This is a genomic window from Nostoc foliaceum FACHB-393 (genome assembly GCF_014698505.1).
Lineage (GTDB): Bacteria > Cyanobacteriota > Cyanobacteriia > Cyanobacteriales > Nostocaceae > Nostoc > Nostoc foliaceum_A.
Genome location: NZ_JACJTD010000051.1, coordinates 1 through 48,820, shown reverse-complemented (window position 1 = coordinate 48,820; position 48,820 = coordinate 1). Strand labels below are relative to the sequence as shown.

Sequence of the window (48,820 nt, the reverse complement as noted above, 5' to 3'; positions counted from 1 at the left end):
TGGCTGGTCTGGTTATAGGTCTCAAAAACCTGCGGGAATTATTACTTTAGTTCGTGGACTTTATCAGTTTGAATCCACCTTTCTTGGCTGGAAACTCGCTCTAGGTCTACTTGTGTGTACACCGTAGCTCTATAAACAGGAGGTAAGCGAATGAAATTACTATCTATAGCGGAACTCGAAAAACTGGCAAAGCAACCTAGAACTATTTGTGTATCGATTTTTCTACCAACTTACCATGCAGGGTCAGACACGCAACAGAACCCAATCCGGTTTAGGAATTTAATTCGGGAGGCTGAAGAACGCCTGATTGAACATGGTTGCCGTTCTGAAGATGCTAACAACTTACTCGAACCAGTCAAAGAACTAGATGAGTATGAATTTTGGCAGCATCAAAGTGATGGTTTAGCAATCTTCCGCTCCCAGGACTTGTTGCGGTATTATTCTCTACCCATAGATTTTGCAGAATTAGCAATTGTTAGTGACCGTTTTTACCTTAAACCTCTATTTCCCCTCTTTAATAGCGATGGACATTTCTATGTTCTTGCTCTCAGCCATCATCTGATTCGCCTATTAGAAGGTACGCACCATCACATTGAAGAGATTGATCTGACTGGTGTGTTGCCAAGTTTGGAAGAAGTATTGCGGTTTGAGGAGCCAGAACGGCAAACCCCTTCCCATACAGGCACTCCAGGAGCAGTAGGTGGAAGACGCGCCGCTCCTGGTGGAGTTACTGTATTTCACGGTCATGGTGCTGGTGATGAGGATGAAAAAGAAAATCTCAGCCTGTACTTTCATCGGGTAAATGAGGCGTTGCAGGAGTTACTAAAAGAGGAACATGCTCCTTTGGTGCTGGCTGGAGTCGAATATCTCTTGCCGATTTATCGAGAGGCGAATACTTACGCTTATCTTATGGATGCTGGTATAACAGGCAATCCAGAACTCCTGACAGCAGAGGAATTACACACCCAAGCCTGGGAAATAGTAAAACCTTACTTTTTACAAGCACAGCAAGAGGCGATCGCTCAATACAGGGAATTGTTGGGAACTGGAAAAGCCACCAGCCAAATTACCGAAACTATTCCAGCGGCTTCTCAGGGACGCGTTGACAAGTTAATTGTCGCTCTCAATCAGCAGCAGTGGGGTACTTTTGACTCAGATACCCAAACGGTTCAGGTGCATCCCAATGCAGAACCTAACGATGAAGAGTTATTAGATTTGGCTGCAACTCAGACTATCTTGAATGGCGGTATTGTCTATGCGGTTGAGTCGGAAGATATGCCAGATGATACACCGTTAGCTGCGGTATTTCGCTATTAATGGGTCAGTACGTTTCTAGTAATGGTCTTAGTTTTGTTTAATCATTCTGGTAAAAGAAAAATAAGAGCCAATTTTTCAATTGTAGATATAGCGATGATTTGAGCGTTGATTTTCTAATATATCAAGAAAGACAGGGGACAGAGGACAGCTGGATCTTACCGAAAACTGCCCTCTGCTTCCTGCCGCGATTATCTACGGCACGCTACGCAAACGCACTCTGTTGTGTTGAGTTACCTACTCGATCGCATTGTAAACAAACATTGATATAAAACGACATTTCATCTTGATTTCATTCTGAAATGAAAAGCTAGAAATGTAGACTCCTGTCAAACGAATAACTTAAACAAGAGTTAGGTTTTATAAGTAATGTTTTGTAGCAGCAACTTAACTTTCCACTTGAGTAGAGATTTGATAATTGAAGTTAAGAATTAATTAATGAGGAGAAAAGGCAAATAAAACTGCTTTATACTCACAACTTCCTTATAAATGACAGCAAATTTCAATTATAAAAACAAAGTATTAAGTTTACATTCACTCAAAGAGGTGAAGTTATGAAGAACAAAAATTTGATTTATCGTCTTATAGGGTTATTGAGTACTAGTGCTGTTGGAGGATTTTTAATCATCAATAACACGCAAGCTCAGTCTCCAAATTCACAACAGAATACTCATCACCCATCTGCTCAGGTTATTCCTTCTCAACAAGGGATGATGGGTGAGGTTGATCAGCATTTCATCAAAATGATGATTTCTCACCATCAGCAAGCAGTGGAGATGGCTAATCTAGCTTTAACGCGTGCTAAACATCCTGAAATCAAAAAACTAGCTCAAGCCATTAAAAATGACCAAAACCGCGAAATTCAACAAATGCAAACTTGGTACAAGGCATGGTACGGGAAAGATGTACCTGCAACAGCCATGACTCATCAAGAAATGATGGCAATGCATCAGCGTATGTGTCAACAGATGAACCCAGGTATGATGAAAATGCCGATGAACCAGAACAGGAGAGGTATGAATGTAGATTTGGCAGCATTGAAAAATGCACCAGATTTCGACAAAGAATTTATCCGTCAGATGATTCCTCATCATCGCATGGCTGTAATGATGTCGCAGATGGCTACTAAAAAAGCTACCAAACCAGAAATTCGTAACTTAGCTCAGTCCATCATTAAAACTCAAACGGCTGAAATTAACCAGATGCAGCAATGGTATCAGGCTTGGTATAAATCCAACCCCGAAGCAAGTTGAATTCCAGAGGGATTTTTGAACTGAGACGATTGACATCTGCTCTAAAGGAGGTCAATTATGTGGAATTTTTTTAGACACAAACGTCAATAAGATAGTGACAAAAGTGCTGTAGATCCAATATGTGGCATGACTGTAGAAAAGGCTACAGCATTAAAGCCCGAGCGAGACGGACAGACTTACTATTTTTGCAGCCAGACTTGCCTGCATACTTTTGAATCACAACCAGCAGGATGAAGGAGTTCATTCAAAGATGGCAAGAACTCACGAGCATCACGGACATAGATACGCAAACATAGTATCCCAAGGTGGGATGGCGAAAGATCCTATCTGTGGCATGACAGTACCTAAAGCCACATCCTTGAAGACAGAACGGGGTGGACGCACTTACTATTTTTGCAGCCAAACTTGCTTAAACACATTTTTAGATCCTGAGAAGGAACTCAAATCAATGCGGACTCGCGTCACCGTTGCCATGACGGGGGTACTGCTTTTAGCAATTCTGCGAGCGGCTGCATTTTTGGGACTAGCAGCAGGTGTAAGTATCTTAAGTTGGGTGCCAATTTCTGCTCTACCCTGGTTCACCTGGGGAGTCTGGCTTTTCATTTTAGCTACACCTGTACAGTTTATTGGTGGCTGGTCATTTTATGTAGGAGCGTGGAATGCCATCAAAAGCCGCAGTATCAACATGGATTTCCTGATTGCTTTAGGAACCAGCGTTGCATATTTCTATAGTGTGGCAGTTATTTTCTTTCCTAATGCTCTGCCTGTCCGAGTTGAAGAGCGCGACGTTTATTTTGAAGTTTCTGCTGTGATCATTGCCTTTGTTTTACTAGGCAAGTATATGGAAGAAATTATCAAAAAGAACTCATCGGCAGCAGTACGCAAACTTCTAGATTTAAAACCTGCCACCGCCAGAGTCATCCGAGACGGCATGGAGATGGATATTCCGGCAGAGCAAGTAATGGTAGGCGAAACCGTTATTGTCCGTCCAGGAGAAAAAGTACCAACGGATGGAATTGTGCTGGATGGATCTTCATCTATGGATGAGTCAATGCTGACAGGGGAGTCACTACCAGTGGAGAAGCAAAGCGGGGGTGCAGTGATTGGTGGTACTTTGAACCGAACAGGAGCGTTCAGTTTCCAAGCGACTCGTGTCGGCTCTGAAACTGCTCTGGCTCAAATCATCAAAATTGTGGAGGAAGCCCAAACAAGTACGGCGCAAGTCCAACGGTTGGCGGATAAAGTGACGGGTTATTTTGTCCCTGCGGTTGTGGGAGTTGCCGTGCTTGCTTTTCTCGGTTGGTTATTAGTGGGAAATTTCCCGCAAGCTTTACTGGCATTTATTGCTGTGTTAATTATTTCTTGTCCCTGTGCTTTGGGTATTGCTACTCCAGCCGCTTTGATGGTTGGCGTGGGTAAAGGAGCAGAAGGCGGGATTTTAATTCGGGGTGGTGAAATTTTAGAACGAGCTGAAAAGCTTTCTACTGTAATTTTCGACAAAACTGGCACCTTGACTCGTGGTGAGCCTAGTGTTACCGATATTGTAGCTTTGGCAGAACGTCCAAAAGATGAAATTCTCCGGCTGGCTGCGGCAGTAGAAGCGGGTTCAGAACATCCTTTGGGTGAAGCAATTGTGCGAGCAGCCAGACATCAGATGCTAGATATTCCCAAAGTGAGTAATTTTGAGGCAATTCCCGGACATGGGATTCGGGGAGAAATAAACCGCGATGGGCGTAGCCCCGCCGGAGGCGATCGCATTTTGCTTGGTAATCGCCGCTTGTTCCGAGAGCAAGGCTATCAGATAAATCCGGCAACAGAAGAGATACTGACTCGCCTAGAATCTGATGGTAAAACAGCAATGCTGGTTGGTTGTAATGGTCTGCTGATGGGGATTGTAGCAGTAGCGGACACCCTCAAACCTGAAGCCAAGGAAGCGATCGCTGCCCTGCGGCGAGAAAAAGTCAAAGTCGTGATGCTCACTGGAGATAACCAGCGTACTGCTGAAGCGATCGCTCGTCAACTAGGAATCGATCGAGTGATTGCTGAGGTATTACCCGGTGATAAAGCCCAAGTCGTTAAAGATATTCAACGACGCGGTGAAGTTGTGGCAATGGTGGGAGATGGAGTTAATGATGCACCAGCTCTCGCAACTGCTGACATTGGTATTGCTATTGGTTCTGGTGCAGATGTTGCCAAGGAAACAGGCGGCATAATTCTGGTTAAAAACGATGTGCGGGATGTTGTCACCTCAATTCGCCTATCTCGTGCCACGATGCTCAAAATTAAACAAAATCTATTCTGGGCGTTTATTTACAACTCGATTGGCATTCCTATCGCTGCCTTCGGTTTCCTTAACCCAATTATTGCCGCAGCTGCGATGGCTTTGAGTTCCTTATCAGTGATTATTAATTCATCGCTGTTGAAAGGATTCAAATTATCAATCCGGCAACTACTAGTGGCAATCGCCCGCCAAAATATCCTTTCAGGAAGACGCTGGTAATCTTTACTGTTCCCATTTCACCTAATTACCAACCTTTAGATTTACTTGATAAATAGCTTTTTAGCTACAAGGAAGATAAAATTATGAACCTGAAACAGAGAGGCATTCTATTCATCATCTTGATTGCGATTATTGGTCTGTCTCTATCTAAAACACTGGTGCATATTCTAACTGAGATATGGTGGTTTGATACTGTCGGTTTTTCGGAAGTATTTTGGACAAAGTTAACTTGGCAAATTCTCACTTCGATTGTCACCTTTGCTTTTTATACCCTGTTTCTCTGGATAAACTATCAGATTGCTATGCACCACACTCGGCATAGTTCCTTTCGCTTTTTTGAAGACAGCACATTGGTAGACTATACCGATAAATTTGCCAATTTCATGGCTTTAGTGTTGATTTTGTTCATTGGGTTTGGTGCAGCAAGTGCTAGTACCTCTGCGTGGGAAACTATTCTTAAGTATCTGCATCCTACTAGTTTTAGCGAAGGGCTACGCCCCGGTGGAAGCGATCGCGATCCGATATTTCAACAGGATATTGACTTTTATGTCTTCCAGTTACCGCTTTACGAAGCTATTCGGAACTGGTTGTTATTCGCTTTTGTCTGGGGGCTAATAGTATCTTTTCTAGTTTATTTCCTCAAAGACAGTTTTACACTACGGCAGCGTGACGGACGAATTACCCTGAATGGTAAAGCCAAAAACCATTTAAGTTTGCTTTTTGCGGGAATCGCTGCATTGATTGCCGTTGATTTCTGGCTCAAACGTTACAGCCTGCTTTACTCAAGCAATGGTGTTGTGTTTGGTGCTGGTTACACAGATGTCCACGCGCGGTTGTTTGCCTACTCGGTGACAAGTATCATTGCGTTACTAGTAGCAGTTCTGTTGCTTCTCTCAATTGGGCGGAGGAGTTCTGCCTTACCTATGTCGGGGATTGTATTATTTTTTATGGCTTTAGTGTTGCTCAACGGTGTTTACCCTTGGTTTGTCCAACAATTTATCGTTGAACCCAACGAATTAACTAAAGAAAAGCCCTATATCGCCAACAACATCAGATTTACCCAGAATGCCTATCATTTGCATGATGTGCAAAGGCAAAACTATACAGCCGTAAGCCAATTGAATCGCCAAGTTTTGCAGTCAAATCAGCCAACTATCCGCAACATTCGCTTATGGGACTACCGCCCGCTTCTTAGTACATACCGCCAAATTCAAGAGATGCGCCTGTATTACCAATTTCAGAGTGTGGATGTAGATCGCTATACCCTGAATGGCAATTATCAACAGGTGATGCTATCAGGAAGGGAACTGGCCTATTCTCAGTTACCCCAAGAGGCTAAAACTTGGGTTAACCAGCGTTTGAAATATACCCACGGCTACGGTTTGGTGATGAGTCCAGTTAATCAAGTCACCTCCGATGGTTTACCGGAACTGTATATCAAAGATATTCCCCCCGTCTCTAAGGTCAATCTACAGGTGAGCCAGCCGGCAATTTATTATGGTGAAAAAACTGATAACTATATTTTTACTGGTACAAAAACTCAAGAGTTTGACTATCCTTTAGGGGATGGGAATGCTTATACTAACTACAAAGGTAAAGGCGGCGTACCAATACCAACGATGTGGCACAGGCTAGCTTATGCTTACGACTTGGGCAGCCTTCAGATTTTAATTTCCAATTACTTTAATCAACAGTCGCGTATCCATTACTATCGATTGCTTCAGGAAAGGGTGAGTCATGTTGCGCCATTTCTGCACTTGGATAGCGATCCTTACTTAGTAGTAATTAATGGTAGATTACAGTGGATTGTGGATGGGTATACAACGAGCGATCGCTATCCCTATTCTGAACCATTAGCCCAGACTCACAAAGCCACCGAAATTTTTCAAGGTGGGAATATCGAACAGATTCTAGACCGTGATATAAACTATATTCGCAACTCGCTTAAAGTATTAATTGATGCTTGCGATGACACAATGCAGTTTTTTGTCGTCGATGAAACTGACCCCGTACTCCGTACCTACCAAAAGATTTTTCCTCACCTATTTACACCTAACTCAGCAATTCCATCTGAGGTGAAGGCGCATTTTCGTTATCCGCAAGACTTATTCAAAATCCAAACGCAGATGTATCTTGTCTACCACATGAACGACCCGGAATTATTTTACAACCGGGAAGACTTGTGGCGTTTGCCTACCGAAACTTATGAAGGGAATGAACATATCATGCAGCCTTATTATATGATAATGCGCTTACCAGGAGCAGCGAAGGAGGAATTTATCCAAATTTTACCGTTCACCCCTGCCAACAAAGACAACATGATTGCCTGGATGGCGGCGCGTTCCAATAGTAAGGAGTACGGTAAGTTACTACTGTACGAATTTCCCAAACAAAAACTCATCTTTGGCCCTCGGCAAATTGAAGCGCGAATTGACCAGGAACCGCAAATTTCCCAGCAGTTTACTTTATGGAGTCAAGCAGGTTCTAAAGTAATTCGCGGAGATTTGTTAGTGATTCCCATTGACCAATCTTTACTCTACGTCGAGCCAGTATATCTGCGGGCAGAACAGGGCGAATTACCTGAACTGAAACGGGTAATTGTTGCCTATGATAAAGCCGTATTGATGGAAGAGACTTTAGAAGAATCTCTAGCAGCAATTTTCGGTGGTGTTCAAGAACAGAAGCCAGTACCTAGTCCCGTAACTGGAGAAGTATCAAATTTAGCTAAATCTGCGTTGGCAACTTATCAAAAAACGCAGGAAGCACTGCGTCAAGGTAATTGGGCTGAATATGGACGTTATCAGCAAGAATTGGAAGATATTTTAGAGAAATTGAATCAGGGTAGTAAATCTTGAAATGTCACGTTTTTTGAGTTATGAGTTGCAAGAACTATCGCAAGAATCTAAAGGTGTTTGCTTAATAACTTTCCCAGTGTTGATATCTACAATTTCATCGATACATTGATTCGGTTTTATTTCAACTCTTCTAAGAATTTGGTCATTGTTAATTTGTTTCTGACAAATCACTCTTCCATCTTGTTCTGATAAAAATTGATTTTCTTTATTATTGAGCTTATTTTTTTCTATGTTGGACGCAACTACAGAATTTATAAAAATTTCAGTAAGTTGCCAATTAATTTTATATTTATCGAAAGAACTTTGTAAGTCCAATTCAGATTTTTCAATCCAGTGATAAATAGGGTATCTCGTTGGAGTTTGGATAGCTACTAAGAGAGCACCATCTGGACAATATTGTAATCCAACTTTAACTAATGTCTTTTTTAGAGGATAGTAGGTTAAATCTGTATTACAATTTAGATGTGCAATAAAATTATTTCTTCATTGAATTATTCCTGTGGCTTCTTCAGAATTCCCAACGAATCTTTTTGTTGCCCAAGAGGCTTGTATCATCGGGACAAAGTTATCTATCGCTCCAACTAATATAGTAATAATAGTTGGATAAACTATTATCCATTGCCACCATTTGTGAGGTGGAAGTGGAGGTATCGGTGGTTTTTGATCGCTTTGAAGTTCTTGAGTAGTCATAATAATATCCTTATAATGTACTTCATTATATAGATAATTGGAACAAGAAACTTTTAAATTAATTAGAAATATCCGAAATATAATCTAGACACTAGAAATAGTATAAATAAAGAAAATCAGGTGCAAAAAATACTTTTGACTGTCACATACTTTTGTAAAAAAATTGCTTTCATTATATTCTTGATTGGCTACCCTATTAGGATCAGAACATAAAATTCCATACGACAAAACTATGTTAATATATAAGTGAGATTGATCGCAGGGAACTTCCAACATAGATGAAGAAAGTGGCAACACCCTTTACTGAAAGCTGAAGTAAGAGTAACGCCAAACCAGGATCTAGGAAGATGCGACTATGGGAGGTTCGAGTGAGGAGACTGCGAGAGGTGTAAACCCAAGTTGGTTGTGGAGGAAACCTTTGTATAGAATAGACAGTGATGGCTGAAGGGTCTGGTTAAACGTAACCAGACCCTTCAGTTTATGATTTTATGACTTACGCATTGTGCATAAGTAATACACCCAATTTATCTGTTTCAGCTATGTTTTGCACCTAACAAGCGCAAATATGCTAATAAGTCAGGGTTATGTGAAGCGCCGGAAACGACTAAATACGGTTATGGATATTATGGTTAATTTGTACAGTGCGCAAATCCTAACTATAACTGCCTGTAAGGCTTGATTTGTAAGGCAAGTTACGAACTTTAATTATAATACGTACCGAAGAACCAAAATATTTGAGAATTTTTATTTTTATCTATCTAAAGTTATGAAAGATTAAGTAAATATCACAACTCAAGATAGATAAAAACTAATTAGAGATTAGTAATTATTGTTGTAATAATTACATGCTTTTCAATAGTAATTCTTTTTCTAAGTATGCAACCTATTAAAGTTAAAGAAAAGAGAAAAATATTTGGACTTATGCTGGTTTCTCTAGCAATAACTACTGGAACAATCACTACTAGATTTTTTTTTAATTTAGGAATTGATTTTACTCACAATATTCCGAGCCATAATCTACAAATTGCTCAAGGACAATGTCCCGAAAAATGTTGTGAATATCGAGGTCAATATTATCCTGTTGGTTATAAGCTAGGTCAACTTACTTGCACAGCTACTGGAGTATGGGTATAAGATGGTAAAATATAGAGTCTTAATATAAACTTGTGGTTTCTCTTAATTATTATTAGAGTGTTAGCATAAACCTCTGGCTTTTCTTAATTAAGCTTGAAATTCTTTAATTTAAAGGATAAATCATAAAAAATGAATATTCTTCCTTTTGAAAAGTCTAGTGACAACCAGATTAATAGATGGTCAGGTATTAAAAAATGTCTAGGTTTTTTTTAAAGTCTAGTTTTTTGCAATCTAGTGTAATTGCTACTCTAATTACTTTGCTAGCTGGTGCGATAGGTTGGTATATTACAGAGCGAACGCGAAAGCAAATGATTATGACAGATTACATAAAAGAAATATCAGAGCTAATGTTAACTGAAGATTCAATTCCATCAGGAATAGCAGATTTAAATAAAGAAAAGAAATTGTTTATCCACGCTTTGACATTAAGTACATTACGCCGTTTTAAAGATGATGCTTATTTAAAAGGACAAGTAATACAATTTCTTTACGAATCTGAATTAATAGGTTTTTGTAAGAAGCCAGATAACATAGTACACCCAAGCGAATTTAAATGTTTACCAAAACCAATTATTGAACTCGATTATGCTGAAATAGACAAAGCTGACATAAAAAGAGCTAGATCTTTATTACCTGGGTTAACTCTTAAACAAGCCCATCTTGAGGGTGCTATTTTTAGTGAAATGACTTTAGGATCTGCAAATTTTGAATATGCTTTTTTAAATAAAGCTGATTTTTCGGGAGCTGTTTTAGATAATGCAAATTTTACAGGAGCTAATTTAAATGAAGCTAATTTTTCACGAGCTGTTTTACATGATACAAATTTTAAAGGTACTTGCTTAATAGGAACTGATTTTCGCAATGCTATAGGAATAGATGGAGAAAAATTTGAAGGTGCTATATATAGTAAAGAAACAAATTTTCCTCCTAACTTTAAAATTCCGGGTTCTATGAAAGAAGCTCATTTTAAAATTAAAATGCAAGATTCCAAGACTCTATTCATAGGTTATGACTTCTGTTAAATATTTATCCTTTGACAACAGCAACGGGATGTAGACGCGCTACTTTCCTAGCAATTCCCGCTTGGCTGACTACATTTACCACTCGGCTAACATCTTTGTATGCTTGGGGTGCTTCTTCTGCTAAACCAGACATGGAACCAGCCCGGATGCTAATACCTTCGTGTTCAAGTTCACCCTTGAGGCGATCGCCTCTAATTTCTCGCTTGGCTTTGTGACGACTCATCACCCGTCCCGCACCGTGACAACTCGAACCAAAGGAAAGGCGATCGCTTGTTTCTGTCCCCAGCAAAATCCAACTCTGTGTACCCATCGAACCAGGAACTAAAACAGGTTGCCCCAAAGAACGATATTCCGCAGGTAAATCCGCAAATCCTGGGCCAAATGCTCGTGTTGCTCCCTTACGATGGACGCAAACTGTCAGGTTTTCTCCCTCAATTTCGTGGGTTTCAATTTTGGCCATGTTGTGAGCAATATCATAAACTTGGCGTAGTGTAGAGTTTTGTGTACCAAACACCTCCTGAAAACTCCGCCGTGTATGCCATGCCAAAACTTGGCGGTTAGCAAAGGCATAGTTAGCGGCTGACTTCATCGCTGCTAGATAGCCTTGTCCTTCTGGCGACTCAATCGGCGCACAAACTAATTCCCGGTCTGGTAAATCAATCCCATAGCGGATGACGGCAAATTGCAAATCCTGTACATAATCGGTGCAGATTTGATGCCCAAAGCCACGAGAACCGCAATGAATTTGCACCGCCAAACAACCTTCGTGCAAACCCATAACTTCCGCTGCTTCGTAGTCAAATACTTTCTCCACCACATCCACCTCTAGGAAGTGATTACCCGCACCCAAAGTTCCTAGTTGACCTTTACCTCGCTCTTTTGCCCGCTTACTCGCAGCATCTGGGTCTGCCCCTTCCAGACAACCAAATTCCTCCGTGCGTTCCAAATCTTCTGCTTGGGCGTATCCCTGAGTCAGCGCCCAACGAGCGCCTTGTTGACATACTTGGTCTAATTCTTCACTTGTCAGGGGGACGCTGCCTTTTTCTCCCACACCGCTAGGACAATTGCGGTAAAGGACACTTGCCAGATTACTTAAATAAGGTTTGGCATTCTCATACTCAATTGCAGATGCCAAAACACGTACACCACAGTTGATATCATAACCAACTGCTCCCGGTGAAATTATTCCCCCAGGTACTCGTGTTGCCATCACGCCACCAATTGGCATCCCATAACCTTGGTGAACATCAGGCATAACAACTACATGACCTACTAACCCAGGTAAACGGGCAACATTAACGGCTTGAGTTGCTGATAAATCTCCCAAAGCATCTTCGAGAATTTCTTGATCGGCAAAAATCCAGACGGGAACTTTCATCTCTGGATGAAACGACGTAGGAATTTCCCACAAATAGTCACTAATGCGGCGAAAATCTTGTTTATTGACCATATCCCCTCCTAATTTGAGGATTTGGTAATGGACTGGGAATTGGGGATTGGGAGATGGGGAATTAACTAATGACTAATGACCAATGACCAATGACCAATGACCAATTCAAACATCTAATACTAATGTAGCTTCCAATCCTGTTTCTGTTTGCTGAATAGAGAGATTGTGATAGGTTACTGCTTTAATGAATTTATTCCAATTTTGAACATTAACGCCTGTGACTTCCGCCTCTAGAGAGTGGACATCGAGATGCAGGATTTTAAATTGGTTAAATCCTAAGTTTTCACTCTCGTGTAGATACAAAAGTTCATTCAACCAAGCAACCAATAGGCTTACATGGTCAACCCCTTGGAGTTGAATTTTCCGCTTAATTGCAGACTCTGAGGCTAACTGGACATCAGCTAATGTATAAAGTGCGATCGCAGCTTGGATAAATAACTCGGTTAAATTTTGTCCCCAAACGCGATAAGCCCAGTCAGCTGTATGTTCAACCTCCTCAAAGCCTGCCGAATTGATAAAATTTGGACTGTTCATAACATTTACAGAATTTATTGGCAAATGTTAGAGGCTACAACTAAAAACTAACAAAAGGAAAAGTAAAAATTCTAATTTGAATGTTTTTATTCACTTTGACGAACAAAAATTAATTCTTTCTCGTAGATAGGATTCTGCCCTTAATTGTCAGCACCACTATTAACCTCTCCCATACTGAAAAACAGATTCTCCAAGGTAAGCTTTATGAACCCTTACCTCAAACTGTTATTTTTTGTATCCATCTATTAGAAAAAAGTGGACGTTTCGAGAAGCGCTAGGGAGTTTAAAAATATTTAGCGCCTGTGGATAAAAATAGCTTTGCGGAATTCTTCTACTCCCAGCAGGATAGGTGGATAGGCTAGCAATAGCAAACATTGCCAAGGAGTCAGAGGTGTAGTACCAAAGATGTGTCTCAGAGAAGGGATATAAATAATTGCCACAATTAGCGCCCACTCTATAGCAATGCCGAGCCAGATTAAACGGTTGGAAAATAATCCCAATCGAAATATCGAGGTTTGTTCAGAACGGCAAGCAAAAACATTTCCACTTTGACAGGCAACAATGGTTGCTAATGTCACGGTAGTGGCTTGGGTATAAATGGTAACTATAGTCATATCTGGCGAGTGAGACATAATAGCGGGAGTAATAGCTTGCAATTGAGCAAGTCCATAGCCATTGCTCCACCAGACAATAAAAAAAGCTAACATCGCCAAAGCAGCCTCAATTAATCCCAGAAAACAATAGGCACGTAACAGTAGGGAGCGATCGAGCAGGGGTTTAGATTTGGCACGAGCGGGTTGCAGCATTATACCTGTTTCTGCACGTTCTGCACCGAGTGCCAATGCAGGTATCATGTCCGTTCCTAAGTCAATTGCCAGAATTTGCATGATTACCAAGGCTGGTGGAATTTTCATGGCTACCATTGCCAAGAAAGGTACTACTTCAGGCACGTTAGATGCCAAGATGTAAGTCATGAACTTGCGGATATTTTGATAGATCGCTCTCCCCTGCTCAATAGCACTCACGATGGTAGCAAAGTTATCATCGGTTAAAACAATATCAGCCGCTTCCCTTGCCACATCAGTGCCGTTCATGCCCATAGCAATGCCAATATTGGCCGATCGCAATGCGGGAGCATCATTCACACCATCCCCGGTAACCGCTACTACTTCACCTGAGTCTTGGTAAGCCTGTACTAGCCGTAACTTGTGTTCGGGAGACATCCGAGCAAACACCAAGCCGGAACGATATTGCAAAATTTGCCGCAGTTGAGCATCCGAAAGATGACCCATGTCTTCACCAGTCACAACCCGCACCCGCTCGTTTGCGAGGCCGATATTGCGGGCGATCGCTTCGGCAGTTAGTCCATAATCTCCAGTCACCATCGTTACCTTGATCCCGGCTGTACGGCAACGAGCGATCGCGTCTCTCACTTCTGGACGTGGGGGGTCAAACATCGCCACCAAACCAATGAAGATCAGATTTTGCTCCAACTCCTGTGTTTGTTCCTTTAGCAACTGCTCATCACCGGGACGAGCTGCAACTCCCAGTACCCGAAATCCCTGTCTGGCCAAGTCATCATTTGCTCTCACCACCATGTCCCGGTCAGCCTGAGTGAGAGTCTGAACTGTTCCCTCTCGCAGAATATACTGGCAGTGTCGCAATACTTCCAGTGGCGCTCCTTTGGTGAAACCGAGATAGGGAGATTCATTGGTCCACAACTGTGAAGATTGCCAGTCCAGCACTACCGTCATCATCCGTCTGCGAGAATCAAAGGGGATTTCCCGCAAGCGAGGAAACTGATGTTGCAGTTGTTCCAGGTTCAATCCGGCTTTCGCCGCAGCCACCAGCAACGCTGCTTCCGTCGGATCGCCAATTTCTTGCCAACGACTAGGTGCAGTGAGATGAATCAAACGAGCATTGGAACAAAGAGCAGCCCCTGTTAACAATAAATTCAACTGCCAAGAGGCGGCAAAATGCTCAGGAATTACAACTGTACCGTTAGTAGGGTCATAGCCTGCGCCTGTAACTTCAATTAGCAAAGGGGAAACTGACTTGTGTTTGGGTTTTTCGTTGCTACCTTGTTGCTGTGAGGGAACCCATAGATGACGTACCGTCATTTCATTTTTGGTTAAAGTTCCTGTTTTATCTGTACAAACGACTGTGATTGCACTGAGAGTTTCCACCGCAGAAAGGCGACGGACTAAGGCATTGCGTCGTGCCATGCGCTGTACTCCCATAGCCAATGCCAGGGTGACGGTTGGTAGCAATCCTTCAGGAACTAGCGCCACAATAATCCCGATCGCAAAAATGAAGCTCTCTTTCACCTCCATACCTACTAACCAGGCAGTGAGAAAGAACACAATTATACCCATGCTCAAAGCGATCGCTGTGATTAGGCGCACAATCTGGGCAACTTGTACTTCTAAGGTGCTGGGTTCTCGCTTCACCATTGTGGTCAGGTGTGCGACTTGTCCAAATTCCGTCTGGGCACCAGTTCCATAGACCACGCCTATTGCTCGTCCCGATGCAACATTAGAGCCTGCCAATACTAAATTAGCGATTTCAGCCGGATGAACCCGCTCTTGCAAAGGCTGTTCTCCAGGATGAAGCAATGTTTTGCCAGCACGAATTGGTACGACCTGGCGGGGATTTACAGGGTCAGGATTACGAGTAACTGGTAGAGATTCCCCTGTGAGTACTGAGACATCCACGTATAGATTATCAGCAGAAACTAGGCGTGCATCGGCAGAAATGCGATCGCCTTCTTCAAGTTGCATGACATCACCCCGAACTAACTCTCGTGCCGGGATCTGCTTCAATTGCCCATCTCGGTATACCCGAACTTGTATTGGCAATACTTTTTTCAATGCTGCCAGTGCTTGTTCTGCTTGATATTCTTGCCAAAAGCTAAAGATAGCGTTGATCCAGATGACAGCCCAGATTGCCCAACCTAGTTGAGGAGTATTGGACAAAAATGCCAAAATTCCCGCACTCCATAGCAATAGTGCCATAAAGTGGGTGAGCTGATCCGTGAAGCGGAGCCACATTGGCCGATGAGCAGTTTCTGGCAGTTCATTTGCACCATAGCGCTCAAATCGTTGCGCTGCGTCATATTCAGTTAAGCCATTGATAGTGGTTCCTAGTGATTCATAGACACCTTCAATGGACAATTCCCACACTGGTTGATGGAACGATACCATATTTTCCAAACCTTGTGCTGCATTCAATCACATAACTTGATTGCTTGATTGCGCTTGTATCTGGAATGATATACCTAAAATTGAGTAGATGAACGTTATTTAAAAAATCTAAAATTCTGACTTTTGCATTATGCCAGCACTCTGGTTACGCTACCGATTAATAGAAATTAGACGATGCGATCAGGATTTTTTACGGGCATATATCACTGCTATTGAATCAGAATTATGCAAGATTGGACTTTGGTAGAAAGGGTTTTTTGCAGCCCTTGCTCAACTTTGCTAATCAGTTTATCAAAAGCCTCTTGATCTGCTGTCAATTGTTCTTGAAGAACTTTCTCTAACTCAGGCTTTATTTGCTCACACATATCCTCGATTTTTCTATCACTCAAAAAACTAGAACGAACCCAACTAGGTACATCCACATTTGTCTTGATTACTTCTTGAACACTCTTGCGATTTAGCTCCATTCCTGCCGCCATCACCGAAGCCCCATATACTAGGGCAATAGGCCAGGTTAAATGTCCAGTTAATATAAGAGTGATGATGCTAGCTACAGTGCCTCCACCAATTACTACATTGACAATAAAGCCCACTGTCTCAGCCAGGATAGCATCTCCAATGCGTAGCTCTGGGTTAACAAAATTTGGGTCAATGCTATCCTGAAACCTTAAGCTGCTTCTAGGTATCTGAAACTTTCGGCATATTGGATCGGTTTGTGCAGCTAAATCGGGTTGGATTTTATTGCTAAACCAAGAAGCGCATTGATGATTAATTATCTGCACAGCGAGATCGCTTTTGAGCCACTGTTCTGCCCGACTGATTAAAGATGTTTCCAAATCTGCTAAAGTTCGTATTTTGTTTTTTTGCCAATCTTTTAAACCTGGTTTAACTGCATTGACAATCAAGCCATCTGTCAAAGGCTTAGTTAGTGATTCTATTAACTCAGGGATATGCCTTTCAATCAAACCTTTAAGCTTGTTCGAGGTAAATAGTTTGTTGACTTCTTCTTTAAAAGCAGCAGCACGCAGATCCCATCGTCCTACTCGTGCTAAACCCAGTGCAATGCAACGTTCCGGTTCAGGATCAGGGCGAAGCAGCGTTTCTGGCTCGGGAAACATTTCCTGACAAAGAAAGTGCGTAAACTTCATGCGAGATGCACCGCCAGTCATCAGCAAAAGTTTCGGCACAATTCCAAGTTTTTCTAGCTTTTCTTTCGCCTCCTTTAAAGAGTCGTGAAACGATCGCACCCAACTATGATGCCCCAGTTCCGGTAAGGGTTGGTTTAAAATTTCCTCCATCATCAATTTATTTACTTGGGGAATAAAATAAATCTGTTCGTTGATCGACTCGAAGCCACGCGCAAAGGATTCAGGATCGCTGTATAACTGTTCATTAGAAAAGTAATCTTCTTTAGCTTTACGACAAGCAAGTTCACAACGAGCTTGGTGATGCGGATATTCCTGAAATACTTTTTCGAGTAATGCTTTTTGTTCGTGGTTGGCGAGAGTCCGGGCAAAAATAGCTTTGTCAATTAGAGATGCACCTAAAGTATTACTCCCAAAATCTATAGGTATCTCTTCTAAGCTCTTAACCAGAGTAAAATCTGTGGTTGAAGAACCAATATCGACAATTAACACCGATGCAACAAGTTTGTCATACTCCAACTTCCCGGCTTCCTTGGCTTGCATGAAAGCAGCCCGCGATTCGGGTACAACATTTAGTTGGGGAATACCAGCTTCTTGAAGTAGCTTTTGGTATTCGGTGCGATCGCTAACTGACCATCCTGAAGGGCAACCTATGTAAAAATAGCTACCTTCCCCACCTTCAAGTTGTTTGCTTTCTTTCAAAAGGCGGTAGTAGGTTGCTACAAAAGTGCTAATTGTTTCCCGATATTTGGGATCGTTGTTGGGTTTTTGCTTGAAAGAAATTGTCAGTTGGGTAACGCCAGCTTGAATTAATGCTTGTTCGCCGACAAGATAACCGAGTTTGGGATGCCAACCAAGTGCTGTAATTTGGTTCTTCTTGTTATTAATTTCCAGCATCTGGGGGGGGTCGATGCTTTCCACGATCGCTTTAGCTACAGCCGTTTCACCGTGTCCTAAATCAAAACCGATTGTTTCTAAAATTTCCATACCCTTATTGTCTATTATTCTCTAGAAGCGGAATATGCTGGCTCAATTACCCTACCGCGCCTAATCAAGCGATCGCCTTTCAACAAAGCAGGAGTTAGAGTTACGTGATCTTTGGTATCGGGGTCGATACTTGGCTCGAAGTCAAAATAATTGCGATCGCTGTGAGGGTCATTTGGTCGATAAATTTGAGCGTTAATTCCCTGAGACATTAAAATCTGTGGCAGAAGTTTGGCAAGTTCATAAGCCATTTGGGGTTTATCAAGTTTTGATGCGCCCATTAGCCTTTGCAGAAAATTCAATAACTCTGGCAGTTCTTCTATTGCTAGGTCGCCTTCATGTTTATTCCATTCTTCTACTCTAGCCACTGCTAGGTCGATAGTGTTGAGAGCATCGCCAAGATGATCTAAAAATACTTTGCTATCAACCCGGAGCATAGGTTTAGGTAATTCCAATAGCTCTGAAGACATAGAATTTTGCTGGTTGTTTAATTCGAGTTGAAGCACAACTTCTACTCCTATAAGTAGAGAGGTTAGTAAGATAGCCATCCATACACTTGGGGTAGTTTTAGTTAAGGAGAATAACGAACCTAAGATGCCTATGTAAATTAGTCCCTTTAGTAGTTTCAGAATTAATCTGCTGGAAAAAAACTTTGTACCTGAGTTAGTAAATTGCTTTTGCTCTGTTGGAACAACTTGAGAATAGTTAGCCGCAGCAAGAGTGGCGATGGACTGCCGCAGCGTATCCAGGAAAAAGGAAGCCAGACGAACTTGAGCCAGATTAAGTTTTTCAATGTAAATTCTTTCGAGATTATCAAGTCGATTCTGAACCAACTTAACTATCTCCTCAATGTTGGTTGTGTTATCAATATCTGTCTTTAGTTGGTTGCGTTCTTCGCTAAAAAGTGAACTTATTGTTTTCATTGCGTTGGCTAAGACTTTAAGGTTAATAAATAGTGGTGAAATGAACTGACAACTGCTCATTTCACCCTGTAATCACATGATGACTGATGTAATTAACTGAGTTGAATGGTTCCAGCATCTTTTTACTGGAAAATTACGCTCAATGTTATGTAGAAATATTGCATATAGTTGAGATCACATTTAGACTGCTGATGAGGCAGATTAACTGGCAAGACGGTTCGGTTAACGTTTTAATATTTTGAAGATCCCCCCAACCTTCCTTAAAAAGGCTTGCTCATAAACCTCTTTTACCCCCTTTTTAAGGGGGTCGCCGCAGGCGGGAAAATCTTAACCGAACTGTTTTGGATTCACTGGCGCGTTTGAAGCCACCTATTGTCTAACCATTGATTGCAAATTACTACCCATCAGAAGGAGAAGCAAAATGTTTATCTGCGTCATTGCAGACTACGGTACAGGAGATCCAGCATTTACAGAAGTCACACAACGTCTGCTGATGGCTTTTCCTCATGCCCAAATTCATTTGCTTTCGGTTCCAGCATTTAGTACATTGGCAACGGGATTTTGGATTGCCCAACTAGGACTCAACCCAGGCCCTAGCGATCGCTTAATTTATCACAACTGTGCGCCTCGTCAAGATGATCCCGAAGCCCGTCGAGATAATGAAGGTGAAGGACTAACTTATGCCCTTTTATCCAATGGTGTAAAAGTAGTGGGTGTGAATGCAGGCTACACCCTCTCGTTTATCAAAGAGTATACAAAGGAGTTGCGAGTGGTCAACGTTTCTCGTGGTGGATCGCAATTTCGCTCACGGGATGTATTTCCTCCGGCTGCGGCTGCCATTATGAGTGAAGATTTTAGCCTTTTGGGAGATAGCCTTAAGAGTGAGCAAATCCCAGATGTTCCACCAGATCGAATTGCCTGGATTGATGGCTACGGCAACATCAAAACAACTATTGGGGCCCATACACTTAACTTGGAGCCTCAAACCAAGATCGTGATCCGGATTGGAGATGTAGTGAGTGATGCCGTGTATTCTGATGGCAGCTTCAAGGTGTCTGAAGGAACTTTAGCCTTTGCTCCTGGTAGTTCCGGTTGGTCAAGAGGCGATTCAGGAGAACCATTGCGCTTTTTAGAGTTGTTTCTGCGAGGAGGGAGTGCTTGGGAGCGCTTTGGTCGTCCCCGTGTGAATCAGCAAGTAACTCGAATTGCCTAAAATCGGGTAGTTGGCTTCTGTCTGTGGCTGAGTGCGGGCTGGCTTTACTTGAGTTACCCCCACCAAAAGCGATTAGATTTGTACCACACCGCCATCGACGAACAATTCAATGCCAGTAATATAATTGCTGTCGTCCGAAGCCAGGAACACGACAGCTTTTGCTATTGTTTTAAACCCTTACTCTAAGGGCGTTGGCGCAGCCCGCCGCATGTCACATTTATTGAAGTTCAAAACAGTAATTGCGGGCAGACAAAGAGTTAAACGCCAAAATATAGAAAAAAAATTAAGAATGTGATTAAATATCATAGCAATCATTTTAGTGTGGCATCTCTAGCTCACAATAAAAAGAAAGCGATTCAGGAGTTGAGTGAGCAGTTTATGCTCTATCCTGGCAACAGGAGGATACTCCAGGTCTACTACCAGCAGTAGAACAAGAGTAGTGGTGCATCCCAACGTGGGTAGGAAATGCTGGGGCAATGTTTAACCACAAGCCGCTACGCGTATAAAGCAAAAAAAACCCCCAGTGGGTGTTAGCCAACCAGGGGAGTTAGTTATCAGGGTGCATCTACCAATTAAATGTTCTCAGGTTGAACACCATACTCCGGATAAATTTGTACAAAAGTCAGTTATTTTTTTAAATAAAAAACCCCAGTTGGTGTTAGCCTACTAGGGGAGTGAGTTATCAGGGTGCATCTACCAATTAAATATTCTCAGGGTGAACACCATACTCCGGATAAATTTGTATAAAGGTCAGTTATTTTTTTAAATAAAAAACCCCCAGATGATGTTAGTCTACTAGGGGAGTTAGTTATCAGGGTGCATCTACCAATTAAATGTTCTCAGGGTGAACACCATACTCCGGATAAATTTGTACAAAGGTCAGTTATTTTTTTAAATAAAAAACCCCCAGATGATGTTAGTCTACTAGGGGAGTTAGTTATCAGGGTGCATCTACCAGTAATGTTTTCTAGGGATAGCCAGTATCCTCCGGAGAAAATGGTCAAAATCAGGGTTGATGGCGACATCTACAACTGGCTATGCCTACTAACTATAAAAAACCCCCAGTGGGTGTTAGCCAACCAGGGGAGTTAGTTATCAGGGTGCATCTATCAATAATATTTTCTAAAGTAAATGGGTCTCTACCGGATAAATTAACAGAGGTTGAAATTGTTAGTATTTGCTTACCCAATAAAACCTCAGCGGGCGTTTGCCAACCAGAGGAGTTAGTTATCAGTACAGACCTACCAATTAAATTATCGGTGCGCTGCCTGAAAAATGGGTGTGTCAGAAATGATTGCGGCTTTAGGACTTATGCACAAAAGATCCACTAACCCCTTAAAAAGGGCGCTTTTATCCCTCTTTTAAGGAAAGTTGGTCAATTAATGTTAGCGATAGCTAGGTTTCAGGTTTTCAGTGCGTTTTTATGCTTACTTCCTTCATAAAAAACCCCCCAGTGGGTGTTAGCCAACCAGGGGAGCTAGTTATCAGGGTGCATCTACCAATTAAATGTTCTAGGTTTAACCACCATGCTCCGGATAAATTTACTAGAAGGTTGATTATTGTTGTGTGCCAACAAAACTCTAGTAGATGTGAAATGAATTAGAGGAGTTAAAGATCAAGGTACATCCATCTAGTAATCAAGTATTCTAGGGTTAAGCACTATTTTTTGGTAGAGAATATCTGCGTTATAAGTTGCTGTTGTTTGCCAAAATAAAAAAAACCCCTAGTGGGTGTTAGCCAACTAGGGGAGTTGAAGATCAAGGTGCATCTACCAATTAAGTGTTCTAGTTCCAAGTAATCCGATCCGGATAAAGTTGTAAAGGCAGAAAAAGCAAAACAACTAGAATCAGAAACATTCAGGGGTGGGATGCATCTAAGTTATCAGAGGGAGCGAAAAATCGACTTGAAACTTTCGCGTTTCAAACCAGATTTAGGAGGCGGACAGGAGAAGCTGTGACCCAGGAATTCCACATTTCGGTAACTCCTGTAGGGCAAAATGACTACTTGGTGCGGACGGAACAAGTCGCGCCTGGGGTGCCATTGGCAGAAGAATTGGTGACTTGGCCAATAGTTGATTGGTTGATGGCTGCTGGGCATTTGATGAATGATCCGTTGAAGTCGGTGTTGCAAGGAGATCCATTCGCTTCTGGCGGGCATGAAAGCGATATTGCCAGAAACTCTGTTAATTTGGTAACTTTGGGTCAACAATTTTATAACGCCCTATTTCAAGGCACTCTCAGAGATAGTTGGATTACTGCTCAAGGTATTGCCCAAAACCACCAACAAGTACTACGCTTACGCTTGGGGCTAAAAGACACTAGGTTAGCTCGTCTGCCTTGGGAAGTTATGCACGCAGGCGATCGCCCGCTGGCTACTGGGCCTTATGTCGCTTTTTCTCGTTTCCAAAGTGGAATTTTGGGGGCTTCGCCTTTGCGGTCGCAAAATATGCCCACACCACTACAACAAGGTAGTGTAAAAGTATTGATGGTAATTGCTTCCCCCTCAGATCAAGTCCGTCTTGACTTACAGAAACAAGAAGCTATCAAACTGCAAGCAGAACTTCACCGTCAACTACCACGAATTGCTGAAGGTAGCAATCGTTTTCCCCAAATTGAACTGACTGTGTTAGACCAACCAGGGCGGGAAGAACTAACGCAAGCTCTAGAACAGGGCAGATACAACGTTTTACACTACTCTGGTCATAGTAATTTAGGCTCCAATGGTGGAGAAATTTATCTTGCTAGTCGCAGAACTGGCTTAACAGAAATCTTGACTGGGGACGATCTGGCAGGTTTGCTCGTCAACAATAACATTCAAATGGCAGTGTTTAACTCCTGCTTGGGGGCGTACACAGCTGCATCCGATCCCTCTGGAGATACTGGCGAACGAAACTTGGCAGAAAGTTTGGTGAAGCGCGGAATTAGAAGCGTCTTGGCTATGTCAGAACGGATTCCTGATGAAGTGGCATTGACACTCACACAATTGTTTTACCGCAACTTGAGTCAGGGATATCCAGTAGATTTGTGCGTCAGTCGGGTACGCCAAGGATTAATTTCTGCCTATGGTTCTCACCAGATGTACTGGGCATTACCGATTTTATATCTCCAGCCAGAATTTGACGGTTTCTTGAGCCAGGAAACGGAAATATCCGAAAGTGCGGAGTCGCCCAAGCAGTATAATTCGCCTTTAGGGATAACTTCCACAATGTACTCTGCTATGGCAGATGATAGCGAGATGCATTTAGGAATGGAGGAAATGATTCCTTCTGGTTTGGCGCGTGACCCTTCAGGGTTAGACTGGCTAGGCGAAGACACTTGGGGCGATCTAGTTGATGAAATTGAGTATGATGACCCAAGTTATGAGGAAGATTCTGCGATCGTTTCGGATTTGTTTCGTCAGCTAGATAACCAAAAAACTGCAACTGAACTAGATCAACAAATTCCAGACAATAATCTTCACCAAGGACAGGTTTCAGAGGGAATGACTTCTCTGGAAGAGGAAGGAGATTTGTGGGGAGAAATCCCAGCACCGCCACCTCCAATTACTGGGAACCTTGAAGGAAAGTGGCAAAATTCTGATTTTTCGCATAGGCATAGCCCGCCGCAGGCATCGCAACCAGCCCCACTAAGACCTCGTACTCGTCGCCGCCAGCTGTGGCCGATTTTGGGTATTGTAGCAATCAGTGCGTTAGCAGCTGCGATCGCTTTAAATTGGTGGTGGCAAAATCGATCCCAGCAGGCAATGCCTAACATCCCAGGAATTCCTACCCAGTCTCTACCTATCCAAAAGCAGCCAAACATCGATTTAGAAATAGCAACCACTGGTATTGTCACCGCCACCGCTACCGAAAAATTGAGCCAGGGGGACTTACAAGGTGGGTTATTAGCTGTAGAAGAACTACTTAATCGTGGCGCAGTGGCTGCGGCTGACACTGCCCTGAAACTAATTCCAAATCAACAAGCTGACGATCCATCTGTCAACTTTTACAAGGGACGATTAGCGTGGCAGTCTATCCAAACTGGAGACAATAACTATAGCGTCGATGATGCCCGCCGTTACTGGGAAACTGCTGCAAAAGCTAAACCAGAATCGCTTTTGTATAATAACGCTTTGGCATTTGCCTACTACACAGAAGGCAATCTAAATCGAGCCAATGATTCTTGGTTCAAGGCTTTGAATTTAGCTCTCAAAGAGCAGAACACAGACTCTAGCGCCGAAACATCTACAAATACGGCAGTCCCTCAAGATGCTTTAACTTCTTATGCTGGGTTAGCTCTGGGACTGTATAAATCTGCACTGAGTCAATCTAGTGGTAAGCAGACACAATATTTGAATGAAGCGATCAAGTTGCGGCAAATGGTTCTCAAGTCTGATCCAGTCAATTTCCAGGTAGATAAATTAGCTAAAAATTGGCTGTGGACAGAGAAGGCGATTGAAGATTGGCGATCGCTCCTTCAGGAAAAGAGCGAAGAACAGTAATATGTTGGGGTGGTGCGATCGTTTGCACACCAAAAACTTTACTTTCAGCATCCCTAATCAAGACAAACCTTGCATCTAAGAGCAAAGACAGCGTTTTCACACATCACTACCGAGAGAAAATCTTCTCTATCTTTTACCGAGAGATTGCTGCTGCTTTGATCTTCTTACAGATATTCACCCAAGCTTTATTCTCTTCTGATGCGTTCAGGCTATCTAAAGGTTGATTGGGAGGGTGCGCTGATTGATACTTTTCAATTTCTGTTTCTTCATAGTTGCTAGAACTCAACGGTATCCAAATAATCGTGAGTCCTTTAGCTTGTGCCGCATTCAATAATGGGGGTAACTCATTCTCGTGAATAAAGTCTGATGCTAGAAAGTTAGGGCTAACCAACAATACTGCTATTTTTGCTGCTGCTAAAGCATTTTCAATTTCTTTACTCCACTCAGCACCAGCTTGTATTTTGGTATCGTCCCACACAAGCAGATTTTGGTTGCGAATTATTGGTTTGAGGTGTTTCTGAAGTTTGGTAAGCCATTCCTGATCTTGATGACTATAGCTGATGAAAACTTCAACCCCTAAATGCTCTACAAGCAAGCTCTCTTTATCTTTATCTATCACATCATCAATTAAACTCAAAACATTCGCTTTTTCATAGCTAATATCACATTCAACATCATATTTTTGTTTAGCAAGGCGATTTCTTAAATTTTCAAGCTTATAAAAATGTGGCTCTTGGCTATCTTTGCAAGTAACACAATTACAGGGAATTAACTTGTTGTACTTTAGTCGCTTGTACGAGTCATGAATTTTATCAAGTTCATGTGTAACTATCGTCATTAAATCTCTTTTGTGACGACCTGAAACTCGAATCTTAATCTCCCGTTTGCCGTAATATTCAATCACCTCTGCCTTGGTTTCGTCTTTGCTCAGAACAAGACCGCTTTTCCAGATACATTGTTGTTCATTAATCGACTCATGCATGAGGACAATTAACTGGGTGATGATGCCCTTGGGCATGAACTCGTAAGTGTAACGCAGTATCAGGTTATTGGTTTCATTCCATTGATAGGAGGGTTGATCGGGAGATAGCAGTTGTGGGGCAATATACCTTCCTTGGCTTCTAGGAATTTCGTAGCACAGCTTGAAGTTGATCATCAGGCGTAAAAGTTCATCATGCATCGTGGCGTATTCGTCTTCATACCAGATGTTTGCCAAATCAGATCGGGTGAAATTGCCCAGGTTACGAATCACTTCTTCATTATCCAGCACTTTGTAGACTGCATCAGTTCCCCACTTGGGTTTGAGGATGACAGTCTTGTTCAAAAGTGAGTCTTGCTGGAAGTGCAAGCATACTCCCAAATCGTGCAGATAGCTGCTCAACTGCAACTTGTCATTTCTTTCGGTGAACCCATTTTGTTGGCAGATATTCAGGTATTCATCCAAGCCGATATAATTGCGTGCGTCACTCTCCAAAGCTTCCCGGACTCTAACCCAGGTTCTTGGGAGCGGACTACCAATATGGGGCAGGTTTTGAACGTAATGCTTGATTTTTTGTAAAACTTGTTCTAAACCTGTGTTGTTAGCAAGGTTGGTTGGTAAAATCTCCTTCAAATTAGCAAACTGCCCCCGCAACTGGGGTTCATTAATCTCCCAAGGATGTTTTAGCTTCTCATTTTTGATGATCAGTAGCGGACTGTTATCGCTGAACAGTTCCACCACATTCAGCCAATAGTGGAAATTGGTATCTTCCTTGCGATTATCTGCTACTAGGGCATAGAGTGAACGGTTGGTAAGGAAAAACTGGTGAGTAGCATGGTAAATCTCTTGTCCCCCAAAGTCCCAGATGTTGACTCGAAATTTTCGCCCATTTTCCATTGGGAAACGCCACTGGATAACCTCAATTCCCTTGGTAGAGTCTTCCTCTCGGAGTTCATAATTTGGATCTTCAATCTTTTTCGCCAGTGTTGTTTTCCCTGCTCCGCCTTCGCCGATAATGAGTAACTTCGCTTCATATATATAATCTGTGCCTTCTGCTTTCAGTTGCCGGAAATAATTCTTAATCGCCTTAGTACCTTTTGCAACAATTTCTAGTGGTGGCTTTTCGATGGGATTATAGCTTAAATCCAGGTAAGTGAGTTGTTGCAGGCTGGCGATCGCTTCTGGCAGCGTCGTTAATTGGTTTTCGCTTAAATTTAGGTAAGTGAGTTGTTGCAGGCGGGCGATCGCTTCTGGCAGCGTCGTTAATTTGTTGTGGCTTAAATACAGGTAAGTGAGTTGTTGCAGGCTAGCGATCGCTTCTGGCAGCGTCGTTAATTGGTTTTCGCTTAAATCCAGGGTAGTGAGTTGTTGCAGGCAGGCGATCGCTTCTGGTAGCGTCGTTAATTGGTTGCTCCTTAAATCCAGGGTAGTGAGTTGTTGCAGGCAGGCGATCGCTTCTGGTAGCGTCGTTAATTGGTTGCTGCTTAAATACAGGGTAGTGAGTTGTTGCAGGCGGGCGATCGCTTCTGGCAGCATCGTTAATTGGTTGCTCCTTAAATCCAGAGTAGTGAGTTGTTGCAGGCGGGCGATCGCTTCTGGCAGCGTCGTTAATTGGTTGCTCCTTAAATCCAGGGTAGTGAGTTGTTGCAGGCAGGCGATCGCTTCTGGTAGCATCGTTAATTGGTTGCTCCTTAAATCTAGGGTAGTGAGTTGTTGCAGGCGGGCGATCGTTTCTGGCAGCGTCGTTAATTTGTTTTTGCTTAAATCCAGGGTAGTGAGTTGTTGCAGGCGGGTGATGGCTTCTGGCAGTGTCTTTAATTGGTTGTTGCCTAAATCCAGGGAGGTGAGTTGTTGCAGACGGGCGATCACTTCTGGCAGCGTCGTTAATTTGTTTTTGCTTAAATCCAAAACCTCCAACCATTCCAGTTCAAACACCTCAGCAGGAATCTCTGTTAATTTTTCCTTGTCATCAGTATTCCAATCATTGCTTAAATCTAATTTTTTAAGCTGTTTCTCTTTCGCTTCTCGTATTTTTTTAAGGAAACGTTGAGGCGTATTTGCCATACTGAGGTTCACCTGTTAACGAAAGTTATATGTAATGCCCCTGATTCGCTGGACAATTTCGCAACCACTAATATTTTGCACTAATCCCAACAACCGCCGCAGTTTAGAAACCTCTGGCTGATAGAGAAAGTCCTCTTAAGAGGGCTAAATTCTTTCCAGACTTGGATTTTAGTCCACATTGAGTAGACTTTCGCTATAAGAAAGCAAATTCGAGTTCCAGGCGGAAGTAGGTGCTAATTAAGAATGCTGCAAGATATCAAAGCAATCTACTATCCTGTGTAACACTACACGAGTGCTAATAATTTTTACTGAATCTAAAAATAATTTATCATTCCCAATGGTTCAGATTGCCTTGTCAACTAGTCTTTGATACTCATTAATGAGGCTCAGAACTTCGTTAATGAGTCTTTGATACTCGCCGATGAGTCTTTGATACTCGCGGACGAGTCTTTGATACTCGTGGATGAGTCTTTGATACTCGCGGACGAGTCTTTGATGACTCTTTTACTTCTTTAGCCCTTGTTTACGCGACTTCTCCAGCCCGAAAAATCTGTTCAGCAGTTAAATTCAACTCTGGGAACGCTGGCGACTGAATGCGATCGCTTCCCCGAAATTGCCTAACTTGATACTCACCTTCAATTAATTGGTAAATCGAGATAGTTGGTTGTTTAGGATTGCCAATAAAGCGCCTACCACCTAAACCTAGATAATCTACAATCCAATATTCAGGTATTCCGACCTCCTCGTATTTACCTGCTTTGGTAAAATAGTCATCTCGCCAGTTGGTACTTACCACTTCAATTACTAAAGGAATTGATGCCGCTTGGCTTACAGTAGATTCTTTTTTCCACAGAGGTTCATTGACTAAATTAGAGTTATTCAACAACAGTACATCTGGTGAGTAAGCTGCTTCGCTCTGATTCGGTTTCATGAATGCTGTTTTGGGAATGAAATAAGGTAGTTTTAAACGTTTGTATTCTGTAACTATTTCCCCAACTAAAAATCCAACAATCTGTTCATTTTCACCTGTGGGAGGAGCCATTTCTACAATTACTCCGTCATGCAGTTCATAGCGTCGTTGTGAGTTTTCTGGATACCAAGAGATAAATTCATCAAATGTTACTAGTTTGCGTAAGGTTTGAGTCATATTTTCCTCTTACTTTAGCGTTAAGTAAAACCTCAATCTATGAATGCAATACACTTTGACCTCTCTCCAAACCTCTCTCCTTTTAGGAGAGAGGCTTTGAATATTACTCCCCTTCCCTTGTAGGGAAGGGGTTGGGGGTTAGGTCTGTCTTGCACTCAACCCAGAAGCGCTATAGATAAAAATTTAAGCATTAGCCACCTAAATTACGCGACTTCTCCAGCTTGAAAAATCTGTTCAGCAGTTAAATTCAACTCTGGGAACGCTAGCGACTGAATGCGGTCATTTCCCCTAAATTGCTTAACTTGATACTCACCTTCAATTATTTGGTAAATCGAGATAGTTGGTTGTTTAGAATTACCAATAAAGCGCCTACCACCTAAACCTAGATAGTCTACAATCCAATATTCAGGAATACCCAAAGACTCGTAATCTTCTAGCTTCAAAGCATAATCATCACTCCAGTTAGTTGAAACAACTTCTACAACCAACTTGACGGAACTACCCAGCGTGATGATAGATTCTTTTTTCCAACGAGGTTCATCCCTAACAGCTTGTCTATCAAGAACGATTACATCTGGTTCATAACCTGAATCAGTGTTAAGTGATTTGATGACGCATTCTTTAGGAATAAAACAAGGAATGGACAAACGAGTGATTTCAATAAACAAAGAACCATTTATAAACCCCGCTATCTCTGAGTGCTTCCCTCTTGGCTTAGGCATTTCAACAATTACCCCATCATGTAGTTCATAATGCCTGTCTGAAGATTCGGGATACCAAGCGATAAATTCATCAAATGGTACTAGTTGGCGTAAGGCTTGAGTCATACTTTGCCCTCTTGCTTGATGTCAAATTTGACCCCTCTCCAAACCTCTCCCCGACACGGAGAGAGGCTTAATCAGCGAACTTAGGTTAAACTTTCGCCGCAGCCGCAGCAGGTAAACTCACTTTCAATCGCTTAAACATCGCTTCTCGTGCTTGTGCAGCGAGGCTATCGTCAAAAGGTTTTAAGGTAATTTCCTGCTGATACTTTAGCCGCAACGCTGTTTGAATTAACCAATCGGCGACAAAAGGATTTTTCGGTAATAAAGGGCCGTGGGAATAAGTAGCGATCGCATTCTGATAAAATGCTCCTTCTGTCCCATCTTCACCATTATTTCCCAAACCGTACACCACTCGCCCCAATGCTTCCACTTTCCCCAGTTTTGTACGTCCGCCGTGATTTTCAAAGCCTACTAAATACGGTGTGCTACCCGTCATCTCTTTTAAATCTCGCGCTAGACGTGAAGCTGTCACTTCAATTACCAAGTTACCAATACAGCGCTTAGTATTATCACCAGGATGCACGGAAACTAAATCGAGGATTCCTAAACCTTCAATCCGTTGTCCCAAACCTGGTTCATAATAATGTCCGAGTAATTGGGGTGAACCACAAGTAAATACTCCTGGTGTTCCATTTTCGATTTTTTCGCGCATCGCGTCAGCTTTCGCACCTTGCAAATCACGCATGACAATTTCTTGCTGACGATCTTGTGCGCCACCACCGACTATGACATCTACAGTTTTAATATCTGCGGCTGTAGCATTTTGATCCAGGGGTAACACTTTAACATCGTATCCCCGCCACTGAGCGCGACGTTCTATAGTAATTACATTACCGCGATCGCCATAGGTACTCATCAGGGTTGGGTACAACCAACCAATTGTTAATTCTAAATTTTGAGAACTCACATTCATAATTCGTAATTCGTAATTCGTAATTCGTAATTGGATTAGGTGTTGGGAACTGGGTAATGGGAAAAATTTCTCTCATTCCCACTACCAAATTTAAAGAATTTTCCGCCCAGTTAGAACTTCTCGCACTTCTAACATGGCTGAGTAGGTGGGCAGAATGTGCAGAGTTTCATTCTCTGGTGTATGCTCTAATGCAGTTGCGATCGCTTGTCGCAAATCTTCTTCGACAATTAAATTTAAGTTACTGTCAGGGGACTCTTGACTGTAACGTAGACGTAGTGCCATATCGTAGACGCGATCGCCACTCACTACTAAAGTCCCGCCGCGTTCGACTAATTTCTCGGTATCTACGTCCCAAATCCAGGATACATCAGTGCCATCGGGCGTGCGATCGTTCAATACTAGCAGTGTGGTTTTATCTGTGCTTTGAGTAACTACGCGAATGGTTTCATTCGTCCCCACAGGATTTTTTGATAACAATATCCGCACGCGTTTACCATTAATTACTAAATCTTCAGCACGACCAAAAGCCGCTTGAAAGGTATTAATAGTATCTCTGATTGTTACTTCATCAACTCCCAACTCAATAGCCGCAGTAGCAGCAGCTAAAGTATTGTATTTGTTGTACAAACCAACCAGAATTTGCGACCATTCACTACTTTCTAGAGTCGGTTTACTTTTACTAAAACCACACTTGGGACAAGTAAAATCTCCCAAATGAGACAAATAAACACCTTTGTAATCTAGAGAATGTCCACATTTGGGACAATAAATAGAATCAACAGCGTGAGGAATTGCTTCTAAATAATGTTCTGGTTCATTCAAGCCAAAGAATAATACCCGTTGGGGTAACTGCTGACCAAGGTTAGATAAAGTTGGGTCATCAGCATTAGGAATTACCACGGTTTCTGCTGGTAGCGTAGAAATAACTTTTGTCCAACGTTTACTAATTGTATCTACTTCGCCGTACCTATCGAGTTGGTCGCGGAACAAGTTTAAACAAAGAATAATTCGCGGCTGGAGTGGCGCTAATACTCTTGGTACAATATTTTCATCAACTTCTAAAATGGCGTAATCAGTATTTAGCGTGCCTAGTAAGTTGGTGCTTTCTAACAGCGCCGTCATCAAGCCATTTTCGAGATTTGCACCTGTAGAATTATGAGTGACACGAAAACCCTTGCGTTCTAGGATTGTGCATAAAAGCAGCGCTGTAGTGGTTTTGCCATTAGTACCAACAATTAAAATCACCCCGTTTTTAACTTGCTGACTCAATAATTGTAAAAGTCGGGGTTCAATGCGACGAGCAATCGAGCCTGGTAATACACTAGCAGCACCTAGACGCAGCGATCGCACTATAAAAGTTACACTTTTTGCCACTGACACCGCGAAACCTAGTCGCAGCCTATCTATGAATTGTATTTTGTTTCCCACATCTATACCCTAGTCTTCTGGCGGTTGCTAATTGATAGTCTTTAAGTTGCAAATTTAATATGCGTGAGTTTAGCGAATCCTAGCTGAAAAAGCCAGCCTCAAAATCAAGATGCAGGAGATGAGGGGGACAAGGGGACAAGGTGGACAAGAAAAATTAGATACTCATTCATCCACCTCAGAACCTCGAACTACTTCCCCTGCCCCTCTGCCTCCAACTCCTCATCTCCATCATCCACTTACGAGAGATAATCTCAGTAGGCGTTATCTTAAAAAATAGTGCGCGGGCGTAATTAGATATCCAGCCCAGTTTGCCGAATTCAGCACAAACTCAGACAAGTAGTAGCTTGCAAGGTTCCTTTTGATGAATAGCACAAAGTTTCTTTTTTTACATAAACAAATTACTGGCTGGCAAAGGTGGTTGTCCAAATGCCTGTTGTTGCTTGCAAGTCTTTTCATTATAAGTATGCAACCTGCATATGCTGGTCTCAATAATGATTTATATGATGGCAACATCTTTGTCGTTTATGCTGGCAATGGTTCTTTGGTTCCTCCCAAACAGACACTGGCACAGACTTTAGCAGAACATAAACCCATATTTTTGGCCTTTTATTTGGATGACAGCAGCGATTCCAAAAGATATGCCATTTCCATATCACGGGTACAGGAATTCTATGGTCGGGTAGCAGAGATTATGCCGATTAATGTAGATACTATCCCGGCTAAAGAGACCTACGACCCTACAGAACCAGGATATTACTATTCTGGGGCTGTTCCTCAAGTCGTGGTGTTTAATAAATCAGGTGAGGTAGTTTTGAATAAGAAGGGTCAAGTACCTTTTGAAGAAATAGACGATGAATTTCGCAAAATATTTGATTTATTACCACGCACTGAAACAGCACAGCTAAAGCGGCGAGCCTTCAATGAGTTCAGCAGTGAGTTAGCTAAGTAACTAATGGGGTAGGCCAAATTGGTCTACCCTAGTTTTTCGTGCTATCTGTTACTACATTTCTGCCGATGCCAAAGCATAATATTGAAATATCTGTGTTAACAGATTAGAAAGTTAATCCATAGTCTATAGTTCGTAATAAATGACTAATGACTAACGACTAATGACCAATGACTAACTAGAGTGTATTCTCATGTCAAAGGTTTACACCACCCAGGAGCTAATTCAAATTTTGGCAGCCGAACGCCAAGCCTGCCTCAAGGGAAAACGCCTAAAATTAGAAATACCAGTCTCTGGCAATCCCGTAATTGACCAGTTTCTCAAAACTGATGGGCTGCAACAATTTACTGCCTATCAAGATTTCAAAACTGCAATTCATGACTATCAAAGGGAAAATCAAGTTTCAGGTATTATCTGGCGGGAGGTAACTGTCAAAGGTAAAAACTTGAACTATCCCGAAGTAGACAGCGAGTTGATAGCCCTCCCAAGTGACTTAGAGATATTAAAAACTGCTAAAAATTCTATCGTAGAATTTTGGTATGAAGTCTCTATAGGAATGGATTTATACTTGAGTTTCAATAATAGTAAACAGTACCAACAAATTGCCACATCTGATGTAGAAAGAATTGTTCAAAGAACAGAATGGGCAGGTTTGTGCAAGTGGGAAAATTCTAGCTTTTTGGAAATGATTTTGCAGCTAGGATGGGGTCAACCAGAAGAAGCTTACTATAAACGAGGAAGACCGCGATCGGGTAGTGAATATATTCATGCAGTCAATCCCGGAAATCGCCCCATTGGTTGAGCAAACAATTCGTAATTCGTAATTAAAAAACTGATACAGAGCCGCCCACTAAATTTTTTAATTTATTGGTCAACAAAATAGTGGAGAGTTCAAAGCTAACACTGATTGGAATTATGAATTATAGCCGTTCTCGTTTACGTGAAGTACACCCGTAGGGGCACGGCATTGCCGTGCCCCTACACCTAGCGATATAATGTTGTACCGCATCTGAATGGGAACCGCTATATGAATTACGCATTATCAATTACCAAGCCCTCCTGTCTGCTTCAAGGTTGATTTTGCTCGATAAGATTAATGATCGCTGTAGCTAATTCTGCTGGTTCGACGGGTTTAGGTAGGTGTTTTTGAAATCCTGCTGCCATTGCTTGGTTGTAGTTAATCTCTCCAGCATAAGCAGTCAAAGCGATCGCTGGAATTTGTCCGCCTTGTTCTGGTGGTAATTTTCTCACCTCGCGCAGCAGCATATAGCCATCCATCAAGGGCATTCCAATATCGCTTAACAAAATATCTGGCTTTGATTGGGCTAGTATTTCCAGTGCTTCACTGGCTGATTCAGCTGCTGTTACAGTTGCGCCATATTGTTCCAGTGCAAAGCTAAAAAACTCTCGCACATCAGCTTGATCATCCACAAGCAAGATTTGCACTCCAGCAAGTAATGTGTCTTCAGTACTGACTTCTGGTTGAGAAGCCTCATCGCTGCTGACTCGCAACTCAGAATTTTTCAGCAAAGGTAGTCTGACTGTAAAAGTAGCCCCTTGCCCTTCTCCCAGACTCTCTGCTTGAACTGTACCACCATGAAGTTCTACGAGATGGCGCACAATTGCCAGTCCTAATCCCAATCCGCCAAATACTCTAGTTGTTTTGGCATCTGCTTGGCGGAAGTAATCAAAGACGTAGGGCAAAAATTCCGTGTTGATTCCCTTACCTGTATCAATCACCTGGATTTGGGCATCTAAGCCAACTTTCTCTAGACGCACTTCTACTCGTCCTTCTGTAGGTGTGAATTTAACGGCATTGGAGAGGAGATTCCACATTACTTGTTGCAAGCGATCGCTATCACCGAGAACTTTGCCGATATCATTACTTAACACCGTTTGAATTTGAATTGACTTGGCTTCTGCTGCTAAACGCACCGTTTCTAGTGCAGATGCGATCGCTACTTTCAAATCCACTGCATAGAGATTTAACCTGACTTTACCTTGTAAAATCCGCGAAACATCAAGTAAATCTCCAATCAATTGGGTTTGTAACTTAGCATTCCGCTCGATTGTTTCCAATGCCCGGATTTTGGTGGGTTCGTCGAACTTGCGGGTTCTGAGTAACTTTGCCCACCCTAAAATCGGATTCAGGGGAGTTCTGAGTTCATGGGAAAGGACAGCGAGGAATTCATCTTTAATTCGGTTGGCTGTCTCGGCTTGTGCCCTTGCAGTCTTTTCGGCTTCGTAAAGTTGAGCGCGGGCGATGGCTTGTGCACACTGTTGTCCCAGTGTCAACATAAATCCCCGGTCTTCTTCGTTAAATATTTGCACGGTGGCAAAACTTAATCCCAGTGCCCCAATTACTTTGCCTTCTGCGATCAAGGGAATGGTAGCCCAGGCATTATTTCCGGTGAGAGTCACAGCATCTCTTAAGTTGGGATATCTAGCAATCAAGGCTGCTAAATTTTCTAAAAAAATCGGCTGACTAGTTCTGACTGTTTCCGCGATTTGGTTAGGTGCTGTAATCGGAAAAGTTGTCCAAGCATCCATAAGCGATTGTGGATAGCCAATTGCTTGCACAACCTTCAGTTCTGTACCTCCCTCAGTAAGTAAGGCAACGGAACCAGCAGTGGCTTCCAAAGCGGCAATCCCTTGGTTCACTACTACATCAGCGACCTGTTGGGGAGTTAGGGCTTCCGAGAGGGCAGCAGTTATTCTTTGTAAAAGTACCGTGCGATTAACAGACCGTTCAGCTGCCTGTTTTGCATGTTGAGTTTCTTGGTAAAGTCTAGCGTTGTCGATAGCTGTCGCCGCCCGACGAGCAATATCCTCTGCTAAAGCCAAGTCTGTTTGTTTGTAGTGCCGACCCGATTCGGCTGTAAAAAAAGAAATCGCTCCAAATAATTGCCCACGGGAACGAACTGGAATCACCATTAGAGAACGAATACCCAGATTTCGCAGCAATTGCAGATGTTCTTCATCTTGAGCCATCTGGACAAGATTAGAGTCAGATAATTCGGGATAAAAGATAGATATTCCTAGCCTTAGCTGCTGTACAAGCTGTTTGGCTTTGGTTTTGGGCCGATAACGCCATCGGATTTCGTCTAATGTATTTTGTTTTGTGGGATCGGCAATTGCGATCGCAATTTGTTTACTTGACCAATCTTCCTGGAAAACATCTACAATACACCAGTCAGCTAAGGTAGGAACTGCTAAATTAGCCACATTTTCTAAGGTGATTTCATAATCTAATGAGGCAGCTAGTAAGGTGCTGGCTTCGACTAGAAAGCTTTGTGTCGTTTCAACTCGTTTGCGTTCGCTAATATCTTCAATAATGCCTAATGCATACTTTGGAACTCCCTTCGCATCCCAAACTGCTGATGAAGTTAGGTTTACCCAAACGATGGAACCATCTTTGCGGATGTAGCGCTTCTCTAGGGAATAACCACTAATTTCTTTTGCCAAGACTCGCCGAGCATTTTCCCAATCAATTTCTAAGTCGTCAGGGTGGGTAATTTCCTGGAAGTTTAATTGGATTAACTCTTCATGGCTGTATCCAGTAATCTCACATAGAGCAGGATTAATTTGCAGAAATTGTCCATCCAACCCTACCAATGTAATCCCGACAGCTGCCTGGTTGAACATTGCCCGGAACCTTTCTTCGCTTTCGCGTAAGGCAACTTCTGTTAGCTTTGCTGTTGTCACATCTGCCAAAATAATCCCAATTCCTACTGTTTCCCCCATTGCGTTGTTGACCGGGTAATAGTTGCCCAGCCAATAACCGTAACGTTCGGGTTGCTCTCTTGTCTCACCGCTAATTTCTACATTCAGCTGGGGTTCTCCAGTATCCAACACGTGCTGTAACTGTTGCTCCAACTCAGCCGCCATTGCTGGCAAAACTTCCCCAAACTTGCGTCCGAGATGTTCTTCTATCGCCAAACCATTAATGTCAGCGAAAACTTGATTAATTCGGATATATCGTAGTTCCCGATCCAAAAAGCATACGGCAACAGGAGCAGCTTCGAGCAGCGCATCTAAAAGAGATAGAGATTCGGCATAATGGACTAAAGCCTGCTGGATATCTCGATAAAGTCGGGCATTTTCCACTGCTAAAGCAGCATGATGGGTAATATCTGTTGCTAAAGTTAGGTCAGTGCGATCGTAGCGACGGTTTGATTGGGTGGTGACAAAGCTGATGCTGCCGAGGACTCGCCCTTGTGCAATTAAAGGCACAATCATCACAGACTTCATCCCCAATTGCCGAACCAGTTCTAAGTGTTCTTGATTCTGAGTACTTGCCACTAATAGCGAGTCAGATATCTCTGAAATTAATTCACTTTGCCCGGTTTGCAGTACTCTAGTAATTGCACTTACACCCTTGTAATCTGTTGCATACTCCCGAAGTTTACGCGCCAACTCCGCTTTGGATGAGTCTGCATGGGCAATGGGTAGGCGGCGAATGGAACCATCTTCATTTAAAATGTCAACACTACACCAATCAGCAAGCTGAGGAACTGAGATTTTAGCGATTTGTTCTAAGGTTTCTTCATAATCTAGGGAAGTAGAGAGTAAACTACTAATTTGGGCGATATAGCGGAGTCTTTCTTCAGCCTGCTTGCGCTCTGTAATATCAACAACAAAAAAAGCTCCTCCATTTACATTGCCTTCAAAGCGGCTAGCACCTACCAAAATTGGGAAGCGTGAGCCGTCTTTACGCATATATTCCTTTTCATAGGGTGTGCAAAAGGAACTGTCTTGAAATTGAGTTAGTGCTTGCTTATCAAGTTGCACGTACTCTGTAGGAGTTAAGTCTTGCCAGCGAAGTGTTCCGGCAAGTAATTCTTCACGGGTATAACCCACCATCTTCAGCAAGGCATCGTTAGCGTCTGTAATCCTGCCGTCTCTATTCCAGAAGCCAATACCAATCATATTGGACTCAACCACACTGCGAAACTTTGCTTCGCTTTCCCGCAGTGCTTGTTCAGTTTGTTTCAGTTGAGTAATATCAATTGAACTAATACCCACTCCCAACAACTGCCCATCCGGCAAACACACCGGATAATAGCTGACAAGACCATAACGATATACTCCAGGCGGATAAGTTTCACCGCTCACTTCCTGGTTGAGTAAGGGCTGCCCGGTTTGCATCACTTGCTCAAAAACAGGCTCAATTTGCGCCGCCCATTCCGGTAATACTTCCCTAAAGGTGCGACCAATATGTTGACTTTGCGGTACACCATTGGTAGCTGCCAACGCTTCATTAGCATGAACGTAACGAAGTTCACTATCGAGAAAAGCCAGCGCCACTGGTGAACTAGTAAGCCAAGCATTGAGTAATGCCAGAGATTCGTCTTTTTGCTGAATAGCTTGCTGAAGTTCCTGGTACAACGTGGCTTTTTCTAGTTCTGCCTGCTTGCGCTCAGTAATATTCACACCTACACAGGCAATACCCTGAATGCTATCGCTATTGTCTATATCCTTTAATGGTTCAACCAGCAAATCATAGTAGCGGTCTTCTCCACAAATTGTCAGAGAAATCTCTTCACGGGTTGAAACACCAGTCTCTAGTACCTTTAGCTTAATTGCCTTCAATTGCTCTGCTACTAAAGCTGGAAACAATTCATAATCAGTCTTACCTAACATTTCCTCAGTTGTGTTTAGACTTTGAGGATTATGAATCCACTGATATCGTAAATCGCGATCGTGCTGAAAGATGACGATATCTGAACTACTTAACGCTAATCGAAATCGCTCCTCACTAACTCTCAGCTTTTGTAGATTTCCATCAGCCCGTTTTTTAGCAGTCTTTAATGCCTCACATAACACACTAAAGAGTAATCCTTGTAATGCAAACAACCCAATTCGCACAAAATTGGATAAGTCAAAACTCAGCTCATAAGCTGGGGGGAGAAAGAAGTAATTGCTCAGTAACGCAGACAAGCCGGTTGCTAACAGCCCTGACTTTAAACCACCATACCAAGCACTCACCATTACAGCGCTAAAAAACAGCAAAAAAGGAGTTCCACTCATGCTTAACCAGGGGTCTAGTATCAGCATTACCACTAATGCAGTTGCAACAATTAATACAGTAGCGCTATAACGGAGTAACAGGGAATAATGAATATAGGGCATGAAAATGTTTTGGAACAACCAATACTTATTGCAAAGGCTGTATACACCCTAAGCTAGTTTGCAAATTTTAGTAATTTATCTTCAGATAGATTTTTCTTTATTTAAAAAAGCTTCTTTTGTGAGAGGTTAATTACTCACTAATATAGTATTCAAAGCCAAAATTGATTGCTATTTTTATATATCCATAACATCAGTTTGGCGATCATAAATACTTAAATCGAAGAAATGCAGTGACCCAAGCTTATAACAAATCTCAAAATGAAGCATCGGAATGAACTGAAGTTGAGGAATGTTGCATCTGGGTATAAAATTGCTCAGAAAGCTCTGAATCGGTTCAGTTTAGCTGTCTGTTTGGGGAATTCGCCAACGGTATCCGTATCCCGGCTCAAACTAGAGTAGTAGCTGAAACCGCTACTTTTGTCTTCGATTTCAAAAGTTTGTGGTTGATTAACTTTTTTGGTTGATTACTTTGTCCTGGTGTCACATACTCGATTGCGAGATTGATGGTATTTTATTTTTGCACAAACTCTTTTATCCCAATCACGATACAAGCTATGACACTCAATTTATATTTACTGCGACATGGAGAAACTACTTTTAGTCAAAGTGGTAATTTCTGCGGTGAAACTGATGCGGAGTTGACAACAGAGGGGATGCAGATGGCATCTGGTTTTGCCGATGTTTATCAAAAATTGAAGTGGGAGGCAGTTTATGTTAGCCCGATGAAGCGCACAATTGCAACTGCCAAGCCATTTTGTGATGCTATCGGTATGGATATGCAGTTGCGTGACGGACTTAGAGAAGGTAGTTACGGCGAATGGGAAACTAAGAGTAAATCGTTTGCCCAAGAGAATTACGCAGAAAACTATGTAAAATGGTTGACAGAACCCGCTTGGAATGCACCCATTGGTGGAGAAACTGCGGTAGATATTGCTAACCGTTCTATGCCTGTAATTGCTGAAATTCAAGAAAAACATCACCAAGGTAATGTTTTAGTAGTTTCCCATAAAGCCACGATTCGGATTATGCTTTGCAGTTTACTGGGAATTGATTTGGGACGCTATCGCTATCGAGTGAATATTTTGGTCGCGTCGGTAAGTATGGTTAAATTTGACGTTAATGGCCCTTTGTTAGAAATATTAGGCGATCGCCATCATATACCCGATCATATTCGCTCTCGTCCGGGAACATAATAGTCCCTTAAATAAAAACTGAAGACCAACATAAAAGTTGCAAATTGTAGCTTGTTGCCAAAACTTTGCTAGAGTCAATCTTCAATTAATCCCCAACCTACTGTGATCAATTCACATAAAATTCGCTGTAATTGACATCCTTCAGTACTGCTACCAATTTGTCAATATGTGCTGCTTCATGAGTTGCCATTAAAGATATTCTGATCCGACTTGTGGGAACTGTGGGAGGACGAATTGCTGGGGCAAAAATGCCAGCATCTCTTAGCTGTTTTCCAGCTTTGAGGGCATCTGTTGCACTAGGCAATTGAAAACATAATATCGGTGATTCTGAAGGCAATAATTTTAAATTAGGTAGCTGTTGTTGCAGCAAATTTTTCAAGTAATGTACATTTTGCCACAATTGGGCCCGGCGTTGCGGTTCTTGTTGGACTATCTTGAGTGCTGCTAAAGCCGCCGCCGTATCAGCAGGCGAAAGCCCAGTGGTGTAAATCCAAGTGGGTGCGCGGTTCCGTAAAAAGTCAATTAGGGCACTACTTGCTGCCACATACCCGCCTAAACTACCCAAAGCTTTACTCAAGGTACCAACTTGAATTAACGGCTTTCCTGTGCATCCAAAATGTTCGACACACCCAGCGCCAGTTTTTCCTAGTACCCCAGTGGCATGAGCTTCATCAACTAGCAGCATACAGTTAAATTCATCAGCGAGATTCAACAGTGCTGGCAACGGACATAAATCGCCATCCATGCTGAAGACGCTATCAGTAAGAATCAAGCAGCGTCGGTAGTTCTGTCGGTGTTGACTCAACTGAGTTTTTAATACCGCGATATCACAGTGCGGATATTCCACAAATACTGCACCGCTGAGAGTCGCCCCATTTTTCAGACTGGAATGATTGTACTGGTCAGATAAAATTAAATCACGCTTGCCAACAAGGGCGGTAATTGCACCTAAATTGGCTAGATACCCAGAACTAAATATCAAGGCATCTTCTGTTTGTTTGGTAGATGCGATCGCCTCTTCTAAATCCCTGTGCAATTCCCTATGCCCACTGAGTAATCTAGAACCAGTACTACCAGTCCCAAATTCTGCGATCGCAGCAGTTGCGGCTGCCATCAACCGCTCATCTCCAGTCAGCCCCAAATAGTCATTGCTGGCAAAATTAATTACCTCTTGCCCAGCTAAAACCACCGTTGCACCCGGACGACCGTGGATTGTTTGTACCGAACGATACCAGTCTGCCCGATGAATTGTTGCTAAGGACTGTTCTAGCCAAGCATAAGGGTCTGTGGACATTGGGAATTGGGAATTGGGCATTGCACACCTGACAAATGAAAATTAAACTTGTTCGCTACTGAGATGAGCGATCGCTTGTTTAATCCAATCTTCGACATAGGCATCTTTGGGTAGTCCAATATCTTCACTCACGACATGCAGGGCGTGACTGACCTCATGGGCAGTATATCCCAAGGCGAAGAGGGTCATTTGCACCTCTTCGAGAATGCCCGGTGCTGGCCCACCTGTGGCGACGAAGAACCCGGCTGATTTGCGCCACTCGACCAATTTGCTTTTCAGTTCCAAACAGATGCGTTCTGCGATTTTTTTACCGACACCTGGAGCCTGAATTAGGATTTGTGTATTGCCAGCGATAATTGCTTGGACTAAATCTGGTAGTTCCAGAGTGTCCAACAGTGCGATCGCTAAGGCTGCACCAATACCTGTGACAGTCAGCAAGTGGCGAAATAAATCGCGTTCGGCTGGCGAAGCAAAGCCATAAAGTAACGGCACTTCTTCACGAATTTGGAAATGGGTAAAAATTTGCGCTACTCCTCCTGACTCTGGTAACTGGTTTGCTAGCCGTTGGGGAACTTGCAAATCATACCCCAAGCCATTCACTTCCAGAGTCAGAATCACGCGATTAGCGCCAATTGTTTGGATACCAGCGACTATACCTTTTAGATAACTAATCATTACAAGAGACCAAAATAATTTAAGCCTTCAATAATTCCACCTGCACAAAAACCTTTTGCCAGGTAGCGATGATCAACGGGATACTCATCGTGCCATTGGAGTAACTCTTTTCGGGCATTCCCCACAATGATTCCCCGTTCGTTGCCTACAGCAAATAAAGCAATATCATTACCTGAATCACCACAGACAACTGTTTGTTCTGCTGCAAATTTCCACTTTTGGCGTAAAAACTGCATTGCCTGACCTTTATCGCTGCTATGGGGTACAATGTCAAGGTCAATACCGCTACTGTAGATTAACTTTACATTTAATTTATATTTCTGCAACTCTGCTTCAAGTTGTGGTATCACTCTGACAGATGCCTCTTGTTGTAAGAAAAAACTCACTTTGAAGGGACGCTGTTCTGAATCTGGTTGCCGAACTAACTCACGGTATTTCTTAGTAATAGATAAGACAGTTTCCCGTTCCCATCCCGGAGAGAGGATTTCTGACCAACCTGAGTCTGGAGTATCAGTATCATCTAAGTAAATTTCCGTACCCACAGAAAGGACGAGGGCATCCGGTTGCAAAAGATTTTTTTGAGCTTGGAGTTCTTTGTAAAGTACAGGCGATCGCCCGGTAGAATAAACGATTTTAGTACCGTATTCTTGGCGATGTTGACTCAGCAGTTGATTTAGTTCTGCTAAGGCGCTGTCATCGCCCACGGTGCGATACACGAGGGTGTCATCCAAATCAGTGACAAAAAGGAATGGTTTCATATAGCGGTTCTCAGTTGAGTGCAATATTGCAGAAACAGTGAGTGAACCAAATAATGATATCTTTTTGAGTCACAGTATTCCGATGTTCTAAAAGCGAAAATTACTTCCTTGTTATTGCTACATAACCGTATTTATTTAAAATGATAAATTGAATCAAATTTTGGAATTTTATACTGATATTCGACAAAGCTTAAACAGTTAACTGTATCTGTGATACTCCTTGGCGCAACTGGCGCTGTCGCTTAAGCCAAGACTGGCGAACGGGTCGGGAAATTAGGGGAGCTAGCTTGCTTACTGCCCATTGCATTGGTGGGCTTTTAGTAAGTCGTTCAGCCTGAGCCGCTTCTTCACTTTGAAGCTGCTGCGATCGCACAATTTCTGGCTCTCGTTCAGCTTGAATCTGTGGCAATATCGCATCAATCTCTGCATATTCTGCTCCCTGACGCAACTGGGGAACCAGATAATTTGTTGCAACAATCACATCCCGCAATGCCATATTAATACCCTGAGCGCGGATAGGTGACATTGGATGAGCAGCATCGCCCAAGAGTAGTAACCCTGGCACAGACCAGCGGGGACACCGCCCGACCACAACGGATAATAATACAGGTCGCTCAATACTTTCTGCATTTTCCTGGAAATGCTCTGCTAACCAAAGAGGTGATACAGACGCAAACATTTCAGCCCAATTGATTTGCTTCCAATCCATCGGGGAACCCTCATAGAGCGACCAACCCACTTGAAGATTGCCCTCTGTACCACGAAATAATCCAAAAGCGTGACGACCGTTAACAATTGAGTAAAAGACATTTTCCGACTCAAAACGCGGACTATCTGACAATTTGAACCAAAGAATATTGAAACTTTGGGACTGTTGCTCTAAAGTTAAGTTTGCTCGTTGCCGAACAATGGAATTACGACCATCTGCCCCAATAACTAAATCCGCAGAAATAGTCCGATTATCCCCTAGCTTTACGCCAGAAACCCGGCTTTCGCTCCACATTAAATCTTGTACAGGTTCACTCTGCACCAACTCAAAATTGGGATAAGTGCTGGCTTCCTGAATCAGCGCTTCCAGGAGGGCTGGCTGTGAAACAAGCATAGTGGACTTTCCACCAAGTTCCATTGGTTCCTCAACTCGAAATAGCGATCGCTTATTGATAATGAACTCCCAGGCATCCAAAGGGCGATGAGGAATGCGTTCTAACATGGGTGACAATCCCATCTGCTCTAGGGCATCCAGCCCACTAGGCATCAGCCCCTCACCGCGAAAAACTCGCCGGAAATTACGGGATGCTTCAATCAGTTTGACTGCAATGCCCCGTTTGGCAAGCAGGAGTGCAAGCGTTGCACCAGTAGGGCCAGCCCCAACAATTACAACTTGAGTCATCACTTTATAAATGTTATCTCTGCGTTAGAGAAATAGTTGTATTACTGTTACTAATTTAACAATCAAGAGTTATTTATCTCCATCCAGGAGAAATACAAAAATCTGAGCATATAAACTCACACGAGTAGACTCTCATTTCTACTCATCGCTTAATGTTTCAATTAACAAATCTACCTGCTGCTGTCGTTGCTGCAAAAAACTTTCGCACTGACGCAAATACTCCACAGCACTTGCAAATTGCTCAAACACAGCTTCTAAATCCAACTCACCCGCCTCGATGCGAGCGATAATTCCCTCTATTTCAGCAACCTTCGCCTCATAATTCCAACCTTCCTCAGAACTAGAAGCACTCTTACGTTTAACCATCAACCTCTCTGTGTCCTCTGCGCCTCTGTGGTTCGTTCACTTCCATAACCTTAACTTTAACCCCACCCTGCCCCAACTGAATCACTAACTCTTGTCCCACAGCCAACTGTGCCGCATCACGAGCGATCGCCCCATCTTCCCGCCTAACCACCGCATAACCACGCTGTAACACAGCTTTCGGGTCAAGACTTGCCAACTTTTGCCGTAACAACTCTAGATGCTGCGTTGCTTGCTGCGATCGCCCCGTCGTAATTTGCACCAAACGCTGACGCTTCCAAGCTAGCTTGTCCACCTCCAGCTGCACTTGCCGATCTAACCGCAAACGTCGCAAACGGTTTCGCAATGCTTGCAGTTTATTTTCAGCAGTTTCCCCAAAGTCATGCACCGCTTCATGTAAAACTACAACTCGCTGTCGATGCTCAGTATACAACTCTGAAAGTGCTGGCACAACCATTTCCGCCGCCGCCGTCGGTGTATGTGCACAAGCATCTGCAACTAAATCTGCTAAAGATTCATCTCTTTGATGGCCAATACCAGTAATTACAGGAATAGAACAACTAGCCAGCGATCGCACCACACGTTCATCATTAAAGCAAGCCAATTCTTCCACTGCGCCACCACCCCGCGATAAAATTAGCACTTCGGCGCGACCATCTCTTTCCACCCGATCAATTGCTTTGATGATAGATTCCGGCGCTTGCTCACCTTGCACTGTAGCCGGAGAAAATAAAACGTGTAAACCTGGATACCTTTGTCTGAGAGTTTTTTGAATATCACCCCAAGCCGCCGCCGTTGGTGAAGTGACGACAGCGATCGTTTGGGGGTGAGTTGGGAGCGATCGCTTTCTTTGAGCATCGAACAACCCCTCAGCCAGCAAGCGATTTTTTAGTTGTTGATAGCGCAACGCCTGTAAACCAACGCCAGCAGGTAAAGTCTGCCAAACTGATAACTGATACTCTCCCCGTTGCGGATACACGCGAATACTACCCAAAATAATTATCTGCTCACCGGGAACGGGTATTTGGGCGAGTTTAGGTAATTGGGTATTCCATACCACACACTTAATTCCGGCGGTGCGATCGGTATCTTGCAGCGTAAAAAATAAACCACTGCGATGGTGGTTAGCGCTGGAAACTTCACCAGTTACCCAAACTTGCCGCAATTGTTCATCTTGCTCTAACAGCAAGCGGATATAGTCAGTTAATCCAGATACTGAAAGTGCAGTATCGAGAATCAGAGAGTCGGGAAGGTCGAAAGTCATCAAAGATGCCTGAAAGCATTTGTGCTGGAGAGATTCTAGCATTTTAATGAAAACCAAAGCCTAACCCAGTAAACGCTTCAATTTTTTGTAGACATCATCATCATTGCGCTTACCAACTAAAATAACTTCTATTAAATCGCGATCGGGAAAATACCTGTAAACAATTCGATATTCACCACTATCAACTCGATATAAATCCTGATAACCAGATAGCTGCTTACTATCAGTGGGTAAAGGCTCAACATTTAAAGCCAAAACCTTTTTTGCAATCTGGGCTGCTATTTTAGGCTGTAAACCGTTGAGAACATCAAGAACAGTTGCTAGACCATCAAGCTTCGCCATTAGCTAAATGCTCTAATGCAGATGTAAAAGGCTCTGTACCAATCATTTTGGACTGACTCAGAGCAACTTCAGCAGCTTGACCAAAAACCATATCCTCTAATTCTTCCAACCGATTAATTAATTTTTGGTAGCTCTCTGCTGAAATAATCACATGGCTAGGCCGTGATTGCTTAGTGAGTAGAACTGGCTCAGTAGTAGCCTTATCAAAAACCTCACCGTGTTTGTTACGAGCATCTGTGAGAGTATAGGTCTGCATAGACATTTTGACTATTTTAGACATTTTGACTATATTTTAGCAGATAAATCTTCTCATCTCAATTCTGGCTTCACAGAACTTGCTGCTTGTTTATGTAAATAGAGTAGAGAAGAATTCAGCAATGAGCATAACTTACTATTTTGTTATGGTCAGTTTATAACTGCTAGTCCTGTTGTCAATGCCCTCAATGAGTTGATATACAGATATTAGGTGAGCAGAGCGTTTGAATTTTGGTTAAGTAGAAATGTTTTCATCACTTAATTTTTATATCCTGCATGATGTTTTCTCCTGTATTGCTACAATTATACGTCAAGCTCATAGGCAGCAAGTACGACTGAGCATCATAGCTTCTCAAAGCTAAAAGTTACCTAAAGTATTGAAAATCCCTTTACTACTACCCTCAAAGCTTTCTACATCAATCCCGACCCAATGAAGTCGCTGTAGATGATATGCTGATTGGCATGGCGATCGCTCCTAATTTAGCAACCACTGCAAATGCTCACGAGTACGGCTCTACTGACAGTGTTGTTTAGGTAATTTATTTTTTCTTTAAAATCCCTTGCTTACCCAGCCAAAAAAAGCTATCTCTGAATGCAAGTTGGTATCATATTGCAAAACTACCCTAATCTGGTAGTGATCGAGTTACGATCTTGTCACACCCTTTTTTTGATTTGAGAAGTCCTATTCCAGAATTTTCTGGTTAAAATAGTATATCTGTTCTACTCAAACTCCCAGAGAAACACTCCTTAAAACCATATATTTAGAGGCATTAGAAGCAGGAATGGCTATCAACACTGATACTTCTGGCAAGCAAAAAGCGCTGACTATGGTGCTCAACCAGATTGAGCGCAGCTTTGGTAAAGGAGCAATCATGCGCCTGGGCGATGCTACCCGGATGCGGGTGGAGACAATTTCCAGTGGGGCGCTTACCCTAGATTTAGCATTGGGTGGTGGTTTACCCAAAGGGCGGGTAATTGAAATTTATGGGCCGGAAAGTTCCGGTAAGACTACAGTAGCGCTACATGCACTCGCTGAAGTGCAAAGAAATGGCGGTATTGCTGCCTTTGTTGATGCAGAACACGCCCTTGATCCCACCTATGCTGCGGCATTGGGTGTAGATATTGACAATTTGCTGATTTCCCAACCAGACACTGGCGAATCAGCTTTGGAAATTGTCGATCAGCTTGTTCGTTCTGCTGCGGTTGATATTGTAGTCATTGACTCAGTAGCAGCACTAGTTCCCCGCGCTGAAATTGAAGGCGATATGGGTGACATCCACGTCGGTTTACAGGCGCGGTTAATGAGCCAAGCCCTACGTAAGATTACGGGCAATATTGGTAAATCTGGTTGTACAGTAATTTTCATTAACCAATTGCGGCAAAAAATCGGTGTTACCTACGGTAGCCCAGAAACTACTACTGGCGGTAACGCATTGAAATTTTACGCTTCAGTACGCTTAGATATTCGCCGAATTCAAACTTTGAAGAAAGGTACAGATGAATTTGGTAACCGCGTTAAAGTTAAAGTCGCCAAAAATAAAGTAGCGCCGCCCTTCAGAATAGCGGAATTCGATATTATTTTTGGCAAGGGTATTTCTACCTTGGGTTGTCTTGTTGACTTAGCAGAAGAAACTGCCATTATTGTCCGCAAAGGAGCTTGGTATAGTTACAACGGCGATAATATCTCCCAAGGACGAGACAACGCTATTAAGTATCTAGAAGAAAAGCCTGAATTTGCTGAACAAATTAAGCAACTGGTGCGTGAAAAGCTAGATAAAGGCGCTATTGTTTCTGCTAACTCTGTAGCTAAAGCCAGTGAAGGAGATGAAGAGGAAGAAGTCGAATTAGAGCCAGAAGAATAAGAAATGTGGATTTATCAATCTGCAAGTTTTAATGTGTAGTGGGTTGCAAAGACAACTAACCCAACTTTTGCAACATGTTGATGAGTTACAGCAAGCCTAAAAAAATGATTGCCACTATATGACGAGCAATCATTTTATTTTTATAGCGTTTGTCGTTGGAATAAGGTGAACTACCCACACTGACTTGGAGTACCAAGTACAGTGTCGGCTTCTGTAATCACGGGGGAGTGCCTAAACTTAGACTTTCGTCCAAGAGTAGGACTTAGCTCCCCTCCTACAGCAGAGACGGCTG

35 protein-coding genes are annotated in these 48,820 nt (G+C 42.7%); 13 read left to right on the top strand and 22 right to left on the bottom strand.

Annotation, left to right across the window (positions count from 1 at the left end; genetic code table 11):
• The first annotated feature begins 150 nt into the window (after positions 1–150).
• The 5 genes from H6G92_RS29085 (at position 151) to H6G92_RS29065 (ending at position 7,922) form a co-directional block, all read left to right on the top strand.
• Positions 151–1,317 carry a baeRF3 domain-containing protein gene (locus H6G92_RS29085; RefSeq protein WP_190898979.1) on the top strand — a complete coding sequence of 389 codons (1,167 nt, stop codon included), beginning with the start codon at positions 151–153 and terminating at the stop codon, positions 1,315–1,317.
• Positions 1,318–1,868: 551 nt separating this feature from the next.
• On the top strand, positions 1,869–2,567 hold the full coding sequence (locus H6G92_RS29080) for a DUF305 domain-containing protein (RefSeq protein ID WP_190898977.1): 699 nt from the start codon (positions 1,869–1,871) through the stop codon (positions 2,565–2,567).
• A gap of 117 nt (positions 2,568–2,684) precedes the next feature.
• Positions 2,685–2,801 (top strand): YHS domain-containing protein, encoded by a 117-nt coding sequence (locus tag H6G92_RS38920; protein WP_313890005.1) that lies wholly within the window; start codon positions 2,685–2,687, stop codon positions 2,799–2,801.
• Between the two features lie 16 nt (positions 2,802–2,817).
• Positions 2,818–5,067, top strand: coding sequence for a heavy metal translocating P-type ATPase (locus H6G92_RS29070; RefSeq protein WP_190898975.1), 2,250 nt, complete (start codon positions 2,818–2,820; stop codon positions 5,065–5,067).
• Positions 5,068–5,150: 83 nt separating this feature from the next.
• The gene (locus tag H6G92_RS29065) at positions 5,151–7,922 is read left to right on the top strand and encodes a UPF0182 family membrane protein (protein ID WP_190898974.1); all 2,772 of its coding nucleotides are present in this window, start codon (positions 5,151–5,153) and stop codon (positions 7,920–7,922) included.
• A gap of 18 nt (positions 7,923–7,940) precedes the next feature.
• Here the strand turns inward: H6G92_RS29065 and H6G92_RS29060 are convergent, their stop codons facing one another.
• Positions 7,941–8,237, bottom strand: coding sequence for a hypothetical protein (locus tag H6G92_RS29060; protein WP_190898972.1), 297 nt, complete (start codon positions 8,235–8,237; stop codon positions 7,941–7,943).
• A gap of 168 nt (positions 8,238–8,405) precedes the next feature.
• Entirely contained in the window at positions 8,406–8,612 is a 207-nt protein-coding gene (locus H6G92_RS29055; RefSeq protein WP_190898970.1) for a hypothetical protein, read from the bottom strand.
• Positions 8,613–9,488: 876 nt separating this feature from the next.
• Between H6G92_RS29055 and H6G92_RS29050 the strand changes: the two genes are divergently transcribed.
• Both H6G92_RS29050 and H6G92_RS29045 read left to right on the top strand, forming a co-directional pair.
• Positions 9,489–9,746, top strand: a complete 258-nt coding sequence (locus H6G92_RS29050) for a hypothetical protein (RefSeq protein WP_190898968.1) — start codon at positions 9,489–9,491, stop codon at positions 9,744–9,746.
• A gap of 194 nt (positions 9,747–9,940) precedes the next feature.
• Positions 9,941–10,768: a pentapeptide repeat-containing protein gene (locus H6G92_RS29045; protein WP_190898966.1), complete on the top strand. Its 828-nt coding sequence runs from the start codon at positions 9,941–9,943 to the stop codon at positions 10,766–10,768.
• A 4-nt stretch (positions 10,769–10,772) separates the two neighbouring features.
• Here the strand turns inward: H6G92_RS29045 and H6G92_RS29040 are convergent, their stop codons facing one another.
• The 5 genes from H6G92_RS29040 to H6G92_RS29020 form a co-directional block, all read right to left on the bottom strand.
• Positions 10,773–12,218, bottom strand: coding sequence for an RtcB family protein (locus tag H6G92_RS29040; protein ID WP_190898964.1), 1,446 nt, complete (start codon positions 12,216–12,218; stop codon positions 10,773–10,775).
• A gap of 105 nt (positions 12,219–12,323) precedes the next feature.
• The gene (locus H6G92_RS29035; RefSeq protein WP_190898962.1) at positions 12,324–12,752 is read right to left on the bottom strand and encodes an archease; all 429 of its coding nucleotides are present in this window, start codon (positions 12,750–12,752) and stop codon (positions 12,324–12,326) included.
• 293 nt (positions 12,753–13,045) lie between these two features.
• Positions 13,046–15,955, bottom strand: a complete 2,910-nt coding sequence (locus tag H6G92_RS29030; RefSeq protein ID WP_190898960.1) for a cation-translocating P-type ATPase — start codon at positions 15,953–15,955, stop codon at positions 13,046–13,048.
• A gap of 209 nt (positions 15,956–16,164) precedes the next feature.
• Positions 16,165–18,087 carry an Hsp70 family protein gene (locus tag H6G92_RS29025; RefSeq protein WP_190898958.1) on the bottom strand — a complete coding sequence of 641 codons (1,923 nt, stop codon included), beginning with the start codon at positions 18,085–18,087 and terminating at the stop codon, positions 16,165–16,167.
• A gap of 14 nt (positions 18,088–18,101) precedes the next feature.
• A complete protein-coding gene (locus H6G92_RS29020; RefSeq protein WP_190898956.1) occupies positions 18,102–19,007 on the bottom strand; it encodes a hypothetical protein in 906 nt (301 codons plus the stop codon).
• 421 nt (positions 19,008–19,428) lie between these two features.
• Here H6G92_RS29020 and H6G92_RS29015 point away from each other — a divergent pair, with 421 nt between their 5' ends.
• Positions 19,429–20,220 (top strand): SAM hydrolase/SAM-dependent halogenase family protein, encoded by a 792-nt coding sequence (locus H6G92_RS29015; protein ID WP_190898954.1) that lies wholly within the window; start codon positions 19,429–19,431, stop codon positions 20,218–20,220.
• 72 nt (positions 20,221–20,292) lie between these two features.
• Here the strand turns inward: H6G92_RS29015 and H6G92_RS29010 are convergent, their stop codons facing one another.
• A complete protein-coding gene (locus H6G92_RS29010) occupies positions 20,293–20,385 on the bottom strand; it encodes an SDR family oxidoreductase (RefSeq protein WP_313890004.1) in 93 nt (30 codons plus the stop codon).
• A gap of 1,788 nt (positions 20,386–22,173) precedes the next feature.
• On the opposite strand from H6G92_RS29010, the gene hetF reads away from it, so the two are divergent.
• The gene (gene hetF / locus H6G92_RS29005) at positions 22,174–24,699 is read left to right on the top strand and encodes a cell division protein HetF (protein ID WP_190898952.1); all 2,526 of its coding nucleotides are present in this window, start codon (positions 22,174–22,176) and stop codon (positions 24,697–24,699) included.
• A 133-nt stretch (positions 24,700–24,832) separates the two neighbouring features.
• Here the strand turns inward: hetF and H6G92_RS29000 are convergent, their stop codons facing one another.
• The 5 genes from H6G92_RS29000 to H6G92_RS28980 all read right to left on the bottom strand — a co-directional run bounded on the left by H6G92_RS29000 (position 24,833) and on the right by H6G92_RS28980 (position 32,054).
• Positions 24,833–27,742 (bottom strand): COR domain-containing protein, encoded by a 2,910-nt coding sequence (locus H6G92_RS29000; protein ID WP_190898950.1) that lies wholly within the window; start codon positions 27,740–27,742, stop codon positions 24,833–24,835.
• 523 nt (positions 27,743–28,265) lie between these two features.
• Positions 28,266–28,889, bottom strand: a complete 624-nt coding sequence (locus H6G92_RS28995; protein WP_190898948.1) for a Uma2 family endonuclease — start codon at positions 28,887–28,889, stop codon at positions 28,266–28,268.
• A 203-nt stretch (positions 28,890–29,092) separates the two neighbouring features.
• Entirely contained in the window at positions 29,093–29,716 is a 624-nt protein-coding gene (locus tag H6G92_RS28990; RefSeq protein ID WP_190898946.1) for a Uma2 family endonuclease, read from the bottom strand.
• A gap of 85 nt (positions 29,717–29,801) precedes the next feature.
• The gene (locus H6G92_RS28985) at positions 29,802–30,620 is read right to left on the bottom strand and encodes a type 1 glutamine amidotransferase (RefSeq protein WP_190898985.1); all 819 of its coding nucleotides are present in this window, start codon (positions 30,618–30,620) and stop codon (positions 29,802–29,804) included.
• Between the two features lie 96 nt (positions 30,621–30,716).
• Positions 30,717–32,054: a MurT ligase domain-containing protein gene (locus H6G92_RS28980; protein WP_190898945.1), complete on the bottom strand. Its 1,338-nt coding sequence runs from the start codon at positions 32,052–32,054 to the stop codon at positions 30,717–30,719.
• 361 nt (positions 32,055–32,415) lie between these two features.
• Here H6G92_RS28980 and H6G92_RS28975 point away from each other — a divergent pair, with 361 nt between their 5' ends.
• Positions 32,416–33,003, top strand: coding sequence for a thylakoid membrane photosystem I accumulation factor (locus H6G92_RS28975; RefSeq protein WP_190898944.1), 588 nt, complete (start codon positions 32,416–32,418; stop codon positions 33,001–33,003).
• Between the two features lie 190 nt (positions 33,004–33,193).
• Positions 33,194–33,802: a hypothetical protein gene (locus H6G92_RS28970; protein ID WP_190898943.1), complete on the top strand. Its 609-nt coding sequence runs from the start codon at positions 33,194–33,196 to the stop codon at positions 33,800–33,802.
• A 266-nt stretch (positions 33,803–34,068) separates the two neighbouring features.
• Here H6G92_RS28970 and H6G92_RS28965 read toward each other — a convergent pair whose 3' ends face one another.
• Complete coding sequence (locus H6G92_RS28965) at positions 34,069–39,132, bottom strand: PAS domain S-box protein (protein WP_190898942.1); 5,064 nt, start codon at positions 39,130–39,132, stop codon at positions 34,069–34,071.
• A gap of 554 nt (positions 39,133–39,686) precedes the next feature.
• Between H6G92_RS28965 and H6G92_RS28960 the strand changes: the two genes are divergently transcribed.
• Complete coding sequence (locus tag H6G92_RS28960; protein WP_190898941.1) at positions 39,687–40,325, top strand: histidine phosphatase family protein; 639 nt, start codon at positions 39,687–39,689, stop codon at positions 40,323–40,325.
• Between the two features lie 106 nt (positions 40,326–40,431).
• Here H6G92_RS28960 and bioF read toward each other — a convergent pair whose 3' ends face one another.
• The 8 genes from bioF to H6G92_RS28920 all read right to left on the bottom strand — a co-directional run bounded on the left by bioF (position 40,432) and on the right by H6G92_RS28920 (position 46,691).
• Entirely contained in the window at positions 40,432–41,619 is a 1,188-nt protein-coding gene (gene bioF / locus H6G92_RS28955; protein WP_190898983.1) for an 8-amino-7-oxononanoate synthase, read from the bottom strand.
• Between the two features lie 42 nt (positions 41,620–41,661).
• A complete protein-coding gene (gene ruvA, locus H6G92_RS28950; RefSeq protein ID WP_190898940.1) occupies positions 41,662–42,294 on the bottom strand; it encodes a Holliday junction branch migration protein RuvA in 633 nt (210 codons plus the stop codon).
• A complete protein-coding gene (locus tag H6G92_RS28945; RefSeq protein WP_190898939.1) occupies positions 42,294–43,052 on the bottom strand; it encodes a sucrose-phosphate phosphatase in 759 nt (252 codons plus the stop codon). The genes ruvA and H6G92_RS28945 overlap by 1 nt, the downstream gene beginning before the upstream one ends.
• Before the next feature lie 190 nt (positions 43,053–43,242).
• A complete protein-coding gene (locus H6G92_RS28940) occupies positions 43,243–44,442 on the bottom strand; it encodes an FAD-dependent monooxygenase (protein ID WP_190898938.1) in 1,200 nt (399 codons plus the stop codon).
• Positions 44,443–44,580: 138 nt separating this feature from the next.
• Positions 44,581–44,808 carry an exodeoxyribonuclease VII small subunit gene (gene xseB / locus H6G92_RS28935; protein WP_190898937.1) on the bottom strand — a complete coding sequence of 76 codons (228 nt, stop codon included), beginning with the start codon at positions 44,806–44,808 and terminating at the stop codon, positions 44,581–44,583.
• Complete coding sequence (gene xseA, locus H6G92_RS28930) at positions 44,801–46,069, bottom strand: exodeoxyribonuclease VII large subunit (protein ID WP_190898935.1); 1,269 nt, start codon at positions 46,067–46,069, stop codon at positions 44,801–44,803. The genes xseB and xseA overlap by 8 nt, the downstream gene beginning before the upstream one ends.
• 60 nt (positions 46,070–46,129) lie before the next feature.
• Complete coding sequence (locus H6G92_RS28925) at positions 46,130–46,411, bottom strand: type II toxin-antitoxin system RelE family toxin (RefSeq protein ID WP_190898933.1); 282 nt, start codon at positions 46,409–46,411, stop codon at positions 46,130–46,132.
• The gene (locus H6G92_RS28920; RefSeq protein WP_242059347.1) at positions 46,398–46,691 is read right to left on the bottom strand and encodes a type II toxin-antitoxin system Phd/YefM family antitoxin; all 294 of its coding nucleotides are present in this window, start codon (positions 46,689–46,691) and stop codon (positions 46,398–46,400) included. The genes H6G92_RS28925 and H6G92_RS28920 overlap by 14 nt, the downstream gene beginning before the upstream one ends.
• Before the next feature lie 757 nt (positions 46,692–47,448).
• Here H6G92_RS28920 and recA point away from each other — a divergent pair.
• Complete coding sequence (recA, locus tag H6G92_RS28915) at positions 47,449–48,528, top strand: recombinase RecA (protein ID WP_190898931.1); 1,080 nt, start codon at positions 47,449–47,451, stop codon at positions 48,526–48,528.
• The last annotated feature ends 292 nt before the right edge of the window (positions 48,529–48,820 follow it).

Coding starts and splice junctions, on each gene's coding strand:
- H6G92_RS29085 (WP_190898979.1), top strand. CDS start 151: ATGAAATTACTATCTATAGCGGAACTCGAAAAACTGGCAAAGCAACCT.
- H6G92_RS29080 (WP_190898977.1), top strand. CDS start 1,869: ATGAAGAACAAAAATTTGATTTATCGTCTTATAGGGTTATTGAGTACT.
- H6G92_RS29070 (WP_190898975.1), top strand. CDS start 2,818: ATGGCAAGAACTCACGAGCATCACGGACATAGATACGCAAACATAGTA.
- H6G92_RS29065 (WP_190898974.1), top strand. CDS start 5,151: ATGAACCTGAAACAGAGAGGCATTCTATTCATCATCTTGATTGCGATT.
- H6G92_RS29055 (WP_190898970.1), bottom strand. CDS start 8,612: ATGACTACTCAAGAACTTCAAAGCGATCAAAAACCACCGATACCTCCA.
- H6G92_RS29050 (WP_190898968.1), top strand. CDS start 9,489: ATGCAACCTATTAAAGTTAAAGAAAAGAGAAAAATATTTGGACTTATG.
- H6G92_RS29045 (WP_190898966.1), top strand. CDS start 9,941: ATGTCTAGGTTTTTTTTAAAGTCTAGTTTTTTGCAATCTAGTGTAATT.
- H6G92_RS29040 (WP_190898964.1), bottom strand. CDS start 12,218: ATGGTCAATAAACAAGATTTTCGCCGCATTAGTGACTATTTGTGGGAA.
- H6G92_RS29035 (WP_190898962.1), bottom strand. CDS start 12,752: ATGAACAGTCCAAATTTTATCAATTCGGCAGGCTTTGAGGAGGTTGAA.
- H6G92_RS29030 (WP_190898960.1), bottom strand. CDS start 15,955: ATGGTATCGTTCCATCAACCAGTGTGGGAATTGTCCATTGAAGGTGTC.
- H6G92_RS29025 (WP_190898958.1), bottom strand. CDS start 18,087: ATGGAAATTTTAGAAACAATCGGTTTTGATTTAGGACACGGTGAAACG.
- H6G92_RS29020 (WP_190898956.1), bottom strand. CDS start 19,007: ATGAAAACAATAAGTTCACTTTTTAGCGAAGAACGCAACCAACTAAAG.
- H6G92_RS29015 (WP_190898954.1), top strand. CDS start 19,429: ATGTTTATCTGCGTCATTGCAGACTACGGTACAGGAGATCCAGCATTT.
- H6G92_RS29000 (WP_190898950.1), bottom strand. CDS start 27,742: ATGGCAAATACGCCTCAACGTTTCCTTAAAAAAATACGAGAAGCGAAA.
- H6G92_RS28995 (WP_190898948.1), bottom strand. CDS start 28,889: ATGACTCAAACCTTACGCAAACTAGTAACATTTGATGAATTTATCTCT.
- H6G92_RS28990 (WP_190898946.1), bottom strand. CDS start 29,716: ATGACTCAAGCCTTACGCCAACTAGTACCATTTGATGAATTTATCGCT.
- H6G92_RS28975 (WP_190898944.1), top strand. CDS start 32,416: ATGAATAGCACAAAGTTTCTTTTTTTACATAAACAAATTACTGGCTGG.
- H6G92_RS28970 (WP_190898943.1), top strand. CDS start 33,194: ATGTCAAAGGTTTACACCACCCAGGAGCTAATTCAAATTTTGGCAGCC.
- H6G92_RS28965 (WP_190898942.1), bottom strand. CDS start 39,132: ATGCCCTATATTCATTATTCCCTGTTACTCCGTTATAGCGCTACTGTA.
- H6G92_RS28960 (WP_190898941.1), top strand. CDS start 39,687: ATGACACTCAATTTATATTTACTGCGACATGGAGAAACTACTTTTAGT.
- bioF (WP_190898983.1), bottom strand. CDS start 41,619: ATGTCCACAGACCCTTATGCTTGGCTAGAACAGTCCTTAGCAACAATT.
- ruvA (WP_190898940.1), bottom strand. CDS start 42,294: ATGATTAGTTATCTAAAAGGTATAGTCGCTGGTATCCAAACAATTGGC.
- H6G92_RS28945 (WP_190898939.1), bottom strand. CDS start 43,052: ATGAAACCATTCCTTTTTGTCACTGATTTGGATGACACCCTCGTGTAT.
- H6G92_RS28940 (WP_190898938.1), bottom strand. CDS start 44,442: ATGACTCAAGTTGTAATTGTTGGGGCTGGCCCTACTGGTGCAACGCTT.
- xseB (WP_190898937.1), bottom strand. CDS start 44,808: ATGGTTAAACGTAAGAGTGCTTCTAGTTCTGAGGAAGGTTGGAATTAT.
- xseA (WP_190898935.1), bottom strand. CDS start 46,069: ATGACTTTCGACCTTCCCGACTCTCTGATTCTCGATACTGCACTTTCA.
- H6G92_RS28925 (WP_190898933.1), bottom strand. CDS start 46,411: ATGGCGAAGCTTGATGGTCTAGCAACTGTTCTTGATGTTCTCAACGGT.
- H6G92_RS28920 (WP_242059347.1), bottom strand. CDS start 46,691: ATGTCTAAAATAGTCAAAATGTCTATGCAGACCTATACTCTCACAGAT.
- recA (WP_190898931.1), top strand. CDS start 47,449: ATGGCTATCAACACTGATACTTCTGGCAAGCAAAAAGCGCTGACTATG.